At 44.4% G+C, this 57,671-nt stretch carries 29 protein-coding genes (1 of these 29 running past the window's edge); 16 read left to right on the top strand and 13 right to left on the bottom strand.

Translation table 11 applies throughout. The annotated features are described in order from the left end of the window. Positions 1-5,317, bottom strand: the 5' portion of a protein-coding gene (locus tag ACRBG0_RS15585) for a T9SS type A sorting domain-containing protein (RefSeq protein WP_431487791.1). Its footprint begins 638 nt before the window's first position; only the first 5,317 of its 5,955 coding nucleotides appear in the window; it begins with the start codon at positions 5,315-5,317; its stop codon lies beyond the left edge, outside the window. A gap of 614 nt (positions 5,318-5,931) precedes the next feature. On the opposite strand from ACRBG0_RS15585, the gene ACRBG0_RS15580 reads away from it, so the two are divergent. Beyond that, entirely contained in the window at positions 5,932-6,741 is an 810-nt protein-coding gene (locus ACRBG0_RS15580) for a crotonase/enoyl-CoA hydratase family protein (protein ID WP_431487790.1), read from the top strand. 192 nt (positions 6,742-6,933) lie between these two features. Here ACRBG0_RS15580 and ACRBG0_RS15575 read toward each other — a convergent pair whose 3' ends face one another. Continuing rightward, positions 6,934-7,350 carry a hypothetical protein gene (locus tag ACRBG0_RS15575; RefSeq protein WP_431487789.1) on the bottom strand — a complete coding sequence of 139 codons (417 nt, stop codon included), beginning with the start codon at positions 7,348-7,350 and terminating at the stop codon, positions 6,934-6,936. A 184-nt stretch (positions 7,351-7,534) separates the two neighbouring features. Beyond that, entirely contained in the window at positions 7,535-9,853 is a 2,319-nt protein-coding gene (locus tag ACRBG0_RS15570; RefSeq protein WP_431487793.1) for an alpha-ketoacid dehydrogenase subunit alpha/beta, read from the bottom strand. A 505-nt stretch (positions 9,854-10,358) separates the two neighbouring features. On the opposite strand from ACRBG0_RS15570, the gene ACRBG0_RS15565 reads away from it, so the two are divergent. After that, positions 10,359-11,168: a hypothetical protein gene (locus ACRBG0_RS15565; protein ID WP_431487788.1), complete on the top strand. Its 810-nt coding sequence runs from the start codon at positions 10,359-10,361 to the stop codon at positions 11,166-11,168. A 180-nt stretch (positions 11,169-11,348) separates the two neighbouring features. Here the strand turns inward: ACRBG0_RS15565 and ACRBG0_RS15560 are convergent, their stop codons facing one another. Beyond that, positions 11,349-11,837 (bottom strand): hypothetical protein, encoded by a 489-nt coding sequence (locus ACRBG0_RS15560; RefSeq protein ID WP_431487787.1) that lies wholly within the window; start codon positions 11,835-11,837, stop codon positions 11,349-11,351. Positions 11,838-11,927: 90 nt separating this feature from the next. Here ACRBG0_RS15560 and ACRBG0_RS15555 point away from each other — a divergent pair, with 90 nt between their 5' ends. Together ACRBG0_RS15555 and ACRBG0_RS15550 are read left to right on the top strand one after the other, a co-directional pair. Then, positions 11,928-13,232, top strand: coding sequence for an aminopeptidase P N-terminal domain-containing protein (locus tag ACRBG0_RS15555; RefSeq protein WP_431487786.1), 1,305 nt, complete (start codon positions 11,928-11,930; stop codon positions 13,230-13,232). 125 nt (positions 13,233-13,357) lie between these two features. Continuing rightward, on the top strand, positions 13,358-14,470 hold the full coding sequence (locus ACRBG0_RS15550; protein ID WP_431487785.1) for a mandelate racemase/muconate lactonizing enzyme family protein: 1,113 nt from the start codon (positions 13,358-13,360) through the stop codon (positions 14,468-14,470). 63 nt (positions 14,471-14,533) lie between these two features. Here ACRBG0_RS15550 and ACRBG0_RS15545 read toward each other — a convergent pair whose 3' ends face one another. From ACRBG0_RS15545 to ACRBG0_RS15515, 7 genes are all read right to left on the bottom strand, one after another. Beyond that, positions 14,534-18,283: a metallophosphoesterase gene (locus ACRBG0_RS15545; protein WP_431487784.1), complete on the bottom strand. Its 3,750-nt coding sequence runs from the start codon at positions 18,281-18,283 to the stop codon at positions 14,534-14,536. 406 nt (positions 18,284-18,689) lie between these two features. Further along, positions 18,690-20,945 carry a T9SS type A sorting domain-containing protein gene (locus ACRBG0_RS15540; RefSeq protein WP_431487783.1) on the bottom strand — a complete coding sequence of 752 codons (2,256 nt, stop codon included), beginning with the start codon at positions 20,943-20,945 and terminating at the stop codon, positions 18,690-18,692. Positions 20,946-21,307: 362 nt separating this feature from the next. Then, complete coding sequence (locus ACRBG0_RS15535; protein WP_431487782.1) at positions 21,308-22,561, bottom strand: NAD(P)/FAD-dependent oxidoreductase; 1,254 nt, start codon at positions 22,559-22,561, stop codon at positions 21,308-21,310. Positions 22,562-22,710: 149 nt separating this feature from the next. Next, positions 22,711-23,136 carry a hypothetical protein gene (locus ACRBG0_RS15530; RefSeq protein WP_431487781.1) on the bottom strand — a complete coding sequence of 142 codons (426 nt, stop codon included), beginning with the start codon at positions 23,134-23,136 and terminating at the stop codon, positions 22,711-22,713. 152 nt (positions 23,137-23,288) lie between these two features. After that, a complete protein-coding gene (locus tag ACRBG0_RS15525) occupies positions 23,289-29,981 on the bottom strand; it encodes a PKD domain-containing protein (RefSeq protein WP_431487780.1) in 6,693 nt (2,230 codons plus the stop codon). A gap of 49 nt (positions 29,982-30,030) precedes the next feature. Further along, entirely contained in the window at positions 30,031-33,063 is a 3,033-nt protein-coding gene (locus ACRBG0_RS15520; RefSeq protein WP_431487779.1) for a hypothetical protein, read from the bottom strand. A 9-nt stretch (positions 33,064-33,072) separates the two neighbouring features. Then, complete coding sequence (locus ACRBG0_RS15515; protein ID WP_431487778.1) at positions 33,073-34,134, bottom strand: PorP/SprF family type IX secretion system membrane protein; 1,062 nt, start codon at positions 34,132-34,134, stop codon at positions 33,073-33,075. Positions 34,135-35,098: 964 nt separating this feature from the next. Here ACRBG0_RS15515 and ACRBG0_RS15510 point away from each other — a divergent pair. The 3 genes from ACRBG0_RS15510 (at position 35,099) to ACRBG0_RS15500 (ending at position 38,781) form a co-directional block, all read left to right on the top strand. Then, on the top strand, positions 35,099-36,124 hold the full coding sequence (locus ACRBG0_RS15510) for a hypothetical protein (RefSeq protein WP_431487777.1): 1,026 nt from the start codon (positions 35,099-35,101) through the stop codon (positions 36,122-36,124). Positions 36,125-36,270: 146 nt separating this feature from the next. Then, positions 36,271-37,470, top strand: a complete 1,200-nt coding sequence (locus ACRBG0_RS15505; RefSeq protein WP_431487776.1) for an NlpC/P60 family protein — start codon at positions 36,271-36,273, stop codon at positions 37,468-37,470. Between the two features lie 186 nt (positions 37,471-37,656). Then, a complete protein-coding gene (locus ACRBG0_RS15500) occupies positions 37,657-38,781 on the top strand; it encodes a S1C family serine protease (RefSeq protein WP_431487775.1) in 1,125 nt (374 codons plus the stop codon). A 205-nt stretch (positions 38,782-38,986) separates the two neighbouring features. Here ACRBG0_RS15500 and ACRBG0_RS15495 read toward each other — a convergent pair whose 3' ends face one another. Continuing rightward, on the bottom strand, positions 38,987-39,727 hold the full coding sequence (locus ACRBG0_RS15495) for a hypothetical protein (protein ID WP_431487774.1): 741 nt from the start codon (positions 39,725-39,727) through the stop codon (positions 38,987-38,989). 270 nt (positions 39,728-39,997) lie between these two features. Here ACRBG0_RS15495 and ACRBG0_RS15490 point away from each other — a divergent pair, with 270 nt between their 5' ends. Together ACRBG0_RS15490 and queG are read left to right on the top strand one after the other, a co-directional pair. Continuing rightward, positions 39,998-43,144 (top strand): MopE-related protein, encoded by a 3,147-nt coding sequence (locus ACRBG0_RS15490; RefSeq protein WP_431487773.1) that lies wholly within the window; start codon positions 39,998-40,000, stop codon positions 43,142-43,144. 179 nt (positions 43,145-43,323) lie between these two features. Next, positions 43,324-44,274, top strand: coding sequence for a tRNA epoxyqueuosine(34) reductase QueG (queG, locus tag ACRBG0_RS15485; protein WP_431487772.1), 951 nt, complete (start codon positions 43,324-43,326; stop codon positions 44,272-44,274). Positions 44,275-44,276: 2 nt separating this feature from the next. Here queG and ACRBG0_RS15480 read toward each other — a convergent pair whose 3' ends face one another. Beyond that, positions 44,277-44,693 (bottom strand): response regulator, encoded by a 417-nt coding sequence (locus ACRBG0_RS15480; RefSeq protein ID WP_431487771.1) that lies wholly within the window; start codon positions 44,691-44,693, stop codon positions 44,277-44,279. Between the two features lie 438 nt (positions 44,694-45,131). On the opposite strand from ACRBG0_RS15480, the gene ACRBG0_RS15475 reads away from it, so the two are divergent. From ACRBG0_RS15475 to ACRBG0_RS15445, 7 genes are all read left to right on the top strand, one after another. Then, the gene (locus tag ACRBG0_RS15475; protein ID WP_431487770.1) at positions 45,132-45,794 is read left to right on the top strand and encodes an SGNH/GDSL hydrolase family protein; all 663 of its coding nucleotides are present in this window, start codon (positions 45,132-45,134) and stop codon (positions 45,792-45,794) included. Between the two features lie 4 nt (positions 45,795-45,798). Further along, a complete protein-coding gene (locus ACRBG0_RS15470) occupies positions 45,799-46,491 on the top strand; it encodes an RluA family pseudouridine synthase (RefSeq protein WP_431487769.1) in 693 nt (230 codons plus the stop codon). Between the two features lie 275 nt (positions 46,492-46,766). Then, complete coding sequence (locus ACRBG0_RS15465) at positions 46,767-47,111, top strand: LytR/AlgR family response regulator transcription factor (protein WP_431487768.1); 345 nt, start codon at positions 46,767-46,769, stop codon at positions 47,109-47,111. Positions 47,112-47,132: 21 nt separating this feature from the next. Further along, positions 47,133-48,647, top strand: coding sequence for a hypothetical protein (locus ACRBG0_RS15460; protein WP_431487767.1), 1,515 nt, complete (start codon positions 47,133-47,135; stop codon positions 48,645-48,647). 1,303 nt (positions 48,648-49,950) lie between these two features. Further along, positions 49,951-51,492, top strand: coding sequence for a hypothetical protein (locus tag ACRBG0_RS15455; RefSeq protein ID WP_431487766.1), 1,542 nt, complete (start codon positions 49,951-49,953; stop codon positions 51,490-51,492). Positions 51,493-51,687: 195 nt separating this feature from the next. Continuing rightward, positions 51,688-52,134 carry a hypothetical protein gene (locus tag ACRBG0_RS15450; protein WP_431487765.1) on the top strand — a complete coding sequence of 149 codons (447 nt, stop codon included), beginning with the start codon at positions 51,688-51,690 and terminating at the stop codon, positions 52,132-52,134. Positions 52,135-52,863: 729 nt separating this feature from the next. Then, positions 52,864-57,671 (top strand): SdrD B-like domain-containing protein (locus tag ACRBG0_RS15445; protein WP_431487764.1); only part of this gene is annotated, 4,808 nt, incomplete at its 3' end.

Below are 57,671 nucleotides of genomic sequence, written 5' to 3'. Positions count from 1 at the left end.
CAGTAGCAATGTCCGCATTGGTATCGGCGTAATCCCCCTGCAAGTCGGCCCGTTCGGTATCGGTGGTCGCTTGCAGGTACTGCGTTTCCAGGTTCTTTAAATTTACCAGATGCGTCTTCACGGCATCCAGATGCGCCAAAGCCTGGGTCGTCTGTCCCTGGTGTACGACATTCATTTGCGCGTTCAGGGTCAGGTAACCTGCCAGTAAACTATTATTCTGAGTATTACGGAATTGCTGAAACTGCTGATCTCCCTGCCCATAAGAAGGATTGGCATTGAGCTTGGCTAGCAAGAACTTTCGCCCTTCCCAGTTGTGAAAGCTTTCGTAAGGTGCTCCTTGGTAGGTTGTGCCAGCCAGGAAACGATCCGTTTCTTTGATTAATCCGTTAAAGGGCGGAGGAACGGGTAGACACAAGGTATCCGTAGCACACAAGGCATTATTAGCCGTATTATCTGCAAGAAACCAATCTGCCCCTGGTGCATTCGAGATGCTAGGTGGCCAAAATGGTTGGGTCATAGGTTCACGGATTTTAAAAAGAGATTGTCCTATGATAAATGTAGAAGTGCTAAGATGTTCAGCACCATTTATATAACTGCCTTCCCATCGATTACCTGCGTGACTCTGTGTACCAATAAAAGATGCCTCATTGATTTTTAGCCCAGTATGATGGTCAAAAATCTCGGAGGTTCTCCACTCGGTATCCATACAGTTTTCGGAAAACTCGAAGCCGATGTATCCGCCGTCGGAGCTGTTGCAGCACAGGCGGGTGGTCTCGCAGGCCGTAAAGTGATAACCTACCAGCTCGTTGAAGTCGGTTGAGAATATTCCTACTTGCGTACTGTTTTCGTAGAGGTCGTTGTTATCCGAGTCGTTTAAGCTTATCCCCCGATAAACGCCATCGGTCATTTCTACGGGGTTGTAGAAGGTGATGTCATTGTAGTGGAGGTTGATGTTTCCTATATCCATAATGTCGATTCCGATTCCGGCACCGTGAACATTGATATGGTTATTACGTACCTGAGCCTGTTCGTTGAAGCTGGCCTCGTCTGCTCCGGCGTTGAGCATCCGGAAAGCGGCGCGCTCCTCGTAGGTGGTCGTGTTGGCAGCCAGTGGAGTGAGGGTCAATTGATTGCCCTGTACCGCAAGATAGTTGTTGTCGAGGGTACTCGTGAGGTCAATACAGAAACGGTCTGCGTCGATGGTATTATTGTTAATTTCAAAAACACCAACATCCATTCCATCCGCGCCAAAAACACGAATTCCGGTGTCGGAAATTTGCGACATGGTATTGTTTCGAGCGGAAATACTGCCAGCTTCGATATTTATACCAAAGGGCATTCGCTCCATTTTGGCATCATAAAAGAAGACAAAATCTTTTGTAGAACTAACCCCTGCTACAGAGATGTCCTGCATATCTGCCTGGATAAAAGAGTAGTTACTGTTTGCACTGAAAACACCATGCTGGAGGCCGCGGAAGAAATTCCCCTCTCCATTGAAACTACCCACCATAAGGAAACTCACATTATTGAGGCGAACCCCGGCGTGGGCTTCGCCGCCCATCTGGATACTGTAGTTAGAAGTGCCTAATAGCCCGGTCATCCCATCGAAAAGGTTTTTTTCAATTCCGTTGATACCCACATTGACTGTGCCAGGAGGGTCGTTATTGACCGATCCGATAATATCCAGACCGACGTAGTTGTCGACAAAGTCATTGTCAAAAATATCGAGGGTAGCACCAGGAAAGGCTTGCACCGCAACCTCGGCATCCTCAATGTGAGAATCGTACATTCGTAGCTCGCCTCCGGTTTCTACGGTGATGCCCTGCCACATAAATTCGCAGCCGTGTAATCCGGCTCCCTGACCGTCGGGTTCGTTTACGGAAAACAGCATCAGGCTGGCATTATTCTCTATCACGATCTCTGCATCGGGCAGCATTCGTAGCGCACCGGAAGTAAAGAGTACATCAGACTGAAAACTCTGGGTTAGCACATCCGGTCCAACGATTAGTGTACCACTAATGGTCACACAGTAATTGGTTAAGTCGATGGTGTTGGGAGACAATAGTCCATTTTGAGCTAAAGCTGCCAGTGGGGTGTTTTGCCACAAGGTACCCGTACCCGCTACCACATTGACCGCATTGGGGCCAGTGCAAGGGCATACCAAAGGCGAGAAACAGGCATCTACCGGAAACTTCGGATTGAAAAAGACATCGGTTTCTTCACAGTTATTCATCACTGTATGTTCTACGCTGTACAAGTCGTCCATGGCAGGTTCGGCAATAGGTATCGTCACCGGATTTCCCTGGTATGCTGTGCCATTGATTAGCCAGGAGTGGGTTCCTGTAGCATTGATGGCAGTAAAAGTGACCATTTCCGTAGTACAGTCTTGCACATAGGTAAAACCAGCCTGAATAAGATCACAATCAAGACAAGCTTCAATGAGGATATCTACTTCGGTAGATCGAAATTCATCAAAACATTCGTTCAATACAATATGCTCTACCGTGTAGTTTTCGTCGTTGGTGAGATCGTTGATGGGTATCGTTAATGGATTCCCTTGATACGTTACCTCATTGATGATCCACGAGTGAATACCAGCCGAATTATTGGCCGTGAAGGTTATTGATTCGGCAGTACAATCTGGTGCAAAGGTATAGCCTGTTTGTAAGGGATCGCAATTGTCGCATTCTTCTAACAATACATCTGTCAGGTTCGGATCGTCGATACAGGTACCCAAGGCGACTCCTCCTAGCTGGACAGTAAATCCATCTCCTGCACCAAGTGGGCTGCTGTTCAAATCGAGTACCAGTCGAACTGGTCTACAGTCACCGTTAGGAACTACATTTGTTACAGTGTACTGATTAGAGGTAAAATCTCCATTGCCGAACAAAACTCCGGGCAGAGAAGGCAAGTCCAGGGTCAAGTTTACATCACGTGCTCCGGTGGAAGATCCGGTCAGGCAGATTTGATAATCTATGATAACTCCCTCGTCTTCGCAAGCCGCCAATACGTTGGAAGTAATCGTGAGTTGGTTGTCGCAGTTTTGAATGACGGAGACGTTGTCGATGCCGAAGTCAAGATTAACTGGAAATGTCCACTCTATATCTTGTCCTAAAGCCGCGTTGTTATTGTATGCGATCAAGTAATTAATGGGCACTCCTGTATTATTGGTCCATGTATATGGCCCGAAACGGCTAGGTGTAGTTCCTATTTCAAGGTTTTGCGTAATTAGAAACCCGTCATTTCCTGTCCTGATACAGTAAATATCATTATTACTCTGGCTCGCAGTACAATTGCCGTTGAATATATTGGAGGCACAAGGAGGTAAAAAGCTACCGTAGAATTCCAGGAAGGAATAATCTTGCGCACTATGGAATCGAGAGTGGACGTCGAATTCAAGTGTAATACTACAGCCTGGAAAAATGGGCTGCGTAAGTGGCAGAAATATCGATTCACAGTTTGTACCGTTATTGTTCATTTGATTAGGCACAAAACGACCTACCATATAGGCGTAAAGATTGCCATTTAATTCAGCTCTTATTCCTGGTGTATTTGCTCCGGAAAGATTAGTTCCAAAGGGGTCACATGCTTGTAAGGTTGTTTGAGAAAAAAACAAATTATATCCTCCCGTGCCTGGAAGGGTCATGAAATCCTCAAAATCACTCCAGCCCACAATGTTTTCCTGTTCTCCACAAGCAGGGCCGCTACCTACAATAACCTGCCCATCGGACAATTCAATAGCAATGGTGACAATTGCATCGTCACAGATGCCATCACAGCCGGAAATTGTGTAGCAAACCGTAAAAACCTGGCCGGGAGAAAACCCTCGAATAGAGAACTTTGTATCATCGGGGTCGTCATTGACAACTATGACATTAATCAGAGGATCACAGGCGTATACCTCTACTGTTGCCCCACTGGGTAAGAAGTCATTTCCAGTTATGGTAGCATATTCAATTTCAACACTGTAAACAGGCGTTGGACTACCACTAACGATTAAATCATCAGGAGATAAAAAGATAAGATCGTTTACGGCAACTACGGCACAAGCTGTGGAGCAGGCAGGAATACCACCATCCAGAACTTGATACCCCAATTGGCAGAGAATACCTTTTTCTTCTGTAGATACAAAGCGATTAGCGGTGGCATCCGCCAATTCCGAGACCATCACATAATCTGCATTGTCACAATCGCCATTGAGGTGGCTGAGAACGTTAACGATGAAGCTGTTCTCTGAAGGAAAATCTACCGCGTCATATTCCCCCCATACCGTTGCTTGCTCATTGGTGCCGTAAGCAAACTGGACACTGTTGCAATCGTAGCTGATCTGATTGGGTGATGATAACCCATTGTAGCTATGATCGTCACAACATGCTCCGTTTGTTACTCCTTCTAACAAGTCGTCGTAACCGCTAACGGTATTCCCTTTTAGCTCTCGATCCCAAGCGGTATAAAACCCATTTAAAGGACTGCCATCAGCAGTGATTCGGGAAGCAAAGCCAAGAACATGAAGTGCTTCGTGAAGGACAATTGAATACAAATCATAATCCCCATTCATTACACCAGGATTATTCGGGGGCCCTGTATCCATATCAAGCGTATGCCAACTTCCTGTATCGCTGACATCAATCCTGCCAACTACGTAATTGTCATCCAGGATGCCACCGAAATCACTGTCGGTATTGATATATTCCCAAATGACGCTGTTTTCGATGCCACAGCCACCACCATCGGTGTCTGCCCGATAAAACTCCGTGCCAGCAGCTAATGCTCCGGCAAAAAGGGCATCTTTCCGGATACGAATAGGAATTTCGGTAGCTTGAGATACGAAGAGTGTTGACAGGTACTCGAATACACTACAGATCGTAGTGATTTCCTCTGGCGTAAAATTTGAAGTAAACTCAAGAGCAAAATATCCGCTTTGGGTACATTCCAAACCACCAAAATTAATCGCTAAGTCTTCGTAAGTATAGGAATTGCCAAACCGATCCAGTAGCTCAGCGGAAGACGACGACGAAGAGCCTGGGCTTTGAGCATTGACTGGATTGGAAATCACGCCACAAAATCCTGTAACATGATGATCGACCGTGATATCCAACTCCTCTGTCGACCCCTGAATACCCAGCGTATAAGAAAGCGAACTCTGGTCGGAACCAATCGTAAGGTTGAAGCAAGCCTGGGTGGTCCCCCAGGGGAAAGAAAGGGACTGCCCGCTAAAATTACTCAAGTGAGGAAGCTTATTTCCAACGATTTCTACGAAAATCGTGTTGTTAAAGGTTTGAATACCTGCGTTTTTATCGACACATATCTGGATCACTTCACCGGGTTGTGTGCTTATCGCTGCCTCCGAAAAGACAAAGGGCGAAGTTGTTAGTAAAAACGGCGGATGATGTTTTGCGGGGGGGGGGGGCAGCAGCCCAAATGCTATTCACAAATAGCAAAACAATAAAAACGTACAAGGAGCGCATTGCTGTTGTAGACATACATATAGTTTTTAGAAAAAGCACGAGAGAGCGTCACTTTTTCAGGTTAAGAATCAAAGAATGTTTGTGTATGTATGCAAAACCTGTAGAAAGAACTCATCTTTGGTGGGATGAGCGCGTATATAAAACAACGCTATATTAGTTCTTTTGGATTGGAAAAGCAAGTTGCTTTTGTCTTTTTAACACTTGTGGTTTCCAGGGGTTTAAACCACCAAAGGTACTAAGATGGTTGGGGTTTTTGATGGTTAGTAAAAATAGGTATATTGATGGTCAATCATGTTTTTTTGTCCTTACTTAGTTCAAAATCTCGCTACATCGGGGGAATTCATGAATTTACCCTAGTAAATATCCCCTTCTTATAATCCCTTATATTTCCTGATATGGTTCAAAAAAATATACCTTAGATAATTCAAAAATAACCCCTTCACCACCAAATACAGATTGTCAAATGTATACCTCTTTCCTCGTTCACATCGATCAGCATATCGCCACAGTTAGCTTCAATCGGCCGGATAAGGCCAACGCGCTTCATGAAAAGGCTTGGGAGGAGATGCCCGTTATTTTTCGTGAGTTACACGAGAATCCTGAAGTAAGGGTAATTATCCTACAGGGAGAAGGCCGCAATTTTTGTGCAGGGATCGACCTCACCGTATTGATGAACCTGCAACGCTTTAATACCATCTCTTGCGAAGGGCGTAAGCGTGAGGCATTGCGCGGGTTTATCTTCAAATTGCAAAATGCGATCTCTGCCATCGAGGAATGCCGTAAACCGGTGATCGCCGCCATTCACGGTGCTTGTATTGGTGGGGGAGTGGATATTGTGGCCGCTTGTGATATGCGCTACTGTACGGAGGATGCCTATTTTTCTATCAAGGAAATCGACTTGGGCTTGGTTGCTGATATTGGCACCTTGCAGCGTTTGCCCAAGATTTTGCAGCCGGGGATTGTTGCCGAAATGGCCTATACCGGCCGCAATGTACCCGGAACAGAAGCTGCGACCATTGGCCTTTGTAACCGTACTTATGCCAGTCAAGAAGATCTCCTGAAAGGGGTGCAGGAACTTGCTGCGACTATCGCTTCAAAATCTCCACTTTGCATACGTGGTACCAAAGAGATACTGCTCTATTCGCGTGATCACACCGTCGCAGAATCCCTCAACTACATGACGGCCTGGAATGCTTCTATGTTTTTCTCCAATGATCTGGTCGAAGCTTTTTCGGCAAATATGGAAAAACGAAGCCCTAAGTTTGAAGGGTGATAGGGAAACTTGCCTGTATGGGACTTTAAGGTGGTGTTTGTGCAAGGCAAGCCTCACGGTATTAGGTACTGGGTACTTGGTATGAGGATTAGATTTTGCCAAAGTCAACCTATATCCCATCTTATATGCCCTTGTAATCCCTTACATGGTTCAGAAAAAACATTCTTAAGTACCTCTTTGGTGATTCAAAAATCAAGCAGGAAACACCAATAAATCCGGTTGCTGATAGACGGTATTGGCAGGTGGCGGAAACAAAGTCTCTGGGCGGTAATGAGTGAGGAGCAAGCCCTTGAAGTTGTCTACCAGTCGCGGAAATTCAGCTAATAACTCCGGAAAGGTAGCCGTGGTGCTTTTACTCATGAAATACCAAACGACTTGTATAGAGGCTTCGGTAAGGGTGCGGTGATACTTGGTACCATCTCCGAAGGTTTGGTCGAACGTTTGAATTTGGGAGCACATTAACTGGCGGGCTTCCTCCAAAGGGTGTTGCTGTAGAAGAATATAGGCTAACCGCAAGTGGGCCGTATGGCTAAACCACTGAGGAGGTAAGGTACAGTCGGCAAATTGTTGGCTAAACTGCTCGTTGGTAAGTTGGTAGTGGGCTTCCATAATTGTTGGTTTTGGTTAGACGAATTGGATGCATTGCGTAAGCGATGTGAAAGGGTGGTGCGCAGCACCAGCCCCGACCGCAGGGAAGGGGCCAAGTGAATAACGCGCCCTGTAACGTAGCGACCCCGTAGCACAGCGGAGGGGGTACGCCCAAATAATGACCAGCCAAGAACTTAAGCAAGTGCTACTCTGCGATGAGCTCCAACACTTTCTCCACGACATCTTCCACATTGGGCTTGCTGATGTAGTTGCCATCGTCGCCATAAGGCGGGCGGTAAGCCGTGCCCGTCAACGTACTTGGGGTAGCGTCTAGTTGAAAGTACCCGCCCTGGTCTTCCAGGATGTGCTGCATTATGTAAGCGGCAGCACCACCGGGAACGTCTTCATCGACGACCAGTAGCCTATTGGTTTTGCGTAAGCTGGCACTGATGCGGTGCTCCAGGTCAAATGGCCAGAGGGTTTGCACATCAACGATTTCGATGTCTACGCCCATTTGGGCCAATGTTTTAGCTGCTTCGGCGACGATTCGGATACAGGAACCGTAAGTGACCACGGTAAGGTCGGCACCCTCCCGGATGGTTTCTGGGACACCCAGCGGTACGGTTAAAGTATCGAGGTTGCTTGGCAGGCTTTCTTTTAGTCGGTAACCGTTGAGGCATTCAATTACAATGCCGGGATCATCACCTTGCAATAGGGTGTTGTACATGCCGATGGCCTGCACCATATTGCGAGGGACACAGAGGTGCATGCCGCGCAAGCCTCCGAGCAATACGCTCATAGGAGAACCGGAGTGCCAAATACCCTCCAGGCGATGCCCACGGGTACGAATGATGAGCGGGGCCTGCTGGAGGCCGTTACTCCGCCACCGCAAAGTAGCAGCATCATCGGAAAGGGGAGAGAAGGCGTAAATAAGATAATCGATGTATTGGATCTCGGCTACTGGCCGCAAGCCGCGCATGGCCATACCGATGGCTTGCCCCACGATCGTCCATTCCCGGATGCCGGTGTCAAAGACGCGGTGCTCGCCGTGCTTTTCTTGTAAGCCCGCCATACCTTGGTTGACGCCACCAATCTTACCAACGTCTTCTCCGAAGACATATAGTTCGGGAATACGCTCCAATGCGCGATCGAAAAAGCGATTGATAACTTCAAAGCCATTGATCTCAACAGCAGGCTCGGGGTAGGTTGCGGGCACCATAGGCACCCGGAGGGCAGCCTTGGGGCTTTCGCTGAGGTGGTGACTGCTGTAAAGGTGTTGGAGGTGCTGCTTTTCTTCCTTAATGAAGCGCGTAAGTTCTGGTGTTTCCTGGCCGTGGTAGGCAAACTGCAATCGCCGGGCGATACTCAATAATTCTGAGCGGCTAGGCGTACGCAGTTGCGTGAGCTCTTTGAGGTATTGGTCTTTGGCTGTACTGGCTGCCAGGTTTTGGACGATTTGCCCTAGCTTGTCTTGTAGCGCTTTGATGGGGTGGCGGAAATTCTCCCAGGCACGGGTTCTCGCTTCTGCGATAGCCGCTTTTGCCTTGGTTTCGAGGTCTATCAACTCTTTTTCTTCCGCTATTTCAGTTGCGAGCATCCACAAACGAAACTGTCGGTTACAGTCGTATTCTTTTTCCCACTGTAGCCGCTCTTCGCTTTTGTAGCGCTCGTGCGATCCGGAGGTAGAATGCCCCTGAGGTTGGGTAAGCTCTTCTATATGAAACAAGGCCGGTTGATGTTCGTCGCGTACTTGCTCAATGCCTTTGGTGTAAATTTCGCAAAGCGCAGGATAGTCCCAACCTTTGACGCGATGAATGGCCATGCCATCTTGATTCTCATCGGCGGCAAAGCCTGCCAGTGCTGCACTGATACTTCCCTTGATGGTTTGGTATTCGGTAGGCACAGAGATGCCGTAGCCATCGTCAGCGACGGTTACTGCCAACGGGATCTGCAGTACGCCTGCGGCGTTGAGGCTTTCCCAAAAAGCCCCCTCGCTGGTACTGGCGTCGCCGATACTACAAAAGCAAACCTCTTGTCCTTTTTTGGAAAAGGTAGGTGCTTTCAGGTGCTTGGCTTCGCGGTAAACCTTGCTGGCGTACGCCAAACCGGTAGCCCGAGCCATTTGCCCACCAGTGGTAGAAATATCAGAGGATAGATTGACTTGTGCGAGTTGAGGAATCCAGTCGCCTTGAGCGTTTGTATTTGGGGTCATGTGGTGGCCAACCATCTGCCTTCCGGCGCTGAAAGGGTCGTTTTCAGGGTCAGCATACAATTGGGCTAAAATATCTTCGGGCTTCGCCAGGTCGAGGGCGAGTAGCAGGGTATGCCCTCGGTAATAGTCTGCACGCCAGTCGCCGGCTTGATAAGCCTTGGCCATGGCTACTTGAAACAACTCTTTGCCATCGTCTGAAACGCCAAATTTGGCGCGCCCTGTCAGTACATCCCGGCGAATAACCAAGCTGAGTTCACGACTGAGACAGCAGATGTAATAATCGCGCAAAATCTCTTGACGTTCTGAAGGCATAACAGCAGTAGAAGTTGTTGTCTTGTTCAAAATAGCAGCAGTATTAATTAATAGACTCCGTAAGGCTTTCTTACCGAGTTGACAGGTAACCTATCTCTACAAAGATACGGAAATGAACCATTAGTTGGTCGTGGGAACCTTTGTGATGGAAAGGAATAAGTGATTGAAAAGGACGAAATTACGATGAGTAATTGCCGGTGTTTGCCCCGGTTACGCCTGTTTATTCTCTAGGAAATGCAAAAATGAAGCCTTTGTAAAATCATTGTAAACTAGATAGAAAAATTAAGAATTAGATCAGTTCCCAAAACAGATTTGTGAGATTATCCGTTTGGCCGCATATCTTTGGGGAGTTGTGCCTGATATTTGCTAAAGCAACTATAGATAACAGAGTTACTTGATTTACTATGCTTTAGAGGTTCTAAATGATCAAGAAAAAATGACAAAAAAGATTATTTTTTTTTCAAAGACCTGCGTGAAATGGGCTGTTTTGGGGCTATTTTGCTTTTTGTCGGTTCAGTTAATAGGGCAATCCCAAAGCCCAAGGAAATTCCGTTTACCCAATGAGTTGCGGGAAGTTTCCGGCTTGGTGATAGGGAGTATCGATAGTCTTTGGTGGCACAATGACAGTGGTAATGCTGCCGAGTTGTTTCTGACTAATGGGAAAGGCGAAATTCAGTCGACCATTAACCTTTCCTCGATCACCAATCAGGATTGGGAAGACCTGACGCAGGATGATCAAGGCCGCTTGTTTATCGGTGATTTTGGTGACAACCGTCGTGCGCGTGCCCAGTTGCAAGTATACTGTTATGATCCTGAAGAGGAAAAATTAGACAGTTTGCAGTTTTCATATCCCGATAACCTTTTTTACGATGTAGAGGCTTTTTTTTGGCACCGGGATTCTTTGCATCTTTTTACGAAAAGCCAAATTCAACGTGCCGATCTAACGACATATCATTTTGTAGTTCCGGCTACGCCTGGGCAGCATACGGCGGAGTTGCGAGATAGCTTGCAATTGAGGAAAAGGGCTGTTACTGCTGCTGCAATTCATCCTGAGACGGGGCAGGTGGCTTTATTGGCTTATTATTTCAAGTTCCGTTTGGGCTTTATCCCTTACTCTGCGGCCAATGTTTATTATTTTACGGACTATCCTGAGGGACATTTTCTAAAAGGGAAGATGCACTCGCGTCGTATTTCTCTCTTTCTGGCGACTCAGTACGAATCGCTCGATTTTCTCAGCGCTGAAAGATTGTTGGTCGCTTCAGAACAGACAGTGTTTATCAAGCCCAAGGCAAAGAGGATTCGTTGGAAGAGGTAGTTCAAGTGTAAAGGTGTAAGCGTTGGGTAGGTGTAAAAGTTGCTTATACTTTATCCGGTTATAAAGGGTTGATCATTTTATTTTGGAAAGCTTGTCTAATGCTCCGATTCGCCACGACGATGTCTTGATAGGCTCAATGTGGAATCGCCCTACTTTTACACTTTTACACCTACCTAACTTTTACACCTGCAAAGCCTGCTTAATCGCCTGTGCCATTTCCTTGGCTCGGGAAGATCCAATGAAAATTTGCTCACCATCTTTGGTTTCAATGGCCAATCCATTACGGCCGTTGATCGACCACATTTCTTCGCTTGGTAATTCTATATTCATACCGTGCCACTGTGCTATAACAGGGGTTTGTACAACTGCGCAGCTTTTAATGTCTTCCAGCGCGATCTTCTTTTTATCTTGGTACCAAGAGTCTATCTTGCAAATGATTTTTTTGTCAGTAACGACATTTTTTTGTTCGCGTTGGAACAAAGCGTTGATCCACCAGCCCAAGCCAATGATCACTCCTAGGCATAAGGCACTATTTAACCAGCCTTGCTGAGGAGTGATAAATACATTGTTAATTAACTGATAAGCAAGGATTAGCATGATGAGGATGATTGCTGCTATAAGGTCCTTGCCCTGATATTGTTGTTTCTCTTTGAAAAGCTTCTTCTTCATGGTGTTAATCTTTAATTAATACAAAGTTAACATTAAATTTACATTGATAATAACATTAGAAACGAATTAATTGTTCTTTAACTTTGTGGGATGAAGTACCATCCTATATCTGCGGAACTATTCGCATTCAATCGTCGCCGTTATGCCCAATTGCTAAAAGCGGATAGTTTGGCGATCTTTTATGCCAATGATTTATTACCTCGTTCGGGGGATACTTTCTTTCCTTTTCGACAAAATAGCGAGCTGTTTTACCTCACAGGAATTGAGCAACCGGAGACGGTACTCGTTCTTTTTCCCTCTTGCATTAAGGATGATTTTGAGGAAGTGGTCTTTGTTCGCCGCAATGAGGAACGACTGTCCCGTTACGAAGGAGATCAATTGAGCAAAGCGGATGTTCGGCGAATATCGGGGGTCGCTCGGGTTCACTGGCTAGATGAAATGGATGCTATCTTACATGAATTAATGCTATTGGCAAAAAGGGTGTATGTAAACCTTGATGAACACGATCGGTTCCAAAGCCCCGTTCTTACGAGAAATCAAAGACTAGTACAGGAATTACAGCTACACTATCCGGCGCATAAGTACCACCGTTCCGGCCCGTTGCTCAAGCGATTGCGAATGATCAAGTCTCCATTAGAGGTAGAACTTATTCAGCAAGCTGTTAATATTACAGGCACAGCTTTCGAAGAAGTGCTTAAAATGCTAGAGCCAGGGGTACATGAATATGAAGTAGAAGCCGAGATTATAGCCACTTTTCTCCGGCAGCGAGCTTCTGGCCATGCCTACGAGCCTATTATAGCCAGCGGAGCTAATACCTGCGTGTTGCATTATATTCAAAATAATCGCCCTTGCCGTGATGGAGATTTACTGCTCCTTGATTTTGGGGCTGAATACGGTAATTATGCCGCTGACCTTACCCGAACCATCCCGGTCAATGGTCGCTTCAGTGACCGCCAGCGCAATGTTTATAATGCAGTGTTGAGGGTGCAGCAGGCGGCTATAAGGATGTTGCTACCAGGGGTTAGTTTGGAAGATTATCATAAGGAAGTAGGAAAGCTGATGGAAGGCGAATTACTTCAACTGGGTTTGCTGGATAAAACAGAAGTGAAAAATCAAAACCCGGCCCGACCTGCTTACAAGCGCTATTTTATGCATGGTACCAGTCACCATTTAGGTTTAGATGTTCACGATCTCAGTGAGCGCTATTTACCGGTACAAGCAGGTATGGTGTTTACCTGTGAACCTGGTATTTATATCCCTGAAGAAAAGATCGGTATCCGTTTGGAAAACAATATTTTGGTCACCGATCACGGCCCTAAAGATTTAACCCAACGCATTCCCATCGAAGCAGAAGCCATCGAAGAATGGATGAATAGTAAGCTCGTTACCAACTAACCATCTTAAAGTCGGAGTTCAGAAGTGGGAATTCGGAAGTGTTTAGTGTGCCTCCGGTTCAAGAATCGACCATCTAACCATCCAACCATCCAACCATCCAACCAACTAACCATCCAACCATTTTTATGAAAATCACTAAAGTAGAGATCATCCGGGAAAACCTGGAACTTACTCGTCCATATACTATTGCTTTTAAAACTATCTCTGACGTAGAGAATGTCTTTCTAGTACTGGAGCTTGCTGATGGTACCCGCGGTATCGGTTGTTCTGCTCCTTCGCCAGGGGTGACGGGAGAAAGTGTAGACGAAAGTTATCGGGCACTTAAGGAAATAGCAGAACCGGCCTTACACGGGGCCACAATCGAAACCTTTTCTGCAATTTTAGCGGGCTTGCGTCCATTGATGCTAAAGCAACCTGCGGCCCTGGCGGCGGTAGATGTAGCATTACACGATGCATTTACTCGACACCTGGGGGTCCGTTTGGTTGATTGGTGGGGCCTTCGGTATAAAAAGCTGCCCACTTCTATTACTATTGGCATCTTATCGGTAGAAGAAACGCTGGAGCAGGCAAGAGAACACATGGCCGAGGGCTTTCGGGTCATTAAGCTAAAAACAGGAAGAAGCGTAGCGGAAGATGTGGAAGTGTTTGCAAAACTCAGAGAAACGGTTGGTCCTCATATTCCTATCCGTATTGATGCTAACCAAGGGTATAACCCCCAGGATTTGATTGATTTTTCGAAAGCAACAGCACATTTGGATGTGGAATTTTACGAACAGCCTTTCCCTGCGGGCCATGACCGTGGTAAGGTGCAGGCTGGTGATGCCCTAAGTGGTCCGGCCGCCCAACTCAAGTTGCCTGCTGATTTACGAAAGCTTTGCGCCGCAGATGAGGATTTACATAATGCTTCTGATGCTTTACTTCTCGCGACGGAAGCTCAGCCTTACGGTATTTTTAATATTAAACTGATGAAATGCGGTGGCGTTACGGAAGCCCGTCGTATTGCCTTCGTTGCGGAACGCTCTGGCATTGAGTTGATGTGGGGGTGTAACGACGAATCTATCGTTTCCATTACGGCAGCACTCCACGCAGCACTAGCGAGTAATGCTACCCGTTACCTGGATTTAGACGGGAGCCTCGACTTGGCGCGTGACCTTGTTACAGGTGGGTTCATTTTAAAGGATGGGTATTTACAAGCAGGCCCGGGTCTAGGGCTCGGTTGTAACATGGCAAATTCATGAATTTGTCATTGTAGCTTTATACATGGCAAATTCATGAATTTGCCATATGGGAGCCCCCTGGCATTAAAAGAAAAAGCCTCCTCCAATGAGCCAGCGCAATTCTTCTCCATTCCCGGCATAGCATCCAATATGGATGGTCATTAAATCAAACGGGGTGAAGAATGCGCCGCCACCATAGCTGTAATGTATTTTTTCGCTTTCAATATCTTCCAGGCTTACTTTCCCATAATCAAAGGAAGCAGAAAAGCCTATAGACATTGGTATGGCATTATTGTTCCAGTGCAATGCTTTCCAGCGAAGGTCGGTATTGTGGTAGAAGGCGGTTCGTCCGGTAAAGCGATCCCTCCGAAAACCACGAAGGTTACCTTCCGGGCCTAAACCACCGAGCTGGGCACCCAGGAAAAAAGGATAGTTCTCGGTAAATCGATGAGAAACACCTAACTGGGTAGCCAAAACCAGTTTTCCACGGCTGTCAAGTTGCTGATACATGGCCAGCTCACTTTCCAGAAATGGGAAGTTGTATTCCTCTTCATCTAATTGATCGGCCCAGCCGGTGTTCAATTCAAAACGTAGGCCACGTGTGGGGAAATTTGGCTGGTCAACATTGTTGAAACGCAGGCTGGCTTCGAGGTTCATCATTTCGATGCCGTCAAAAATTTCCGGGTGGAACTGGTCGCCTATAGCGTCGATATATCGTCCTTGGGTACGCTCAATGCGGGTAGAAGTTAAGCGTGGGCCCAGGAGTAGTTCGAATTGATCATTGGGGCGCCAAGCTAGTTTTAAGCCTGCGCTGACTCGTCTTTCTCTCAGGCGATTGTATTCACGGCCTAGAATTTCTTCGGGGTTGATAGTTTCGTTGCCTAAGCCATAATAGTTGCTGGCATAAAGTGGTGTTTGTAACTCTCCGGCGAACTGTAAGCCCCAACGGCCAATGATGTTTGAAAAATTACCGGTATAATTAACCCGTATTCCACCAGAGCTAATGGAGCCAATCAGACCATAATAATGCTGACTAGCATAAGGCTCTTTTCGAAAGGCATAGCGTGTATATACTCCTTTGATACCAATAAAAATGCGATCATCTGGATTGAAGCCAATGAAAGGAAGTGCTTGGTTAAAATTGTGCAAATAGGCTTTACTTCGACGATTGTATAAATTCTCCTGCGGGCGCTTACTCCGTCTGTCCTTACTATCTCTGGTATTACTCAACTCGTTTTTTTCGCTGAGGAAATCGTAAATGGTGATTAATCTACCTGACTTATTAGTAACAGATTGGTCATCAAATTCATCTTCGCCTTCTCCTCCGATTAAGTGAACATTAACGCCAAAGTTTACTTCTCCTCGGATTTCAAAAATATCATCATCGCCTAAACCGTAGCAATAAATATTTTTAGTTTCATTGCTCAGGAAAATCCGGTCGTAGAATACGCCTTCTCTTTTTCCCTTTTTATTTGTGTCGAATACCCTGATGCGAGTATGTGCATTATCAATGCGTTCAATCAAAAATAAGTCCTTTTTATCGGTACCGAGAACATCGACCTGCTTGGCCAGGAAGGTATAGTAATCTCTGGCGATATCTACTAGTTTGTCTCGCCGTCCTTTGATAGTTTTGATGATCGCAGGTGCATCTCTGCTAAGGAAGGGTTCGGGCCAAGCTTGAACAAAAGAGGCTTCAATAATGGAGTCCGTCATGGTCGTCTGTAAATGACGGATAGCTTCTTCCCAGTCTTCCCAACCTAGATCGGTCAGGAAACTCTGGTCAAAAAGGAAAGCATTATAGGTGGCCCAATGGGTTCGCCCAAGGTTATCTGTAAATGGCCTCCATTGTTTACTCTTTGGAGATACAATGCGAGCAATATTAAAGATAAAGCCATCATAATTGGCAAAAGCCTGATCCCGGTCCCGGGGAATAGGGCGATAGTATTCGTTTTCGCCTTTGTCTATCTTGGCCCAGCGCCACTGATCATCATGGCGGTCCCAATCTCCGATTACGAGGTCGAATAAACGGGACCTAATGGTCCAACGTTGATCGATGCGTTCATCATGGCTCTCACGTACCTCTTCGATCATGTTGAAAGTGCTGACGATATCTTCAGGATTGCCGAAGGCAGCAGCATCTTCCCATACTTCGTCATCAGGTCTTTCCTCGAAAAGGTAGATCGCTCCTGCATAATCTTTATTATAATCTCCCAGTGCTTTTTGAGAAGGTAAATAGACCACTTCAGGGTTGGCGTGATACACGCCTGCCGCTTCTGCTAATGGGGCAACAGCTACTGCTGCAATAGGGTGGGAGGCAGAGAAATTGTCCCGTACTACATCAAGTATCAAATCCGTATTCAGGGGGTAAGGAACTGTCCGGCTAGGGTCTTTGTCGATAGACCGAAGGGTGTACTGGCGTTTAGTCGCTGTATCCTCCAAGCGAAGCGAATTGGTTTGAAAACCACCACCTCGCTTTACCGGAATTAAGCCATGTGCGGCTAAATCCAGCTCCCTGATATTCATCTCTGTGGCGTAGGCCTGACGGTAGTGCTTACCCCATATAGCCTCTCCGGCATTTGTTCGGGTAAAATCTACGGTACTGAGGGGGAGTGTTTGCTGCTGATTCTCACTGAACTCATCTTTAATAATCTCTTCTTCTGTATCTCCTCGCTCAGCGTAACTGGGTTTTACTTTTTGTTGATAGGCAAGGTGTTGTTCGCCGAGGGTATTGACTGCAAAGTACTGCACCCATAACTGGCCGTCAGGGTAATAATTCAATTGAGCATATCCATAGCCACCATAGGTGAAAAGCGCACCATTGCCGGTTTTTGCAGCACTTGTTTTTGATCCGGCACCGCTAACGATAAAATGTTGTTGATCTAGGTCCCAGTACTGTAAAGAGTGATCATGACCAGCTGCAAAAATAACATCGCCAATGGTATTGGCCTGATTGAGCATTAGGTTCCGGAGGTCTTTGTAAGTAGAGTTGGCTAAATCCTGCCGCGTCCCGATTGAACTTTGTAAAAAACGAACAAAGCTTCCTATTACAGGTAAGGGAACATAAAGGTTATCATTGATTCCCCGGAGCGGAAAGATATGCTCACTGAAAGTGAATTTTCCGCCATGCGGGCCATTACTGTAAATAGGGTGGTGCATAGCCACTATCAATTCTTTTCGGCGATTACTTTTCATCGCTTCTTGTAAGAGGAATGCAAAATCAGCCCTGCTTTTTGCTTCACAGTCTTCGTTGATCTCTTTTTCCCCATTCCAATTGGCCAGCCACCACTCGCTATCAATTAAGAGCAGGGTGATGTCGTCTGTAAGCTCAACCTCTATAGGGTCGCCGCAACCAGGGCGAGGTAACATTTCGGCTTGCCCATTAGAAACTTTGTCTAGATAATTAGCCTGTCTTCTTACTCCTTTTACACCAAATTGATCCCAATCATGATTGCCCGCAACAAAGAAGACCTTCCCTGGATAGTTAGCAAAAATATCTACCTGATGATTGAGGGCAACTTCGGCTTGTTCTCTTTGAAGGGGAGATGATTTGGGAGCCATTCCATCGGGGTAGGTATTGTTTCCCAGGAAGACCAGCGCACTATTTTTTGTTGCACTATCAAGGGTGCCTTTTAATGCGCTTAAGGTGGGGGGCGTCCAGTTGGTAGTTCCTGAACCTGCGTCACCAATAAGATAAACGGAATAACTGGGTAAAGTGTCAGGAGGGAGGTTTTGCTCCCAATCTTGAGCTTCTAGCGCGTAGTTGAGCTTGTAATTGGCACAACTGTTTACTAATAGTAAGACTAAAATAGGGAGAAGGAGGGTAGGTTTCCACATAGTAGGTAAGGCTTCAATAAAGGATTGTTCCTTTTCTAAAAATACTAAAAGCTGGAGAATATAGCCAATAGTAAGAAATAACGCCTTATTTAACGTGGTAAATGCAGAGAGGGTTGAATTGGGGAGAGGGGAAACAAAAAAGAAGCCCTGCGGATACTACCACAGGACTTCGACTTTACACTCACTAGTTATGAAACTTAAGCCAACATTAATTCTAACTCTTATTTCCGCAAAATGTTACACGGAATTATTTTTTTAAAAGTTTTTTTCTTGCCAAGGTTGTCTGGCAGACGTTTTTTGGGGTTATTAATCCTGTGGATTGCTGTAAAGAGTCAGATAAGAAACTAATGGTTGTATGAGATGATGGTGAACACCTTTTTTTATCAAAGATGTTCACCATACGGGATTATTGTTTAATCAATTTAAGAACTTTAAGCTCATCTTGAATAATGGTCTTCAATAGATAAGTTCCGCTAGGAACGCCACTTAGGTCAATACTCAATTGGTGATCGTCTCGTGTATAGGTTACCTGTTTGATCATTTTTCCATTAAGATCAAAGATTTCGAAATTACCAGCTTTATGGCCAGTAGGTAGATCGATTAGGAAAAAACCAGAGAACGGATTAGGAGATATTTTCAAGTTTAATGATTGTTCGGACAACGGTGTACCGCCTGAGGTGAGGTCGATTAATGGAGTATCTTCTCCCTGCCCTTCTTCATAGGGGGTGCTTTCTATGGTGCCACTTTCTGATTCAGTGTCTCCTACGCTGCCACTTTGAACGGTCTCTGACTCACAATCACATTTTACATAACGGAATATTCGGTAGAGAATACCACCGAAAAACGTTCCATTAGGAGAACCTCCATTGTAGCCTGGGAAAGTTGTAAATGTTCCCCAATTGGGATCACTTAGACAGTTGATGTAGTTTCCATTATTATCAACTTCGCAAATTTCCCACCGGCCCTCGCAATCTGCAGGTAAGGTTTGGGTGGCTGCAAATACAGATATCAATCCATTGTTAAGTATTGAAAATCCTCCTCCAAAGCTTGCTAAACTATTAGGGGTGGGTGCTACTTCACGAATCGAAATATCATCGACTACAAAGTCATTACCGTCGCCTATTCCTGTTTCATCTAAAGTAATGGTTAAATTAGTTGGGCTCCAAGCACCTCCACCAGGGTGGATAAAAGTACCTGTGATTGTCTGGTAAACACAGTTGCCTCCACCAGCAGCAATGGTCGTTGCAGGTGTTTGGAATACGGTATTACTACCCAATGGTTTGAATATATTTACTCTAACAACTGGCGTAACATTAAAGACACATTGATCGAGTTGCTTCACTCGCACACAAATCTGATATTCGCGGCCTGGTATCAGGGAGCCATTCAAGTTACTGGAACGGTAAACCATGTTGTCTCCTGCTTGCCCTGTACGACCATTAATGGCTAGGAAGTTAGCCGTTGGACTACAGTTTCCACTAGCATCAAACCCTTGTACAACCCAGCCATTGTTACTCAGAGCACCTGCTTGCGTACCATTAATGACTTCATAGCTGCCAGGCATTGCTAATTGACCGGTGGAATAATTACTGGAGAAAAAAGATAACCCTTCAAAGTCTTCGTTCCAGGCTTCTTCTATATCCTGATCACAACAATCTTCAGATGGCGGTGGCACTTCTTCAAGACAGTTTCCAAAAGTTACGGAGGTCGTTACGCCTGATACAATAGTGGTTTGTAGCTGACCACCTATTGGCGTAGTAGGTGTCCAAGGGGCTTGAATAACCTCTTTAATGATATGAACTCCAGGAGGAAAGTTATTGAAAAACGCCTGCCCATTGGCATCACTTGTAGCAGTAGTGATGATGGTTTGCGTATTAGGGTCAATGAGCTGAAAATCCCATCCAGCTAATGGAGGCTCATTGCTTTGACGTTCTCCATCACAGTTGATGTCGTGGAATTTATTGACGATGATATTGCCCGGTTCTGGTTCTACATTTGATTCACAACATCCTGGCTGGTCAGATTGTAGGCCTATTCCTTGAACATTACCGGTAACCAAGCAAGCTACTGGGGTAACTGGATTCATTTCTTGGGGAATCCAAACATCTACTTCAATACAGAACTGACGAGTGCCGATATCTTGCCATGCGGGGACAACGAATGGTGTAAATGCATCTTGAGCACCAGGTAAAGATGGGTTGTTCAGCGTCTGAGACCCTGGTATAGGTACACCATCAATTCTGATTTCTCGAATGGTTCCTGATGCATAAACATTTAAGTCTTCGATCAGGACATCTTGGGTGCAGTTGCAAAAGCAACGCTGAAAGGTAAACCATTCGTCGGTATTCTGATGATTGAATACACCGGTAGGGTCAAAAGAAATCCATTGACCTCCTTGAAACCATCCTCCAGGAGCATTCCCTAACCGAAAAGCATCAGTTGCCCCTAATGGGCTAAAGGTGATGGACCAAGAAGGGTCAAGCGCACCTGGTGCGATAGGAGTACTACCAGGGTTCAGGTTGGTGACTCCAGTACTTAAATCGATCATTCCATCAACGATGAAGCAACCGTCATTGTCACAATTTATTTGAGCGTTGATGGAAGTTGTGGGCAGAGCAAACGTGCTCAAAGCAATTAGGAGGGGATAAAAAAAGCATTTCATTTTTGTAGATTTTATTCTGAATAAAAGTGAATTGTCACTTGCGAATATCAGTCTTACTACAATTCGTTGAAAGCTTATATAAAGGACGTTTTCTGGAGGAAAATACTAGGTTTTAGGCTTGTTTTTTATTCTGTTTGTGTTGTAATCTTTTGTTTTTTAGTGGTTTGTGTGTGATTTTTTTACTACAGGAAGAGTGAATTTTATTTTAGGGAAACAAGTAATGCACTCTTGTTCTCTCTGTTTGTTATCGCTTTTTAATTAGTAGAAATAGTCATTTCAATGAATTTAACATTTGTCTTTTTTTGAGGCCAAAATGAGTTGCAAAATAATACTGACCTTTAATAGTGACAATAGTTTCTGTTTTAGCTAGTCACCTTCCCTTTTTTCCACCAAATTTTAAGCCAGAAGAATGGGCGAACAAGCTGCTTTCGAAGATCAAAGTCTGTATACATCCGGCAGAGAAGGTCGATGATTTTTGGGTTGTTGGAAATGAAGCCTGTAATTAGGTTGGTTAGCCAATCTATACGCATGATTCGTTGTAGCTGGTAGCTTAGTCGCATTTCAGCACGAAGCACTCGGTCGACTCGGACATCGTAAGCCTTTAGGTATTCCGCATCAAAGCGTTGTTCCACCAGGCATTGCTGTACTTGCTCGGCGGCAATGAACCCACTGTAGAAAGCATTACCAATCCCCTCACCGGTAAGCGGGTCAATGAGATGGCCAGCATCACCGAGCAACATATAATTGTCGCCAGATAAAGAACGCCTTTTTGAGCCCAGCGGTAAGCCATAACCCATCACTTTCCCTTCTAATTTAGCATTCTTAAAACGAGCAGCTATTTCGGGGTGGCCTTGAATAGCTTGCTCCAATAATTCATTAAGGTTTAAGCGACGTTTTTGGATGAAATCACTACGCATTCCTAGGCCTATATTCGCGCCACCATCTGGTAAGGGGAAAATCCAGAAGTATCCTGGGTTAAGCTCGGGGAGAAAGTGAAGTTCAATAAAATTGTCGTCGTGAAATCCCGTAACACCCTTGTAGTAAGCCCGTAGTGCTGCTGCGTAGTGGGCGTTGTCTTTGGTATGCCCCGCAATGTGTCGGCTGAAATAAGAGTAGGCCCCGTCGGCCACTAAGAGGACTTTGCAGCGTATTTCTAAATCGCCGCTTTTGTCTTTCAATAACCAACCATCTGCTGTACGGGAGTAGCTGCTGATTTCAGTATTTTCCCGTAGGTCGATATTTGGTCGACGACGTACTTCTTCCACTAGGAAGTTGTCAAAATCGTTACGTTTCATCACGTAGCCTGGTGAATCTTCTTGCGCTTTGTCGTAGTTGAGTTTAAAAGGAAGTTCTAAAGCACGTCCACTGGAAGGTATAAATCGAATACCCCAAACATCAATGTTGGAGGCTAGGGAGCGAAATCGTTCCAGTATATTAGGGTCGAGCCGCTGTAAAAGCGTGGTTACTTTACCACTGATGGCGTCTCCGCATATTTTATCACGAGGAAAGGAGGCCTTGTCTACTACCAGAGAGGGGATACCTAAATAACTTAATTTCAATGCTGCTCCTGCTCCTCCCGGACCCGCCCCTACAATACATACATCCGTTGTTATCATCTCTAGCGCAAACTATTTTCGCTCAAGTTAAAGCTTTAAGGGTGATATAGGAAACTAAGCTGGACTTTTGCCAGAAGTCCGGTTAAATTGAAAATGGGAAGCCGGAATAATGCATTCCGACTTCCCATTTCTGACTTCTGACTTTTCTATCAGCCGCCAATCCGATAGCCAATAGATAATCGGCCATAAGGCAAAACGCCTCCATCAAAACTTCGGCCGATACCTAAGCCAATGTCAAAAAGAACTCTGTTGGAATTAGAGACAATTTTTTGACCAATCATAAAGCCTAACCCCGGATCAAGATCTGTAACAGCACCTGCAAAAATACCAATGTGGAAACGGTCAAGTCCCTGACGAGGGTTAAGGTAATATTTACCAGCCACCCATACACCACCGCCGCCTTCAACGATTAGGGCATTCAAGTCGATTCCGAATTCATCACTAACACCATATTCCACACCGACACCGATGCCGACGAAAAGGAGTGCTATAGGATTTACTTTGATTTCGGTTTGTGCACGGAGGCTAAAAGTAACACAAACGAATAATAGGGAAAGCAGAATGAGTTTCTTCATGAGTAGTAGGTTTTTAGTTTGAGCAATTAGGGTTAAGCTAATTGCCGAACCAAAGCTGCTAAAAAAAACGGTCGACTACAATAGGCAGCCGACCGTTTAATGGATTTTTAACGCAATCCTTAATTTATTCTAAATTAGGCTTTTGCGTAATTCTATCTTAGGATAGTGATATTTCCTTTCTGTACGAGTTCGTCTCCATTCGGGCACAATACACGTAGGTAGAAGCCGTATACATCGGGAGCTAACGGCTCACCACGGTAAGTACCATCCCACCCCTGGTAAGGGTCTTGGGTGCGGAACATCTCCTCGCCCCAGCGATTGTAAATCAGAAACTCTACCTCCGTAAGTTGATGAAGGAAACTGCTGCGTAAGTGCAAGACATCATTGTCACCATCATTATTAGGCGTAAATGCATTGGGCAGGTATACATGATCAACATCACAGGTGCCGTCAATGGCGAATACACTGGTTTCCAGTATTTCTTCACATCCTAGCAAATTCACCAGTACAGAGTAATAGTTATCTCCTGTCATGTCTGGCGTAACAACAATGATAGGGTTGTCCTCAGCGGGTGGATCCCAATCATAAGTACAACCAATACAACCTTCTACCGTAATGGTCGAAGACTCACCCAGTAATATAGTGTCAGGGTCAGCTGTAATGCTCAGGTCTCCGAGGAGATCAATAACGGTTACCGTGGTATTTAATACCGTAGAACAACCGAATTGATTGGTTACCGTGGCACTAAAGTTATTGGTGATATTGGGGTCAACCGTTACAGTGAATTGATCCAATGCTGTCAGTACGCCTTCTGGATTCCATGCTACAGTCAATATTTGATCGGGGTCGCCATTTAACACAGATAAGTCTACTGTTGCTGTTGGCTCACAGATAATCAGCGTGTCAGTGATGGTTGCATCGATCGGGAAGTTATTGATATTGATGGTGTCACGTTCTGTACAACCAGCATCACTGGTAGCAACAGCGTATGCTTGACTGGCACCTGCGGGTGGGGTAAAGGTGATCTCGGTCCCACTGCCCAAAGGCATGTCGCCTGGTAATAAGAACCAGTTGATACTCTCTGCGGGGAAGTCGGTGTTGGCCGTCAAGGTTACGTCGCTAGGGTCACACAGTACGATGCTCTCAGGGCTAATCGAAAGGTTCAGCTCTGGAGAAATATCAATGTTGATCGTATCAATAACGGAACAACCAAAGCTGGTGTCCACTACGGTTACAAAGTAGGTAAGCGGCATTCCTGTCGTCACAACAGGATTCCAAGGATTTGTCAAATCAATAAACTCATCGTCTGGCGTCCAGGTATAAATGAGGGTAGGGTCACCTCCGGGATTGATAGCCGTAGATTCATTTGCACAAACAATGACATCCTCTAGTGGAAGTTCATCTGTGAAGATTTGTAGGCAAATTTCCTGGCTACTGCTTTGCGCACAACCCGTAAGTGGATCGGTAGCAATAGCGGTATAGGTGAAGCAGCCATCCAGATTGGGTGGAGTAACAGTAACCGTACTGCCCATGCCAATGGAATCACCATCAAGGTACCAGACAATATCTGCTGCTACGGCGGTAGTAGCGGTTAAAACTACCGGTGCCGTTTCGCAAAGTTGTGTGCCGCCTTCCGTTTGTAAGTCGATATCTGGCTGCACGATGACAGTGATTGAGTCGCTATCTGTACATGATGTTGTCGGATCAGTAATCGTAACATAATAGGTCTGATTTTCCGTAAGGGTCGCTATTGGATTAGCGGGGTTGCTTAAATCAAGGCCTGTCGTCGGAGACCAGTTGTATTGGTAATCAGGATTACCTCCAGGGTTTAGCGGTGTAGATTCATTGTAACAAATGAATAAAGTATCAGCAATCTCTCCTTCAAATTCCTGTACGTTAACCGTAAACATCACCGTATCCTGACAATCAAATTGATTGGCTACAATCGCAGTGAAAATAACAGTTCCAGTTTCATTGACAATGATATTGACACTACTGCCATCAGTTGGTCCGATAATGTTTTCTTCGGGGCTCCAGCTGTAGGTGAGGATATCATCTTCATCAAGGTTGATAATCGTAAGCGTAGTATCAACACCCTGGCAAGCGGTTATTTCGCCACCATCGCCCAGTTCTATGTCTACACCATTGTCTACAACAATAATTGTGTCCATGGCCATACAGCCAAATTCATCTGTTGCTTTTGCAATAATAGTATCTGTACGGAAAGGGTTGATATTAATACTGCTACCTGTGCCAATCACGCCATCAATGGTACTACACCATTGGATATCGACATCAGCATTAGGATTGACTGTTGCGTTGATATTGACCGTTTCGCCACAGGTAATAACAACGGGTTCTTGGTCGAGCTCCAACATGATGTCTTCTGGAACAAATACCACTACGGAGTCGGTCACGAAGCAAGTGTCTGCTCCAACGGTTGAGTAAGCTGTTGCAAAGTAAGTCGTCGTTTCCAGCGGCGTTGCGACAGGGCTGGTAGCCGTAGGGTCATCAAGGCCGGTAGTGGGCGTCCAATTGTAGGTCAGATCAGGATCACCGTCTGGGTTGAGTTGAATATCATCACCAAGACATACCACAAGGGTATCCGAAAGCGAAATATCCAAATCAACGAAGTCTATCTCCAATACTTCTGTAATGGTATTGCTACAATCGTTGGCGGTGCCAATGGTTAGCGTTACCGTTAGAGGCCCTTCCGTAAGAACAGTTGTTTGTGGGTTCTGCAAAACACTCGTCGGAGGAAGTCCGTTGTCGAAAGTCCAGCTCCAGCTAGTCGTATTATTAAGTGTATTAGTGGACGTGTCGTAGAACTGAATCACCGCAGAGTTAGCGGAACATTCCGTGATTTCATAAGTGAAGCCAGCAAAAATCTGTGGTTCTTCCACTTCTACCTCCATCGTAAATGCTTGTGCACAACTAACATCATAAACGATGTCTAAAGTGACGGTATAAGTACCGGAAGCTGCATAAGTATGTACCGGGTTCTCTTCATAATTAGGCCCCGTTCCATCTCCAAAGTCCCAGACGTAGCCGAAAGCGGAAGTACTGGTGTTTGTGAAATAGACAGTTCCGCCATTACAATCGATCATACTCGTAAAGCTCAGGTCAATAGCAGGATCAACCACGGCCAAATGAACGGTCTCTTCTGTGGTACAACCAAATTGATTGGTCACGACAACGGTTACATCTTGCTGTCCGATAGTTTCTATGTAATCAGGTGTTGCAGAGGTCTCAGTACCAGGCACAAATACTTCTGCAGGAGACCATAGGTAGGTCAGGTTATCATTAGGGTCGAGATTGGTGACACTTAATAGTAGCTCTTCACCTAAACAAACAGCTACAGTATCTGCTACACTAATATCTACAGGCCCGCCACAAACGGTGACCTCTTGACTCTCGGTAGGACAACCTGTGCCATCATCTGCTATAACTGTGAAAGTATGGCAACCTGAAAGTTCTACTACGTAGGTTGTTCCGTTGTTGACCAATGTGTTGCTTCCATCGTACCATTCAAAGGTAGCAGGAATAGCAGCGCTAGCTGTTAACGTAGCTGTAGGAGTACAGAAGGTACCTTCGCCTGCTACTTCCAAACCTATTGCAGGGGGGACAATAACCAGTACGTTTTCGGTCGTACTACATCCAAACTGGTTAGTGACTAGTACGCTCACTGTTACTTCTCCACTGGCTTCAATATAATCGGGCGTTGCAGAGGTCTCAGTACCAGGCACAAATACTTCTGCCGGCGACCACAGGTAAGTTAGGGTGTCATTAGGGTCAAGGTTGGTAACACTCAAGAGTATCTCTTCTCCCAGACAAATAGCCAGGGTATCAGGGACTTCAATGTCGACCAGGCCTCCGCTGACGGTTACTTCTGTTGTTTCACTACATTCGTTGGCATCAGTGGCAGTAACGGTATAGGTCGTCGTGCCTGATAATACGGGTGTAAAGGTTTCGCCGGTAAATACCAAGGTATTGCCATCAAACCAATTGAAAGTTGCAGGTACTGCTGCTGTAGCAGTCAAGGTAGCCGTTGCTGTACAGAAATTTCCTCCTCCACTTACTTCTAAATCGATCACTGGTGGTACAAACACCTCTACTGTTTCGATAACAATACAATCATCCGTACCAGAAGCGGTAATGGTAACGGTGTAGGTTGTACTTACTGCCGGATTGAAAAATGGCTGCGGGGAACTGGTGTCACTAATACCTGTAGCTGGGCTCCAGCTATAAGTAAAGGCAGGATCACCGCCTGGCATAATCAAAATAGAGTCGCCAGGGCATACCAAGTGTAAATCAGGGAACTGATCAGTAGGTGGCCCCAGATTGATGGTAATATCTTGGGTAGCACTTGCTGAGGTACAGCCATCTACTGTAGTAATCGTTAGTACGGCTGTAAATGTTTGGTTGCCTGTAATTGTGAGTGTCGGGTTTTCCTGGTCACTGGTACCGTTGCCATTACTGAAAACCCAGGCGTAGGTATCGGTATTGTTTGCACCGTTGATAGACGTATTTGTAAATTGAACCTCTACAAGGTCAGGGGTACAGCTGTTGTAGCTAACCGTAAAATCTGCGCTTAAAGGCACATCAACGACAACAACGTCCTGCGTAATCATTGCGACACATCCGTCAAGACTGGTAACGGTAAGGCTTACAGTATAAGTCCCCGCAACTGGATAAGTATAGCTGGGGTTTTCAAGGGTGCTTATATCTGTTACTGTGGTAAGGTCGCCAAAGTCCCACACGTAAGTGTCCCCATTGGTGCTGGTGTTGATAAAGTTCATCGTTAGTCCTTGTTCACAACCCGTCATGGTCGTGAAGCTAGGGGCCGGCTCCATTAAGCCAGTAATGTCCACCGTTTGGGTATAAGAACAATCGGTATCCAGGTCGGTAATCGTCACTGTATAAGTGATGTCTCCGGCAAAGGTAAATGTTGGAGAAGGGCTGTTCGGATCATCCAAATCGGTGATTGGACTCCATGCGAAGGAATAGCCACTTAGATTTCCTGTTGCAATAATTTCGATGGTTGACCCTAAACAACCACTAAGGGTAGTAGGGTAGACCAGGCTTCCATCATTGGGGTCAAGTACGATGAGTTCTTTACAAATATTAGTAGAACAACCCAGGTCGTCCATGATAGCTACACAGTATTCACCAGCAACACCTATTGATATTTCAGCAGTATTGGCGGTGAAGCCATCTGGCCCAGTCCAACTGAAGGTGACATTGCCGGTTGCACCAAGGTCACTAGCAACCCAGGTCGTCAAATCACCTTGACAGATTGTGTCGATGCCTTCTACTGTTCCTTGGACGATAGGAACGTTGATTTTTCTAGCAGTAGTCGTATTAGCAAACCACCAAGTATTGATCGTGTTTTTGTCTCCATAGCCAGTCGTAGCGTCATCATTGAAACTATCACAATCAGAGGAGTTGATGTTGAAGTTGTCCCAATTTCGGCAGTTGGTTTCACACGCACAGCCATTGCGGCCATCTTTTACGGCTCCGGTACCGGGATCATCGACGATATTGCGGTCATCCCAATAGAGGAAATTGGAGGAGATATTAGGTTCACAAGTAGGCCGAATGGTTTCAATACAATAGCCATTTTTCATGAACTCCACGTCGTAGGCTGACCAGTGCTGGATACCTTGCGAGTAGAAAAATATGAGGTCGATGGTGTCACCAACTGAAATAGGAGTACCATCGCCACGCAAGCCATCCCATGGAATACAATCACTGAGGTTTCCTTGCGTGAATTCGTATACTAAGGTAACATCCTCAGAGTCGGGGTCGAGAATACCGTTTTGATTAAAATCCAGAACCACTTCTACTTGCCCTGGTTTAGTAACGGCAACCTCAAGGCAGAAGCTATCCTGGTTGATACAGTTAAAAGAGTTGGGGGTTGTCAACTGGCCACAGACACCACTAGGGAAAAGGGTTATATCTGGTTCTGAAAGGAAAATCTGGTGTTCAGCAGAGTTAAGTGTCGCATTTATGCCAGGAATTGATTTCCGATCTTCCGTCAGGTCGCCAGACATTCCCGGTCCGGTACTGTTAAAGGTAATATTAAAGGATAGTCCTTGTAAACCGGCATCGGCAAAGTCGATACGGGAAACGAAGCCATCCGTTGTATAGGAGTACAGCGTTCCGTTAAATTCCCGGTTCCAGTCACAATCAGGGAGGCTGGTGATGTCGCGTTGGGGAGTACGAAACGCCCAGTTGCGCGACCATACACGGCCGTCAATTGGGGTGCCGTTGTTGGCTACCGTGATGTCCCAAAAAGGAATGTTTACTTGTCCTGGGTTAGAATCAGGAAAAGAACCATCAGCGAATTCTACAATGTAATTACCTAGTTGGGTAGGCTGAAATTCATACATCAGCTGCCCACTTTGTAGCGTGGTAACACTGTAGTTGCCAAAAGCCGTTTGGCCCCAGTTGTTGGCGTTGGCATTACTTGGTGTAACAGTGAAAGGACCGTGGACAACTACACCGTCGATGGCCCGTCGAATTCGGAATCGGTATTGAGGAGCAAATGTACCCGCAAAGATAACACCATCGGCGTTGTACTCGGGAGACAGTGCCAGGAAGACTTTTTCATTTAAATCGCCAATGGTCACGTATAGGCGACTGCTTTCAGGACCGTCGAAGGTGGCGAAATTTCCGAAATCAGGGTTTCCTGTTTCCAGCATTACCGGAGAGTCATCTTCGGTAGGAGCTACTTTTTGTACCCCTTCCGCAAAAAGATTGGAAAAGGAGAGCAGGGAAATTATGCTGAGTACTAGCCAATGGCGGCTTTGAAGACCAAGTGATATGTTTGTGACAAACTTCATGGGGTTTGCGTTTTTCAGTTTTAGTCGTTGATTATTCCTGTTTTTCATCCTAGTTTTCTTTGTTGGATTCGGCTGAGCGTACTTCTACGCGGCGTTCCAGTGAAGCAAATAGGTTGAAAATGGAATTCTTGGGATCGTCCAGTTTATCCGTAACCCGTGGATCAGCCTGGGTTTCACCCAGTGGTTGTTCATTAAATCGTAGCGCTCCAATTTTTCTGTATTCTTCAAGTGCACCATCTTTGTACTGGGCAAAAAAGTTCTTTACCGCTACAATTCTACGTGAGCTCAGAATTTCATTGTACACAGATCCAGCTCGTGGACTTGCGAAGCCTTTGAGGTCAAGGCTGAAGGTGTTTCCTCCTTCCAACCAAGCGAGCAAGCGCTTAGAGAATTCTTCCAGATCATAGCGACCACCACGTACCTCCAGGTTAAAGAAGTCGTTGAAGCGGCGGCGGGTACGGAAGGCTTCTTCCAATTCCATCTCTGCGGTGAAGTTTTGAATGAAGTCTTGCTTCTTTTTGTAATACTCCACGTTGGTACTTACATATTCTACATTGGTTGTTGGACTTCTTGATCCTGGGTTAGGGTAGTCATTGTCATAGTACAAGTACAGTGGCAACATAGAATTAGGATCGTCGTAAGGTTCGAGGTAAACATCGAAGCTGATCTTTCCTCCTCCGGCATCTAAATCGGCAGGTGAGAAGGAAATGATATCCATAACGGGCTTGTAGCCCTTGCGGGAAACTTCGAGCTGATAAGGGTGATCCAGGTTGATGGAAAAGCGGAAGTCGTTGCCTTCAGGGTTGATCTTTTCGGCAATCACTTCGCCTGTTTTGGGGTCGATTAAGCGAACCTCAGCGCCAGGCAATGGGAGTTCGGTATTCGCATCGAAAGTAAAGATTTCGAGCAGCTGCCCAAGGTAAAGATCCTTGCGGTAGGTGCCTGTTTCTGGTACTTCGGGGCCAGACAAATCAAGTGAAGTAAGTGCAGGGCCGTAACCTTCGCGTTCGCCACGAATGACATAGCGTTTGCCTTTTTTGACAATGAAGCCAAATTGGTGTGCCTGAAAGTTAGTGGTGCTGTCCACCAGTACTTCCCCTTCTTCATCGGTGTATTCATAAAGATAGACCGTGCTGCCTGTGAGCGGTAGCTTGTCGAGTAAACGATAAGTGTATACTTCCAAGACTAAACCAGGTTCGAGGTACAAATCACGGCGTATTGTGGACACCTCTGCCAGTTTTGGATCATTGGTGTCAATAGAGACCTTCGTTGCGGGAAGATATCCGTCTTTTCGCGCAAAAACTTCGTATTTATTGCCGCGCTTTAGATTGAAATGATGATCATTTCCGCTGGGGTTCACAATGCTGTCTACCAAAACTAATTCTCCGTCAGGAAGATATTCGTAAAGATAGACGGTGGTGCCGATCAAGGCGGTTGAGTCCAGTTTGTTAAACGTAAAGACATCCAGCTTTAAATCTGGTGATAGATACAAGCGTCGTTCTATTTCTTTCTTGCTAGCCAACTCAGGATCTGTGAGGTCTAGCGTATCACGGTCAACCGTAAATCCTGGTTTGGTAGCTACCAGTTCATACTGCTTGCCGGGGATGACAAGGAAGTTGAAATCGTTGGCTGTAGGGTTTTGTATGCTATCGACGAGTCGACGACCACCAGGATTCAGTTCGTAAAGGGCAACGCTGGCACCAGGGAGTTCCGTAAGCTCTAATGCATGGAAGGTCAGTGCAAGGAGCTTGATTTCATCCGTGATTCCTACGCTGTAAATATCGTTACAACAAGCGTCATTGCCATCATCCCAAAAAATAGCCAGTGAATCTGGCCGATTGGAGGCAAAATAAGCTTGTTCTTGGCCAGGAAAACGCGAGTAATACAAGTCGTTGTAACTGCTGTTTACGGGGATACTCATGTGAGTAGGGCGATCCCAGCCTCGGCCATTCCAAGAAGTGCGGTATACATCATAGCCTCCCATGGTTAGCCGTCCATCTGTACTGAAGTACAAGCTTTGGGTAGGTGCGTAGTAGAATGGAGTGACATCATTACCATTTGTATTGGCAACATCAACAGCTTCTACTGGGCCGCAAAGACCACCGGGCAGGATTTCTGCCCGATAAATATCCAGCCCACCTTTACCTCCTTGGCGATCGGATGCGAAATATAAGAAAGGATTATTGGTAGCGGGGTCTACGCCGACACTCGGTTGAGTATTGGTGGCCAACGCATCATTCAAGGGGAGTCGCTTAGGAATTCCCCACTCGCCATCATTGGCGACCATAGCGGAATAGATTTCACACCGGAAATCCTGTGTTCCTCCTTTATAATCACAAAGTGTGAAATAAACAGTATTACCTGTTTTGTCGAAAGCGCTGTGTGCGGCCATACGACCAGGCTGATTGATTGACTTAGGGAGTTGGTCAATTTTTTCGGCACCAGGTTTCTGGTAAAAGATACGAGCTAAACTGCGCCGTGGCAGGATAGAATCTTTCTTGATGAAGTATCTCAAACTAGAAAAGAAAAGCGTGTCGTTGTGATAAAAAGGAGCAAAGTCATTGTTCGGAGAATTAATTTCATCTCCTTGGTGGCGGACGGTTGTCTCTGCGGGCCTGGTGGCTACGTCGGCAGCCCATTCTGCATTGATCCGTTGTTTTTCAGCTTCATCCAGAAATACAGGGTCTACACCATCAGGGTCACTGGTTACAAACTGTTCGTAAAGATTAGACGCTTCTCTATAGAGCCCTTTCTTTTGCAAAACTTGTGCTATTCGATAGGTAAGTAGCGGGAAAGAATCGCGTTGTTCGCTGGAATGAACCCTTAAATAGGCCTTTTGAGCGGTGGTGTATGCGGTAAACTCCTGTGCACTTTCGCCAAGGCGATACCAGAGGTCCATGCGGGAGGTGTCGTACTTCAGGGCTACGTCATAATAACGATAGGCACTGTAGTAATCTTCTTTTGCGTAGGCTGCATCGGCTGCGTTGATCCATTCGCTCAATTGTTGAGCCATTACACTGGAACCAAAGAAGAGAAGTAAGGTAAAGAGGGGAAGTAATCGTTTCATAATTCGCTTGCTCATGTGGAGGGATTAGATAAGTGGACAGAACTTGAAGTTAGGTAATGGGCATACCTTCTTGATGAGGTAACGAACGTTTAGTTCCAGTCCTCCTCGGCGGTTGGTTGCAATGTTAAAATCAGAAATGTTAATATCGTAGCTCAAGCTGGCTCTTAGCATCTCATGATAATGGATCTCGAGTGCCGGATACCAAGCGTCGCCAAATTCGTCGAAGCGGTAACCAACGCCAAGTAAAGCAGACCATTGTTGCCCAGGGTCGCGATTAATGTGAAGCTTTATGCCTGCTGTGCCAAGGTACTGACGATAGGTGTTTTGGAATTGGGCCATTGCGGCAAGCTGTATATCGACGGGGTCGCCTACCTGAATAGTGCCGCTAGCATAAGGGCTCCAGCGGACAGGGAGGTTTACTTTTTCATCTTCGATGAAACTCATGTCGGGGCGATTGAGGTGATGAACACCGATGCCCAGGTCGAGTTTTGAACGCTGGTCAAGCAAATCAATCAAAGCACCACTTTGCAATTCCTGCCAGCGAAAGTTGATGCCGATGCCAGCATCCATGAAAATATGACTTTGGTTAGCAAATGTTTCATTGCTCCCAAGGTTACTATTAAACTGCCCTACGAGAACGTCGAACTGGCGGTCGAAGCGCAGGTCGTCGGTGTCGAAGGCACGTTGCCCTAAACCGAAGGTAAGCCCTCCTGTAAAGAAAGCCTGGTCATTTAGAGGGTAAGTATAAGAACCATATAGACCTACTTGTGCCATGGAGAGCCTTGACGCCCCGGCCTGATCATAGTTTACAGCAATGCCTGAAGCAAAAAAGCCCGGACCACTACGACCGCAGGTGTACTTGTGGTCAGCGGTAGCGGTAAATGTTTTATAGGATACAGGAACCTGATTCCATTGGCTGCGATAACTGGCCGAAATTCGGGTTTCTCCTGCAAAAACACCCGTTAAGGCCGGATTAAGCTGAAGAGGAGCATTGGAAAATTGGGAGTAGTGGAAGTCCTGTGTATGGCCTATTACTGTATAAAGTAATACGATACAGAGTGATAGGAGTATTCTTCTTACCATCATTTAAAGTTGTTTCATGTTCATTCCAGCCTCAAGACTGGAGGGATTATTATAGGTATAGTGTTCGAGTATGCTTGGTCCTGTTCGTTGCAATGGTTGTTTTTTAAGACTTTAGACAAAGTTTTAAGTCACGTACATTGGACATATTACTTCCACTATTTACGTGTTTACGCAAATACTTGGATTTTGTTCTGCTTCTAGAGAATTTGCTAACACTTAGCATATGATCTATAGCACAGCGTCCTGTGTAAACCTATCTAAGAATAGGTATTAAGTAAAGTTGTTTCGCGAAATCCGGTAAAGCAGTTGGATGCTTTGTAAACGTAGAGGCAAAATGATTCTTGTGAAAGAAGCGTTTTGCAAGACGTAAATAAAGCAGGCGCTTTTTTAGAGGAGAAGTTATGATTTGATCAAAATGCCTTCAGAAATTTCGGGCATCAGTTGCATTGCGAAAAATAACGCTTTCCTACCGTAAAATAAATTTTAGACTCGTTTTTCGACTTTTATTTGGTGAAACGAAATCTTTTCCGGTTCTTTACGAAAGAATTTAGCTTTTAAACGAAACTAATCTGATTTAGGGCCGTTTACAAGCACAATCGCAGCTAATACTTACTTTTTATCCCACTGGTAGGTATTTAGCACACATTACAATCCAACACGCCAATAAACCAAAGGAAAATTTTTTTCTTTTGGTGATAGTTTTGTAGCTTTATCCCAAGCTGTTCAACTATCTATTGAACTGGCTAGTTAACTGTCATCCCAGTTGATTATTCAGAGTTATCCCACCAAGTTTGATTTTTGTTTTGACGCCATCCATTACGGAAGGTGTTAAATCGCTTTCAAGTAATTCGGTCATCCCATCGAGTACTATGAATCGACTAACTACTTCCCAAATGATTTTGCGAAGAGAGGAACTTCTTTGTCCCTGCCTTCGGTCTTTATCAAACAACTCAAAAGGAATTTAGGCGTGAAACAAATTTTACTAACAACGATGATGGTTTTTCTGGGAGGGCTCGCAATGAGTGTCCAGGCAAACAATCACTACTTCGTGCAACTAGAAGGGGAAGGGGAAGGAACCTCCTGGAAAGATGCCACAAGTAACCTACAAGAGGTACTGGCGAAGGCGCAAGCTGGAGATGTCATTTGGGTGGCAAACGGTACTTATACTCCTACAAATGAGGCAGACCGTACAGCAAGCTTCATCATCCCTGATGGTGTTCAAGTTTATGGTGGCTTTACAGGAGTGGAAAAGAAACTAACGGATCGTGTTTTAGGCGAAGCCAAGACCATCCTAAGTGGAGAGATTGGAACAGAAGTTCCTGAAGATAACACTTACACGGTTGTTTATTTTCAGAATGCTAGTGCTGCCACTATTCTTGATGGCTTTATTATCACTGGAGGTTATGCCGACGGTTTGGTAGAAGGAGCTGACTTGACAACCTGTGGTGCTGGTATCTATAACAATGGTGAGTTCGGAGTGTCTTCTCCACTTATTCAGAATTGCATTTTAATGAATAACTTCTCTCGGGAAGGTGCTGCAATCTACAACTACGCGAACGATGGTGAGACATCACCAACAATCAGCGATTGTCAATTCGTTTACAATCGCTCCGACTTCAACGGGGGTGCTATTTTCAATGATGGAAATTTTGGCACTTGTAATCCAACAATTAAAAACTGCAGCTTTAAGGGCAATGAGTCAATGTATGGTGCCGGTGTTTTAAACCGCGGCCTATACGGTGAATGTCTGCCAGTGATCACTGACTGTGCATTCGTAGACAACTTCTCTGTTGTTCGGGGTGGTGCAATCTACAACCAGCGCGAAGGTCGCGGTGTTTGTGAAGCACAATTGGAAGGCAATATTTTCGAAGACAATGGTTCTACCATTGGTGACGGTGATGTTGACCAGACGAATAAGTTCCTGAACGAATCACCAGATCAGCCATCTAGGGCTGGTGTGCGCATGAGAAGTGCAGAAGCTATTTCTTACTAGAATTAAGAACTTGTTTCATTTTGCCTGATAAAAGCGGGCTGGTAAGCATAAACGCTTATCAGCCCGCTTGTTTTTTGTAAAGACGGTCGGTTCACAATCAGGAACGGATCTTATTCGTTTCCATATTTATGATCAATATTTTACGTATGCGTCCTTATTGTTTGTCCCTTCTTTTTTTCTTTTTTTTACTGGCATTTAGCTGTGAAACGGCAGTTCTCGATCCTTGGCCACCAGCGCTGGGAGACTTAGTGCAGGGCATTCAAACTCATTTTGTGCCGGATCGTCGGGTCAACCGCCTGGATGTAGATGGTGCAATAATGGAAGATGGTAAACTCTACCTGTGGGGAGAAACTACATTGCCAGAAGCAAAGGATAGTTTATTGAGGGCATTGGCTTCGGTAGATTATCAGATCGTTGACAGTATCAAGGTATTACCCGCTGTGGAATTAGGCGATGCTACTTATGCTCTAAGCCGGCATTCGGTGGCTAATTTGCGTTCTGAACGTGGGCATTCTCAAGAATTAGCTACCCAAGTTTTACTAGGTACTCCGCTAAGGGTCTTGAAACAAGAGGAAGAATGGTTCTTTGTACAATGCCCGGATGGTTACCTGGCTTGGCTACATGGCGGCGAGTTGGTTCGGATGACTTTCGCTGAATTGGCTGCCTGGAAAGCGGCTGACCGAGTGATTTTTAAAGTAGAAAGTGGTTATAGTTATCAAACTGCAGCTACCGATAGCAGGCGTATAGGTGATTTGGTCAAGGGAGGTATCTTAGAAAGAAAGGGGACAGAAGGCAATTTTACCAAAGTACTTTATCCAGACGGACGAGAAGCCTATGTACCAAGTGAAACCCTCGAAGGATTTGGCCAGTGGCTAGATAGCCAGCACTTGTCTTTTTCAGAAACGCAAAAAATCGCTAAAGCTCAGCTCGGGAAACCTTATTTCTGGGGAGGCACAAGTCCTAAAGCGATGGATTGTAGTGGATTCACTAAGACGGTATATTGGCAGCAAGGGTTTATTATTCCCAGAGATGCTTCTCAGCAAGTTCACGCTGGGGCGCCGGTTGATTATGACGAAAACCTGAAGGGATTACAAGCAGGTGACCTTTTGTTTTTTGGTCGCTATCGAGAAGATGGTACAGAGAAAATCACCCACGTTGGTATTTATTTAGGTGATGGTGCTTTTATCCATAGTGGTTCGGATAATGGAGCTAATGCCATCCAGCAATTATTTCCGGATCGGGCAGGTTACGCACCACATCGGCGTGAAAGTCTTCTCCGAGCTAGACGACTAGGGCCAGAGACAACGAATGTCCAGCGAGTCGCAACTCATCCTTGGTATTGGTAAGTTGGTCGCATCATGTTGCTGATTGGTAGCTTTTGCTCTAAGCCGGTACAACTTTTCTTACTTTTTGGGCATTTATTTAAGTAGTTTATTCGTTTTGGGAAAGCATTCGTAGATCAGCGAATATGCTTTTACCTCCTACTTAAAAAAATGTTCTTGATTTTAAGAGAACCAAAAAAAATCGGACTTATGCAACAATGGTGGAAAACAATCCTGGCCGGCGCCGTAGGTGGTGCCATTGCCCTGGCGGGCGTTTTTTTCTTTAGCCAGCATTCGCCCAATATTTCAGCGACGGCCGAGCTTCCTGTTCGGCAAGTAAACCTCAGCCCGGGAGTTGCTCCCTTCAATCCTACTTTTGACTTTAAGGCTGCGGCACAAAGAGCGACGCCCTCCGTCGTTCATATTTCTGCTTCCGGCGGTACTTCTAGTTCTACAGATAATCCTTTGCGGTTCTTTTTTGATGATAGTAGCCCTTTTGGAGGCCCCTCGGGAGCTACTGGCTCGGGCGTTATTTATTCTTCGGACGGTTATATTATTACCAATAACCATGTAGTAGAAAAAGCCGAGGCGCTGACCGTAACATTGAATGACAATCGCAAATTTACCGCCGAAGTAATTGGCCGTGATGATAAAGTAGATTTAGCAGTGATAAAAATTGATGCTGTCGATCTGCCAACACTTGAACTGGCAGATTCTGACCAGGCAGAAATAGGAGAGTGGGTTTTAGCTGTGGGTAACCCTTTGGATTTGACGAGCACAGTAACGGCAGGAATCATTAGTGCCAAAGGGCGTAGCCTGGAGTTAATTCCTGGGCGGGATGCCATTGAGTCATTCCTGCAAACCGATGCTGCGGTTAATCCCGGCAATAGTGGCGGAGCTTTGGTAGATGCCAGTGGAAATTTATTAGGCATTAATACTGCCATTGCCACGCGTACCGGAATGTTTCAAGGCTACTCTTTCGCCATTCCTGTTAATCTGGTTACCCGTATCGCAGATGACATTATTGAGTTTGGGAGTTTCCAGCGGGCGTTTTTAGGGGTAAGCATTTACCCATTGGACGCGGATGCCGCAGTAGAACTCGGTGTCAATATTAACCAGGGAGTTGTAATTGATGAATTGGTAGATGGTGGTTCGGCACAGTATGCAGGGCTACTCCCCCGTGATATTATTATTAAGGTAAACAACCGAACCATTAATGATGTACCGGAGCTTACAGAAATGGTCGGGCGTTCAAAAGTTGGTGATGTATTACAACTAACGGTGATGAGAAAAGGAGAAGAAGTGGAATTACCCGTTCGTATGCGGGCACAATAGATTCTTATAGAGATATGACATTGTTAAGACTTTCTTAACAGTTTGGAATACAACAAATTAGACTTTGATGAGGTTATCATTTTAAAGAAAAAGGGTTCCCTGTAAGATTAGAGAACCCCCAAGATATACTTGTTTAAAGTTGGTTTTTCGTTTTGTTTTGATGTGTCTGCCTCTTGTCTGGGGCAGGCATTTTTTTATTACTGATCTAGCTTTCTTCTTCGAGTAAAGCAAATAAGCGTCCTAAATCATCTTGATTGTTCAAGTTCAAATCGTGTGTACGAACCAAGCGTTTCATGGTTGCTGCTTTGCGAGGGAAAACTTTAGAGATTTGTCTTAAATTGCTTTTGATTTCATAAATGCTGGCACCATCAAAGACCCAGTACTGGTTGCGTTCCATGTATTTATCGGGGCGGCGTACCATACCCAGGTTTTCAACATAATCTTCCTTGCGTAAATACTTGATGGGTTGATGCAGTAGTAAGTAACGATCTCCACGGTGGAGTACTCTATAAAAACGGCGACCATAATCACCTTCACCAAAAAGCTCTTGCATATTCAATGCTTCAAAGGTGAGTGTATCCTTTTCGCCATAAACCTGTACGGCATCAAGGTGCTCAAGAGGAAACTCTCCGATGAACCCAGTTGATAGTTTAACGAAAAGCTCGTTGTTTTCAAGGTCAAGGAGGACATCCAGCATTTCACTGAAGTTGGGTTGCCCTTCAAAACGAATGCGACCAGGCGTATAGGCATCGTATAGGTAAGGAGTGCCCTCCGTTCGGTTTACTTTGCCGTAATTGGAGAGGTCGTTAAGCGTGGGGCCTTCTGGACGAACAAAGCTTAACTTGGTAATCCCTTCGGCACTATTTGGTAAATCTTCCTGAGCGAGTAAGGGGAAGTTACAGCAGCAGAGAAAGAGCACTAGGAAAAATGCGTGATTAATTTTCATCTAGTCTTGTGATTTTAGTTTAAAAAAAAGAAAACTATTGAGAGCTAGCTAGTGGGGAGTATTTCCTGCACTAGCGAACGTCTAATTTACCAAATAATAGGAAGGTAAATAGTGCTGTTTGTCTGATTTAGAGATAGTTTAACGTTTTACTCTCTCTAGAAAGAGGGAATGCTTAGGTGTTTTCTTAAATTTGTTACTTACTTAGAATAAAACTGAAAGCTGATTTTTGTTTGTTCTCGGCCTAATAAGTTACTAGAAAAAACGATCACCATGATAAGAGCAATTACCCCTGTCTTCGTTTGTTTACTATTACTTTGTTCGTCTGCCTTAGACGCACAGTCTGTCGCTCGCGAATGGAACGAAGCATTATTGAGTGCTATACGTAAAGATTTTGCCCGCCCAACGGTACATGCACGTAACCTATTTCATACGTCGGTAGCGATGTACGATGCTTGGGCAGTGTACGATGATGAAGCAGAAACGTATTTACTGGGTAAGACGGTAGATGGGTTTGAGTGTGCTTTTACACCACCGGCGATGCCTGGTGATATTGAAGCGGCCCGAGAAGAAGCAATTAGCTACGCTGCTTTTCGCTTGTTGAGCCATCGTTTTCAAAATTCCCCTGGGGCATTTCTCACCCTCAATAATTTCAATAATGTTTTTGCTGACTTGGGTTATGATGCTGCCTTTACGTCGACAGATTATAGTACGGGGTCACCAGCAGCGCTAGGTAACTACATTGCTCAGCAATTGATAGCTTTTGGTTTACAAGACGGCTCAAATGAACAGGTAGATTATGCCAACCAATATTACGAACCGGCTAATGAGCCGATGATTGTTGAGTTTTCGGGCAACCCTGATATCGTTGATTATAATCGTTGGCAGCCACTAACACTAAGTGTTTTTGTGGATCAATCAGGAAATGTTTTTCCCGGTAATACACCTTCATTTTTAGGGCCGGAATGGGGAGCGGTCAGCCCTTTTGCGCTTTCATCTGACGATTTAACGATTTACGAAAGGGATGGTAACCCTTATTATGTTTACCACGATCCGGGTGCTCCTCCTTATTTAGATACCTTGGCAGGTAGTGGATTATCTGCTGAGTATCAGTATACCTTTAGTTTGGTAGCCGCCTGGTCTTCTCACATGTCACCGGACGACGGAGTGATGTGGGATATCTCGCCTGGGAGTATCGGCAACATTGCCGTGGAGGATTATCCAACAACCATTGAAGGCCTTCGTGATTTTTACGACATAGTGAATGGAGGAGATATTGGGCAAGGCCGAGATATGAATCCAGCAACGGGACAACCCTATCCACCACAAATGGTGCCTCGTGGAGACTACACTCGGGTATTGGCAGAGTTTTGGGCAGATGGGCCGAATTCGGAAACGCCTCCAGGTCACTGGTTTACGATTCTTAATACGGTTAGTGATGATCCCGATCTTGTTCGGCAGTTTGGTGGCAAAGGTGAACTCTTGGAGCCGCTGGAGTGGGATGTAAAAGCGTATTTATCTCTTGGTGGCGCAATGCACGATGCAGCAGTGACCGTTTGGGGTATCAAAGGTTGGTACGATTACCTGCGGCCTGTCTCTGCTATTAGAGCAATGGCTGATCTGGGGCAGAGTACTGACCCTGCTTTACCTTCCTATCACCAAGGTGGAATTCCACTGATTGATGGGCTAATTGAAGTCGTTAGTGTAGGCGATCCATTAGCAGGAAATATGGAGCAGCATGTAGGGAAGATAAAGTTAAAAGCCTGGCGCGGGCCCGATTATGTCACCATTCCTGAAATTCAGGACGCAGGGGTAGGCTGGATATTGGCCGAAAACTGGTGGCCTTACCAACGGCCAACCTTCGTGTCTCCAAACTTTGCCGGATACATCTCCGGGCATTCTACTTTTTCACGTGCAGCAGCGGAAATAATGACCGCCATCACCGGCGATCCATTTTTCCCTGGTGGAGTAGGGGAGTTTGTAGCGCCTGAAGATGAATTTTTGGTTTTCGAAGATGGCCCTAGTATGGATATCACCCTTGAGTGGGCGACCTATAGAGATGCTTCGGATCAATGTAGCCTCTCGCGTATATGGGGAGGTATTCACCCTCCGGTAGATGATATTCCTGGTCGACTGATTGGAATAGACCTCGGTGAAGCTGCTTTTGAATTGGCGGAATCTTTGTTCTATAAAGACGAGGATGAAGATGGCTTTTACAGCTATGAAGATTGTGATGACAATAACGATACGGTATACCCAGGCGCACCGGAAATTTGTGATGGGTTGGATAATAACTGTAATGATGATACAGATGAAGGTGTTTTATTGACTTTCTACCAAGATACGGATGAAGATAATTATGGCGATGCAAGTCAGAGTATTGAAGCTTGTACTGCTCCTACTGGTTATGTAGCCGATGACACGGACTGTGACGATGCCGATGTCAACGAGTTTCCTGGTCAAACCTGGTACCTCGATCGTGACAGTGACGATTATGGCGACGGTAGTACCGTTGTGAGTTGTGAACGACCTGAATTTGGTTATTTACCAGCTGAATTGGTAGCAATTGATACAGATTGTGATGATAATGATGATCAGGAATTTCCTGGGCAGGTATGGTACCTCGATCAGGATGAAGATAATTACGGTGATGGTAGTACGATAGTGAGTTGCGAACGCCCTGAGTTTGGGAATCTAGCTACAGAACTAGTGGCTGTCGATACAGATTGTGATGACAATAATGCCCAAGCTTTTCCTACCCAGGATTGGTACATTGATGCCGATGCCGATGGTTATGGTAGTGGAGAAGTAATCATGGATAGTTGCGAAAGACCTTCTGTAGATGCTTATTTGTCAACTGAATTGACGGCTACCGATGGCGATTGTGATGATACGCGCAATGTCGTATACCCAGGTGCACCGGAAATTTGTGATGATTTGGATAATGATTGTAATGACGAAATTGATGAAGAATTACCTCTTTTCGTTTATTACAAAGATGCTGATAATGATGGCTTTGGTGATATAGAAGATTTTGTTGAAATCTGTGGCGAACTACCGATAGGGTATTCGTTGAATAGTGATGACTGTGATGATACGAACAGTAATATCTATCCCAATGCTCCTGAAATCGCGGATAATGGTATTGACGAGGATTGTACTGGTGTTGACTTTTTTGCAGAAGCAAAAATATTTCCTAATCCTTTTGAGCAGGAGTTGACGGTTCACCTGAATCAGACAGGGCCCGTTAACGTCCGGATTTTTGACCTGAGTGGGCGCCTGGCTTACCGAGGTACAGAAACGCTTCTTGATAACAGGTTTTATCTTTCCTTAGATAATCTTCGGCAAGGTGTGTTCTTACTCCGGTTAGAAACCACCGATGGGAAAGAGTTATTACTGAGAAGGATTATCAAAATGTAGGTAAGTACCAGAAAGGAATCAAAAAATAATTCTGGGGGAGGATGGGAAAATAAGGTCCCGACTTCCCCCCAGATGCCGAGACCTAATGCTACATAATAGCAGGTATTAAACCAATTTTATATACGATAGTATGGTTGGTTAGTTTCGTTAATCGTTGATTAAATTAAAAAACACATTTTTTGCTTAAAGGCTACGGTGATAATTCTGCTGCAAAAAAACTCATTCTGGAAGAAGCTCACCGGTTGGGTTTCAGTTTTGTGGGAGTAGCTAAGGCTGATTTTTTAGAACCAGAGGCAAGGCGTCTGGAAGCGTGGCTAAACCAGGGGCGTCATGGGAAAATGGGCTACCTGGAAAATCACTTCGATAAACGAGTAGATCCTCGAAAGTTGGTGCCTGGAGCAAAGTCGGTCATCAGCTTGCTATATAATTATCACAACCCCGCTTTACAGAAAGATCCTGCTGCCCCAAAGATTAGCCAGTATGCTTATGGCGAAGATTACCACTTTGTAGTCAAGGATAAATTAAAATCCCTCTTTACGTATATCAGGGACAATATAGGAGAGGTCGATGGACGGATTTTCGTTGATTCAGCTCCTGTAATGGAGCGAGATTGGGCGCTAAAGGCGGGTAATGGATGGGTAGGAAAGCACACTTTACTTATCCACCCGAAAGCGGGTTCCTATTTCTTTTTAGCAGAATTGATCAGCGATTTAGATTTGCCTGCTGATGCTCCGATAAAGGATTATTGTGGTACTTGCCGTCGTTGTATTGACGCCTGCCCCACGGATGCTATTGCACCGGAAGGTTACTTAATGGATGGAAGTAAATGCATCTCCTACGTGACCATTGAACTAAAAGAAGCTATCCCCGAAGATTTCCGAGGAAAAATGGACAACTGGATGTTTGGTTGTGATATTTGCCAGCAAGTCTGCCCCTGGAATCGCTTTGCAAGCCCACATGAGGAACCAGCCTTCAATCCTCCCCATGATTTACTAGAAATGAGGCAGGAGGATTGGCAGGAACTTACCGAAGAGACTTTCCGAAAGGTGTTTCGGCGCTCTGCTGTTAAACGCACTAAATATGCGGGGCTTCAGCGAAATATCTCTTTTCTTAAAGGTACAGATGAGTAGCATTAAATAACCCGAGTGTTGGTCGTGACCCAAAAGTCAAAAATACTTTTCACTGCTTTGACGAGCCCTTCTATTTCCAGAGGTTTGGGGACGTAGGCATTTGCTCCTAATTCATAACAACGTACCCGTTCTTCGTTGCTATTGGTATTGGTGAAAACAATGATGGGAACATGACAAAAATCTTCGTTAGCCCTAAGTTGAGCGATGACTTCAAATCCATCGACAAAAGGCATGTTCAAATCTACCAGAACACAGGCTATACTGGCGGCGTATAGACTAGGCACTGCTGCCAGTAATTCTTGACCATCGGGGTAATGAAGTAAATTGACAGGACTGTCAAGTTGAGAAAGCGCATATTTTAATAAACGTACGTCTTGAGGGTTATCCTCTGCGAAGAGGATAGATATAGGATTGTCCATTGCACAAATTATTACAACTTGACCGATATCTAGGAGGTCAAGTGTTGTTCATAGTATGAGTGTGTCTGTGTGTAGTTCTAAAAGTGGCCTTGTTGTGTTTGGCTTGCTTGGAATGAGTGTATTGACACTTATATGGTAAATAAGCTACAATTGTTTCACAAAATGCTTCTTTTTTGCGAAAGTAAAAAATCTGATGGAGCGCGCTCTAAAATAAATTAAGCTTTCGTTTTCAAAAAGATGATCAATTGGACTATTTTTTCGTGGGCAGCACTATGTGGGATACTTATGGTTCAAACCGGCCTACCAAGCCGAGTTGGCAAGTGTGCCCGTTATTTAAAAGAAAGCAGCAGAGCCCTTGAAGAAGTAGCGAAGCTAACTAAGAGCCAATTTGTTTTTTGCGCAATACATGGTATTTTGCATTCTGAAAATGAAGAACTAATGCACCGATATGTAGTTGTACGCCTTCCAAAGCTATTTTTTTTCTTATGCTTACTAACGATGGTAGCTTGTACTCAACAAACAGACGATCCTCAGGATAAGAATGAGACAAGCTCCTCAAGGCCGTGGAAATTGATTTGTCTCGGTAGTGATTGGACAATTGGTGCGGGGCTGGAACCCGAGCAAGCTTATCCTGCTCTCCTGAAAATGAAATTATCAGCATTACAACCCGTAAAAGTCGTAAATGCAGGGATAAAAGGAGAGCTGGTCGGTAGTGCTGCCGACCGGGTGGATTGGATACTACAACAGCGATTAGATGCACTGTTGATTCATTACGGAAGTACATCGTCAGGGGCATTTCCTGCCAAGGAATTAGAAGACTGGAAGCGGTTGTTTAGTAAAATCCGTCTGGCTTATCCAGAGGTTCCTGTTTTCGCCACCTCGAATAATGCATTGAAAAATAAGGACGAGTACCCCGAAGCCTTGGGCCTCCTTTTGGAACAGTATGATGTTCGCTGGATAAATAACAATATTCCAGACCAGGTAACAGCACCACAATACTGGCACGATAATAGAGAATGGCTGAGTAGAGAGGGGCAAGAAAAGATAGCAGAACAACTGTTCTCGATGATTTCGCCGTTAGTAAAAGCATTACCGAAGTAACCGTATGAAGCATCATAAACCTGAACATCTCCCTGTTATCAAAGAAACCAAGCATTGGCTGGCGGTAAATAAACCGGCAGGATTAAATGTAGAGCAACTCTGGGATTATCCAAGTGTAGAAACGCAGGTGAAAAACTACCTCAAGGGAGGCCATTTAAGGGAGCCTTACCTTGGGATTGTTCACCGGATAGATCGCCCGGTAAGTGGTGTACTCTTGCTGGCTAAGAAGAAGAGTGCGCTAAGGCATCTCAACCAGCAGTTTGCTGAGCGAAAAGTGCAAAAGGTTTATTGGGCTATTTGTTCGGGCGTGCCACCAAAGCAAGAGGGGACACTGGTTCATTACTTACTTAAAGATCAAAAAAATAAACGTGCTGAAGCCTTCACAGAACCCCGGAAGGGCGCCATTTTAGGAAAGCTGGAGTATAGGGTTGTCAAAAATAATGGAGATTGGAGTCAGTTGGAAATTCGACCACTTAGCGGGAAATTTCACCAGATCAGGGTTCAATTGGCAAGCATTGGTTGTCCGTTGCTAGGAGATGAAAAATATGGTGGGCCAATCGGCGATCAGCCTAACGAAATAGCCTTGCATGCGCGTGAATTGTCTTTTGTTGACCCATTAAGTGAGCAGAAGGAAACCATCATAGCTGATCTTCCAATCAATAATAAACTATGGGAGGCCTGGAGGGGAAATAGTTAAATTTATGTTGTTCTATTTTTATTACCTTTACAAAGCATATTGTTGAATTAGTCTGTATTAAAATTTAAATCTCTGGACACTTTTTTCCCTACGCTCTAAATTATAAGGTAAATAAAGTGATAGAGGGCAACCAATATCACATTCGTACCCTGTTTGAATTTATTATCACCCACGTGCAAGAAGGGTGTTTGATTTTTACCCAACACATTTACACAAAAGGTGGTGTTTTTTACAATCAGTTCCTTGAACCGATTGAGGTCTTATGTTAGTAAACTATGAATACAGCAACACAACTATCTTCTTCCTTTGTTTTTGTACGAAAACAAAACATTCTTTATAAGGTCTTCCATGAGGATATCTGTTATATCCAGGCCGAAGGGAACTATTGTTACATCGTCACGCGTAAAGGAAGTAAGTATGCCAGTAAGATTTCACTAAGACAACTAGTGCAACGCTTGCCAGAAGATCAATTTATTCGAATTCACAAGAGTTACGTTGTCAACTTTTGTCAGTTGTCCAAAATTGATACAAAGGAACGGCTTGCTTATATAGAAGAAGAGGTGCTCCCTATTGGGCGTACTTTTCTTAGCAGATTAACCGATAGCGTTTTGATCATTTAAATATGGCTTTAGCATACGAGCATGCAGGTACTCAGAGAATTGGTGCAGATTATTACTCGAATAAAACTACGTTCTATTCGTAGGCTTGGTTTTCCGTTTAATCAGGACACCCAGTTGGGGGAAATGTATGAGCTATTGGCTGATCAAGTAGAGGATGAGGAAGTTGCTCGTGCAATCACAGATCAATCTAGTAAGTCGGGGACATTTCGGCGCTTAAAGTCAGATTTGATTGACCGACTTATCGCTTCCCTCTTTTTGGTAGATTTATCTTTACCCTCCTATAACAACCGGCAGCAGGCTTATTACATTATTCATAAGAATTGGGCTGCCAGCAAAATTCTCTTTGGTAAAAATGCCAGGATGGCTGCAGTAGAGCTTGCAGAGCAGACGCTACGCCAAGCATTGCGCTATGAGTTCAATGATTTGGCTTTTGACCTCAGTAGAAATCTAAAGCTTCATTTTGGTACAGTAGCGGGTAATCACAATAAATACAAGGAGTACGCCAAGGAATGCACCCGACTGCAAAAAGTATTGCAGGCAGAGATTATGGCAGAAGACAACTATACTCGGTTTATCAGTGAATTTGTTCGTAAAAAAGCAGACACGGCAATTATTTTAGAGGAAGCAAAAAAAGCCCACCTTTCTTTACTCCCCTACATAGAACAGTACGACTCATATACCTTACATCTTTATTCCGGGCTCTTGGAGATGGGGATACATACAGCTGCTTCCTCCTATGAAGTTGCCGATAGTGTTTGTGATAAGTTGATTGCGTTTTTTGAGGACAAAGAATACGAGGCAAGTGTACCGCTTCAGATTGCGTATTATCAAAAACTCTTATGTAGTTTCCAATTAGGTAAGTTTGCTCAGACGACCGATTTCGTGATACGAGGGCTTGAGCTATTGCAGGAAGGATCGTATAATTGGTTCAAATTCCAGGAGACTTACCTGGTATTAGCGCTGCATACTCGCCAATTTAATACAGCTTATGAGGTGTTTTGCAGGGCTACGGGGCATGCCCGTTTTAAAGCTCAGCAGGAAGAAATCCAGGAATACTGGCGGATATTGGAGGCTTACCTTTACTTTTTATTTGAGATTGGAGAGCTGGAAAATGCTGCTACAGATAAGCGGTTTACGAAATTTAGAATTGGGCGTTTCCTAAATCAGATACCTATCTTTTCACAAGATAAAAGAGGGGTCAATGTTAGCATTTTAATCATTCAAATCCTTTTACTTATATCCCAGAAAAGATATCATGATACCTTTGTGAAGGTTGATGCCGTAGAGCAGTATTCGCGTAGGCATTTATTTACCAAGGATACTTTACGCTCGTTCTATTTCCTGAAAGCTTTACTGGAGTTGCCCAAAAACTCATTTCATAAAGTAGCCGTTCAGCGGAAAGCAGCTAAGCATTTGGAGAAAATGCGTGCTCATCCATTGGAAGAAGCTGGACAAACCAGTTTTCTTACCGAAATTATTCCCTTTGAATTGCTGTGGGAGTACATTACGGGGCTTTTAGATAATGATTTTCATTAATTTGTGTAAAAATATTTTTATATTAATAAAAGTGTTATATATTTGTAGAACCCAAGCAAAGAGCACACAAAAGCTATTCTACCTACCTAAATTCATTGCGCCCTGCCATTTCCCGGTAGGCTCAAGTGAATTTGTTTATTCTAAGTAACAGTCTAATTAATTTTCGACTTCCAGTTTTCAGGGAGCGACAAACGATTGTGCCATAGGCATCCCTTTTGGGGTAATGAGTTTGTTCAAGCTGAATATGAAAGAAGACCGTTGATTTTGACCAATGCTAACAGTGGATTTTACCGCTGTTTTTTCTCGTTACTAATCATTTTAGTAATGGGATTGACGGTGCAGTATATCCAAAGATTAGTCCCGAAACTAGCGTTAAAACACTATCCCGATCAGCTCATTTAGAGCTAGGTCAACACAACAACACAATAGGTTTCCAGTCACTGGTTACCCTGTTCTTGGTATGCTAAGACAGGGGTATTGATCAGGACTAAATAGCAAGGTTTTGTAGAGCTACGACTCATTTGGTGAGTTCGTCCTTTCTCCTTGTTTGCCACACAATAAGTTTTGACTTCGTGTAGCATTTTTGCTGCATTTTTTATAACGGGATAAATCACATGAAATGGAAAAATTACAATTAAACACAGTTAACTTTTTGGCAATTAACAGACACCAGCGAATCATTATTGTAGAAACTACAGGGCCATCGTTTAAACGATCTTGTGCTTCGTAAGTGATTGGTTAGTAGTTGTTAGTGATTATTTTTTGCTACTAATTGCTTTTTTTAGATGGTTTGTTTGGTACGGTTTTGTATTGTTTTGTTCTACGTTTTACGCTTATATTTGCTCTGTCAACAATTGCGTTGACTTATCACATGAAAGAACGACGACCGTAACTATACTTTTTGAAAGAGCTATGAAATAGTCAATTCCCCCCTAATGACTAGTTAAAAGTCCCTACTTTAGCAATAACCGAAGTAGGGGCTTTTTTCTGAAAGTTTTTGGCCAGCTCTTAAGGCCAGCTTCTATTGAGACACTACACACAAGAAATTTTAAGGAACAAATAGCTTGTTAATAGCTATTTGTGCGTGAAGTGTACAAATCATTAATTGCATGAAAACTATTTTCCCCGGTTACTCATCAAGAGTAGCAACACCTGTTATTGGTGGTTTTTGGGTATTCATTTCCTTTTATGTTCTTTTTCCTCCTTTTGTTTACTTAACAATGAAGTAAACGTAATAGCTGGCATTCTCTTTACAGGAGGGTTGCGTTGAGGAGCTTAGTAACATAGATCAAACGATTAGGAAATGGATACATTGAAAGAATTAGCGCTGATCATTACGCGCAACAAGGCTAAATCAATCGAGGTTTTAGACACTCAGAAACGCGAGGAGTCTAAGATCAATGATTTCTATTATCAACTAACGGAAGGTTCTTTTACTTCTGATGAAGAAGCTGCAGCCTATTTTTATCCAGGTCAGAAAGGAGGAAGCAATTATCGTAAGCTTAAGGCAGGCTTGAAAAGCAGAATGCTCAATTCTCTTTTCTTTTTAGATGTAAAGAAAAGTACTTATACCGATCGGCAGAGTGCTTATTACGAATGCTATAAGGATTGGGCTACGATAAATATATTGTTGGCTAAAAATGCTTATACTTCGTGCAAAGAGTTGTCTAAGAAGGTTTTACGTTATGCGGATAAGTATGAGTTTACAGAGCTTACCCGAGACGTTTCCCGAGTTCTCCGGTTGCACTATGGTGCCCAAATGGGAGATGTAAAACAATACAAACACTATCGCGAGGTTTACGAAACGTATGACCAGATCTGCCGTTGGGAAGATATCGCTGAACGGCATTATACCGATATAATGATTGAGTATGTGAACAGCAAAAGCAGCAAAGATCATTTGTTGTTGTTTGTGGAAGATGCACTGCTCGAGTTAGAAAGTTACATAAAGGAGTCTGACTCCTATCGCTTAAACCTTTACTACTTCTTGATTAAGCTGGTAAAGCAGAGTATGGTGAATGATTTTCAAGCGGTTTATCTTGCGGGCCAGGAAATGGCCAGTTTTTTCGAGGCTAAGAATTATACAGCAGCTACTCCTTTGCAGATCGCTTATTACTACCAGTTGTTAGCGTGTACCCAGTTAGGGCAATACCCAGAGGGGAAGAAAATTGCACTCAAATGCCTGGAGTTGCAATCGGAAGGCAGCTTTAATTGGTTCAAGTATCACGAACTTTATTTCCTTCTGGCCATGCATAGTGGTGAATACCAAGAGGCTTTATCTATCTATAATAAAGTAGTAGATAACTCTCGGATGAAATTCTTACCTGATAATGTAAAAGAGATTTGGACCATTTTCTGGGCTTATTTATACTATTTGGGAAGCATTGGTGAACTGGATATCACAGGAACTGATAATGTGTTTTCGAAGTTTCGATTAGGTCGCTTTATTAATGAAACACCTATCTTTTCAAAAGATAAACGTGGTATGAATATCGCGATATTGATTATTCAAGTTCTCTTTCTAATTGAACAGAATAAGTATAATGTTGCTATTGATAAATTAGAAAGTCTTGATAAATATTGTGCTCGTTATTTGCACAAAGAAGAAACACTTCGTTCTTATTACTTTTTGAAAATGTTACTTTCTTTCCCCAAAGGAGCTTTTCATCGGGTAGCTGTTGAGCGCAAGGCGTCCAGTTTTATAGATAAATTGAAGAATATCCCATTAGAGAATGCTAATCAGACCTACAAAATAGAGATATTACCTTATGAAAAACTATGGGAGTTTGCCATCGATATGCTTAATTTAAAGGGGTACAATACCCGGAATTCAGTAGCAAAGTAACTTTTTTGTATTATTTTTTGTTTTTGTTTGTTGTTGGTAATGAGTTTTTTATGTTTTTTTAGCTCCTTTTTCTGATTGATTAAAGGTTGTACAAATCTGCCGTTTTTGTCTCGTTGTTCCTATCTCCTCTCTTTACCTTGTGGCTCATCAAGAGTTAATCCCTGGTTGTTCTTAATATTCTGAACTTCCTACAATATGAAAATTGTTCCCTCGAATTTTACTCTGGGAGAAATAAAAATAGACTTACAAGTCGTTTTTGGATCACCTTCTCGCGGCTGTGCGGGAAGTGGTGTTTGTAAAATGCTGCCACATAAAACGACGATTCCTGATACTTGGTCTTGCCGTGTGTGGCAGGGCAGGCTGCATTTTTTTGCCAATGATGAAATGAAGTTGAACCTTTCGTTGAATCAGCAACTAGCTTATTCTTTTTTAAAAGAATGGTTTTCTATGGAGACATTTCTTGTAGAAGAAGAGTTTCAATTGCCACTTTGGCTCTCTTCTCATTTGGGGAGAGGGCGTTGGTTTATCCCTGCTGGTTGTTACCCTTTTGAAAGTCAAGGTTCGCTGACTGTTGAACTGAAAGTAGAAAAAGTTGAAAAGAGCCGAAAAGTACTTAGAGAGCATTATTTATATGGAGCTTAATTATTGAAACAGGCTCCATATAAGATATGCAATAATGATTTGTTTTTTTAGCAAGACTACGCTTTTCGCGTAGTCTTGTTTTGTTTAAATTGTTGATTTTGAGCAACTTGTGTGTTTAGCGATTGGTTTTAGGTCTATTCTGAGGAACTCAATTCTCGAGTTGCTGTCCCCGCTATCCCTTCTTTACTTATGTAAATTTGTTCTAATGAGTTGAGGCACCGCCAGGTGCTGTCAACTTGATGAAAAAAATTACAACTGTTGCATTTTTTGACATGAAGTTTTCTTTATGTCAATTCAATATTACCCGTTTGTCGTGGTAATACTGGAGGGAGAAATGCAATGAACAAATCACATGAAATGAAAAAGATTACCCACATTCCGCACCTTCCTTTTGGCAGAATTATTACTGTTGATACAGTTAGCCCTTAGTGCCAATTAAAATCATTTTATTGTTTTTTATAAAAGTATTAATCATTGGTTATCATTAATTTATGATGATAAAGTTTTCTTTTGTGCAAATACTGAGGGGGACGTTTTTGGCTTTTTTTTCTCTTTGTGTAGCGTAGTTGCACTTTAAATTTGAGCCAAAATCAGGTGGACCCTTGAGTTTCTTCTAATTAAACGAAGTGCCTTTCTCTATCCAACCTCTGATTAAAATTTAAATAACAACAGGATTGATTCTTTTTGCGACGACCACTGAAATAATTATTAAAACAAATCAATAATCACATGAATCTCGGTAGACACTTAGCAAGGCAGCTAAACAACCAGAGGAGTGAGCGTAGGAAAATTTTGTTTTCCGCTATTTCTCTCTTTACGCTGCTATTTATTCTTTTAACATCTTCTCCCATGGTGGGGCAGTCTGGTACTGCCTTTCGTGATTTTAATGGTGATGGACTCCAGACCGGAGCAGAACCAGGCGTGGAAGGTGTTATCGTAAAGCTTTATGCAAACGCGGCGCTTCCGGCCAAAGATATCTTAATAGGAGAAACGGTAACGGGCGTTGGTGGAGCATATGATTTTTCCACTTTAGTAGTAAGTGGTCGAGCAGCAAACCCCGGTGAAAATATTCGCTTGGAGTTCGACATTCCTACCGATTTTGAATGTGGCCTTGAAGGAGGCGTAGATTTTACAGGCTATAGCGGAGAGATTTACGGTTCTAGTGTGCAGTTTGCTGCTGGCCAAGAATCGGGTCTTGACTTCGCTATAAACTATCCTGGGCAGTGGGTTTCAACCCCTGACCCTATCACTATTTTACCTTGTTATGTGTTTGGTGCTCCGGTTGGCGTTGTTGCTAATTCACCAGCCTTGGTTCAGTTTAATTATTTGGACAATGGTGTTCCTGAGAACCATTCCAGCGGACAAGCTGGAGTAGATCAGGCAGAATTAGTATCTACAATTGGTGAAGTAGGGGCTTTGTATGGGGTGGCTTTTTCTCGTTCAGCTCAAAAAGCTTTTACTTCAGCAGTTATGCGCCGGCATGCTGCTTTCGGCCCATTAGGACCAGGAGGTATTTACTTGGTGGATCCATTTTCACCAAATGCAGATAAAACAGAAGATTGGTTGAACCTAGATGCCATTGGTATTGCTACCAGTGACCCTATTGGACCTTATCCACCTAACCCAGGTAATAATACAAGCCCGGTAAGTGGTTACATTGGTACCAATGTAGAACGTGGATTGAATGTTGCTCCTGATCAACCTAGTACTGATTATGCTGCTGGTGACCAGGTAGGTAAAGTTTCATTGGGGGATATTGATATCTCTGATGATGGTCGGTATTTGTACGTCGTAAACCTGTATGATCGTAGAGTTTATGAAATAGACTTAGTTAACCCTCAAAACCCCCAGGCACCAACCTTGGCTAATGTGGCTACACGTGTGCGTAGTTGGCCAGTACCCGATCCTGCTACTTTAGCAATGCACGGAGAAGAGCGTCCTTGGGGATTGAAGTACTACCGTGGTAAACTGTATGTAGGTTTAGTGCTTTCAGGCCAAGACATTAATGGAGAAGTGGTTTCTCCAGTTTCTGGCGTCGGTGATAGCAGAGTCGGAGATGGCCTTTTAGGCTATGTCTTTGAGTTTGATCCAGTTGCAGAAACCTTTACTGAAAGACTGAGTTTTGACTTTGATTACGGGCGCGAACGTGCCTGGATTCCTTGGGGGTATTCTGGTCTTTCTGGGTTAAGTCGTTATTTTGCCGGCACCGAACGGGAAGTAGCAGCGCCAATTATTGCTGATATCGAATTTGATGATCAGGGAAGTATGTTGATCGGTATTCTGGACCGTAAAGGAAACCAATATGCAATTAACAATAATAATTACAATGGTGTATTAGTCAATTATGAATATGCTTCGGCAGGGGAATTACTCCGTGCTGATGTGAGTTTCTCTGGAAACGACTGTGTTTATAACATTGTCACACGCCCAGGAACAACAGACTTTTATAATGATAACTTATTACACCCAGAATCGGTACAGGGTGGTTTGGCTGTACTACCTGGTGCTGGTGACGTGATGGCTGTTTGGCTTGATCCCATTTTGATTCGTTCAGGTGGAACAATTCGATTAAATAACCAAACGGGGGCTCAAGTACCTGGTTCCGCTTACGAAGTATTTGATGATCGTTTTACCGTTGGCGGTAACCCGAATCAAACAGCAGCACCTAGTAAAGCTAATGGCCTAGGAGATATAGAGGTAGGCGGTGACCCTGCTGGTATCGAAATTGGTAACTTGGTATGGGCTGACTATGATGAAGATGGTGTTCAGGATAGCGGTGAGCCGGGAATTCCCAACGTAACCGTTGAATTATGGTCAGGTGATGATGCGACGATGATCGCTAGCACTGTGACCAATAGTACTGGTAATTACTATTTTAATCAAACAAATATTATTGATGGGGACCCTACCACACCTGGTGATCAACCAGGCCTATTGTCGTTTGGTACCTATAAATTATATGTTCGTGCAACCCAGTACGGCAACGGCCAGCCTTTAGGCGGCTTTGAACCAACCTTACTTGATCAAGTAGGGACGGGTAAAGTTGACTTTACTGACCACGATGGTGTGGAACAGGGCAACGGTGATTTGCAGATTATGCTAACCATCGGCCGGTCTGGTGAAAACAACCACACTTATGATTATGGTTTACAGTGTGTTTACGAAGCTGGTGCTTCGTTCATTCCTGTTCCTGCTGGATGTGATGGTTTAACAGAGTTGAATGACGGTTACATTGTATTGGCTGCTTTTAATACCGGAACTGATCGTTATGGTATCAGTCCGGGAGCTGGCGCTTATGCAGGCCCAATGTATGGTGCAGCATCAGCAGTACCTGCGCTTGGTGAGTCTATATTAGAAAATGTTTCTAATGCGGGCGGTACATTTGTTATTCGTGTTTATGCTGGTAATGAACTTTGTTTCCAGGATTACACGGTAATTGTTCCTCCTCGTACTTGTCCTGCTGATCCATCTGGTTATATCTATTGTGAAAATACCGGTGAAATTATCACGGGAGGGTCTATTCAGGTTATTCCCCCTGCAGGTGGTAATGTACTTATCACAAGAGATGGTAGCGATGGCCAATATGAATTCTTTAATGATGGCACGGATGGTGTTTATCAGATCGTATTTACGCCTCCTACTGGTTATGCTTTAAGCACAGCCTGTAATGACCTTGGGCAACTTAACCCAGGGCCTGGAGACCCTAATCCCTTCGTTTTAGGTTCTAGTGATGCAAACAATGATGGATTTTTGGATAATGCACTTTGTGCTAACAACTCCTTCTATTTAGAATTTTTCCTGGAAACAGGAGATCAGATTCTTTTAAACAACATACCGCTTTCTTGTGGAAAGATTGGCGATTACGTTTGGGAAGATAATAACCTTGATGGTGTACAGGACGGCAATGAGCCTGGTGTACAAAATATACAGGTTGTTCTTTACGAATGTGCTGGCGGTGTAAAAGGTGCAGAACTTGGAACAACAACAACAGACTCACAAGGTGCATACTGCTTTACTGGTTTGCCAGGTGATGTTGAGTATTGTGTCGAGTTTGATTTAGCCAACTCTACCAACCCATTTGCTGACCTGTATGCCTTTACTGCTCAGGATCAAATGGGAGCTGGGATTGATGATACAAATGATAGTGATGTAGACCCTGCTAGTGGTTGTACCACCAGTGTGCTGCTTACGCCTGGCCAACAATACGAAGATTTCGATGCTGGTGTAATCCTCGTTGATATGGGTGACTTGCCCGAAGATACGGGCTATAATACGACCCTTGGTAATGGTGGCCCAGTACACTCTGTACCATCTACTGGAGCGGTTGTAAAGATTGGAACAGTAGTAGATATAGAACTAGACGGTCAACCAAGCCCTGATGCGGATGGTGATGGTGACGACGAAGACGGCTTTGATCCTAATGCTCAAATGTTCATCCGTACACAGGCTCAAGATCTGACGATCCCTGTGATGAACATGACAGGAGGCCCTGCCAAGCTTACGATGTTTGTAGACTGGAACAACGACGGTGTTTTCGAAGCCATGTACACGGATCAAGTGGAAGATGGAGAAATGACTGCGTTGCTGACTAGCGTTACGCCACCAGCTGATGCGGTACTGAATAGAGACATTGGTGTACGCTTCCGTATCAGTACGGATATGCCTTCTGTTATGTCTCCTGACGGCCCTGCGCCTGATGGTGAAGTAGAAGATTACGAGATCGTAGTAATGGCCTTTGACTATGGTGACCTTGTTGATGCAGGTACCGGAGTAGGAGAGCAAGACTATGAGACTTCTACTACCAGTGGTGGTCCTGTACACAAACTAGCTACAGATGACAATAACATGGTTATCCTTAAGTTAGGTGAAACGATTGACGATGAGCTTGACGGTCAGCCAAGTGCTGATGCGGATGGTGATGGTGACGACGAAGACGGCTTTGATCCTAACGCTCAAATGTTCATTCGTACACAGGTTCAAGATCTGACGATCCCTGTGATGAACATGACTGGAGGCCCTGCGAAGTTGACAATGTTTGTAGACTGGAATAACGATGGTGTTTTTGAAGCCATGTACACCGATCAGGTGGAAGATGGTGAAACGACTGCGTTACTTACCGGTGTTACGCCACCAGCTGACGCTGTATTAAACAGAGACCTTGGTGTAAGATTCCGTATCAGTACAGATATGGCTGCGGTAATGAGTCCAAACGGCCCTGCACCTGATGGAGAAGTAGAAGATTATGAGATTACAGTAATGGCGTTTGACTACGGTGACCTTGCTGATGCAGGTCCTGGCGTAGGCGTACAAGATTATGAGACTTCTGCAACCAGTGGTGGCCCTGCTCACAAAATAGCTACGGATGACAATAACATGGTCATTCTTAAGCTAGGCGCAACGGCTGACGATGAACTTGACGGTCAGCCAAGTGCTGATGCTGATGGTGATGGAGACGATGAAGACGGATTTGATCCTAATGCTCAAATGTTCATTCGTACACAGGCTCAAGATTTGACGATCCCTGTGATGAACATGAC

This window comes from Lewinella sp., from assembly GCF_050633125.1.
Classification (GTDB): domain Bacteria; phylum Bacteroidota; class Bacteroidia; order Chitinophagales; family Saprospiraceae; genus Lewinella.
This window is presented reverse-complemented; position numbering and strand designations above follow the sequence as displayed.

Coding starts and splice junctions, on each gene's coding strand:
- ACRBG0_RS15580 (WP_431487790.1), top strand. CDS start 5,932: ATGTATACCTCTTTCCTCGTTCACATCGATCAGCATATCGCCACAGTT.
- ACRBG0_RS15575 (WP_431487789.1), bottom strand. CDS start 7,350: ATGGAAGCCCACTACCAACTTACCAACGAGCAGTTTAGCCAACAATTT.
- ACRBG0_RS15570 (WP_431487793.1), bottom strand. CDS start 9,853: ATGCCTTCAGAACGTCAAGAGATTTTGCGCGATTATTACATCTGCTGT.
- ACRBG0_RS15560 (WP_431487787.1), bottom strand. CDS start 11,837: ATGAAGAAGAAGCTTTTCAAAGAGAAACAACAATATCAGGGCAAGGAC.
- ACRBG0_RS15555 (WP_431487786.1), top strand. CDS start 11,928: ATGAAGTACCATCCTATATCTGCGGAACTATTCGCATTCAATCGTCGC.
- ACRBG0_RS15550 (WP_431487785.1), top strand. CDS start 13,358: ATGAAAATCACTAAAGTAGAGATCATCCGGGAAAACCTGGAACTTACT.
- ACRBG0_RS15545 (WP_431487784.1), bottom strand. CDS start 18,283: ATGTGGAAACCTACCCTCCTTCTCCCTATTTTAGTCTTACTATTAGTA.
- ACRBG0_RS15540 (WP_431487783.1), bottom strand. CDS start 20,945: ATGAAATGCTTTTTTTATCCCCTCCTAATTGCTTTGAGCACGTTTGCT.
- ACRBG0_RS15535 (WP_431487782.1), bottom strand. CDS start 22,561: ATGATAACAACGGATGTATGTATTGTAGGGGCGGGTCCGGGAGGAGCA.
- ACRBG0_RS15530 (WP_431487781.1), bottom strand. CDS start 23,136: ATGAAGAAACTCATTCTGCTTTCCCTATTATTCGTTTGTGTTACTTTT.
- ACRBG0_RS15525 (WP_431487780.1), bottom strand. CDS start 29,981: ATGAAGTTTGTCACAAACATATCACTTGGTCTTCAAAGCCGCCATTGG.
- ACRBG0_RS15520 (WP_431487779.1), bottom strand. CDS start 33,063: ATGAGCAAGCGAATTATGAAACGATTACTTCCCCTCTTTACCTTACTT.
- ACRBG0_RS15515 (WP_431487778.1), bottom strand. CDS start 34,134: ATGATGGTAAGAAGAATACTCCTATCACTCTGTATCGTATTACTTTAT.
- ACRBG0_RS15505 (WP_431487776.1), top strand. CDS start 36,271: ATGCGTCCTTATTGTTTGTCCCTTCTTTTTTTCTTTTTTTTACTGGCA.
- ACRBG0_RS15500 (WP_431487775.1), top strand. CDS start 37,657: ATGCAACAATGGTGGAAAACAATCCTGGCCGGCGCCGTAGGTGGTGCC.
- ACRBG0_RS15495 (WP_431487774.1), bottom strand. CDS start 39,727: ATGAAAATTAATCACGCATTTTTCCTAGTGCTCTTTCTCTGCTGCTGT.
- ACRBG0_RS15490 (WP_431487773.1), top strand. CDS start 39,998: ATGATAAGAGCAATTACCCCTGTCTTCGTTTGTTTACTATTACTTTGT.
- ACRBG0_RS15480 (WP_431487771.1), bottom strand. CDS start 44,693: ATGGACAATCCTATATCTATCCTCTTCGCAGAGGATAACCCTCAAGAC.
- ACRBG0_RS15475 (WP_431487770.1), top strand. CDS start 45,132: ATGCACCGATATGTAGTTGTACGCCTTCCAAAGCTATTTTTTTTCTTA.
- ACRBG0_RS15470 (WP_431487769.1), top strand. CDS start 45,799: ATGAAGCATCATAAACCTGAACATCTCCCTGTTATCAAAGAAACCAAG.
- ACRBG0_RS15465 (WP_431487768.1), top strand. CDS start 46,767: ATGAATACAGCAACACAACTATCTTCTTCCTTTGTTTTTGTACGAAAA.
- ACRBG0_RS15460 (WP_431487767.1), top strand. CDS start 47,133: ATGCAGGTACTCAGAGAATTGGTGCAGATTATTACTCGAATAAAACTA.
- ACRBG0_RS15455 (WP_431487766.1), top strand. CDS start 49,951: ATGGATACATTGAAAGAATTAGCGCTGATCATTACGCGCAACAAGGCT.
- ACRBG0_RS15450 (WP_431487765.1), top strand. CDS start 51,688: ATGAAAATTGTTCCCTCGAATTTTACTCTGGGAGAAATAAAAATAGAC.